Below are 57,671 nucleotides of genomic sequence, written 5' to 3'. Positions count from 1 at the left end.
ATCGAAGTAGTGCTCAACCGCGGCCATAATGCATACAGGTTCCGGTTCTCCTCTGACCAATGACTGTCAGCATATACTTTCAGCAGCTGGTTCTGCCCAACAAATGGCGCGGTAGCATTGGCATCAATCCAGAACGATTCCCTGCCAAGTCCCTGGAAAAAGGAAGAGAAGTCAAAGCCTTTATATCCAACAGAGAAACCAAATCCATACGTGATTTCCGGAGTAGTAGGGTAGCCCAGCGGCACCTGGTCCAGTTCCGTAATCTGGCCGTCGCCGTTCACATCATGGTACTTTATGTCGCCGCCGCCGTACCCGCCGAAATTTTGCTTGGGAGATTTCGCCGCTTCGGCATCATCCACAAAAAGCCGCTCCGCTATATATCCCCATTGCTGCGAAATAGGATAGTTGACATGCAGCTTCCAGGGAACGCCATCATAAGAAGGCTCTTCATATACCGTAAATTTGCTGGTGGCATAAGTGAAATTAGCCCTCGCCTGTATCCAGAAGTGTGGATTAAAGGAATGCTTGTAATCGGCCGATAAATCCACTCCCTTGCCCTCCGCGGCGCCCACATTAGCCCTGGGTTGCGCGGAAAGGCCCATGGTTGCAGGCGTCGCCGTCCTGGTCATAAGGATATTACTACGCTGCTCCATATAGAAATCTGCCTGTATATCCAACTTGCCAAACAATCCCAGCTCAATACCCAGGTTGGCCTTCTTTGCCAGCTCCCAGGTAATATCAGGATCTGCATATCTCGACAGCGAAATACCCGGTCTGGTGTAGCCATTGTCGCGGCCAAACACCGCCCCCTTTCCTGCATCATTCATATTGACATTAGACAGGTACATAAAGCGGTCCTCAGGGCCACCAATGGCATCGTTACCGGATAACCCATAGGTTGCCCGCAACCGGAGATTCGAAATCGTACGCTTGTAAGACTCCATGAATTTTTCATTCGATACACTCCAGGCCATACCAACCGATGGAAAGAAACCATAACGATGCGATTGATGAAAACGCTCAGACCCATTGTACCCAAAGTTCAGTTCAACATAATACCTGCTTTTATAAGAATAGGTGCCACGGCCCGCCAGGCCCACGTTGCGGTAGGGGAGTGAGGCCTGCAGATCTTTGGCATTGCCGGTGAGACTGTTACGCACCATAAACACAAACAAACCACTCAGCGTATGATCCTTGTGAAAAGTCCGGTTATAATTTAAAGCAGACTCCATATAAAAATTGGAACTCACCGTTTTTTCACCTGGTTTATAGTCCAGGTATTCTGTACCAGTCGACTCATTCAGTAATTTCAGTTTATAGGTGTTCTGTAATTTATCATAAGAACCAGCCGAATACCAGAAAGGGTCATAGGAACGGGTAACATCGAAATACGCATTCCGGGTAACATTCAACATCGTCCTGAAACTAAGCCCCTCCGTTAATGCGCTGAGATTTTGCTTTACCTCAAACTGCGCCGCCATCATAGAGCGGGAATAATTTTTATAACCCATCACCATGTCGGCATAGGGGTTCAGCAGGTACTTACCGCTGCCGTCGTCATAATTGCCGAACATAATATGCTGCACATACTGATGGTCTGCATCCATCGGGTAATAAGCAGGAAAGTATACCGGGTTGGTACGCATTACTTTTTTATAGAGGTCAGCGCCCCCGTCGATAGGACCGGTATAATCATCAAAAGAACCACTGAGGCGTACCGCCAGATCGGTAGACTTGGTGACTTTAACATTTACGTTGGAACGTAGCGAATAACTCTTGAGACTGATATTACTGTTGAAGTTATTCCGCTTGTCTACATGCAGAATACCGTTGTCTTTGTTAATAGATCCGGCTACGTAGTAACGTGCCACATTACCGCCACCACTCACATTCAGATTAGCGCGCTGGTTAGTCGTGAAATTTTTAAACAGCATTTTCCGCCAGTCTGTGGTCGGATACATGACAGGATTAATGCCTGATATCGTATTATCAATTTTCTGATCTGTATAGGGAAGCTGCCCGAGTGGATCTCTGGTAAGTACCGCTTCATTGTTCAACCGCATATAGGTAATAGGATCTGCCAGGGCTACGTTGCGGGTGGGCGCTGCAATAGAGTTCTCCACACGGAGGGTGATAGCCGCCTTACCTTCCTTTCCTTCTTTCGTGGTCACCAATATCACCCCGTTAGCGGCGCGGCTGCCATAAAGGGACGTGGCGGTAGCATCTTTCATGATGGAAAAACTGGCGATGTCGTCCGGTTGTAAACGCGCCAGATCAGTCACCGTCAGCTCTATGCCGTCTATCAGTATCAGCGGGTCTTTTTTGTAACCAAAGGTGGTAACACCCCGGATAAAAAAATCAGCGTTGTCCTGTCCCGGTTCACCGCTGCGCTGGTAGCCGATTACGCCGGCAATGCGCCCCGCCAGCGCAGTAGTGAGGTTGCTGGCCGGAACTTTTAATTCCTCCGGGTTGATAGTCGTTACGGCGCCTACCACATCCGCTTTTTTCTGCCTGCCAAAAGCCACAATCACCGTTTCCCCCAGCTGGTTGAGAGACGGCCGCATCGTTACATTAATCTTCTCCCTGCCATTAACCGGTATTTCCCGGGTGGTAAATCCCATCATCGAAAATATCAAGGTGGCATTATCCGCTACTTTAAGAATATAACGCCCGTTTTCATCTGAGGCAGTACCTACGCCAGGTTTATTCTTTACCGCTACAGTTACACCTGTCATCGGGGTGCCACTGCTGTCAGTAATCAGGCCTCTTACTTCTTTGTCCCTCGCCTGGAATGCCACAGCTGCAGAAGCTGGCCACCAGCATAATAGCAGCAGCGCCGCCACAATACCAGCGTAAAATTTGTGTTGCATAAATTGCTTTTGATGGTTGATAAAATTCGTATATGCGTTTTCGTTATAGAAACGGCAAACCCGTTCCGCAGATAGTTTCTTATCTGGCAGATCAGGGGTAGGACAACGCGATTATCGCCTCTCTGGGAGAATATTGCTGGTAGCAGCTATGCGCCGGATGCCTTCATCAGGAAATAATAACTCATAACGCTCTTTTTTACAGAATCAAGTTTTCTTGAAATCGATTGCAATTAATGGTTTTAAAAACGGCATTACATCTCTGGTAGCAATCACCCGAAATGAAATGCCAGTCATTGTTTACTGTTTATTTCCACAAATAAATATTGCTACATCACATGAATAACAACAAGGAAATGTTATCATGCTGGTTTGTGGTAACGGTTGCTTCGGCATATGGGGAATATTTACAAAAGCTAAAACGAAGATTCCATAATAATGTGAATATTGCAAATTTTCTAAGATGTAAAATACAATGACAGTAGTTGTTTTATACGGCTGCGAGGTTGTGAATGAAATCATTGAAAAAAAAGTTCGGACCGTTTATTATTTGACTGCTTAAACGTACATTTATCGGCAAATTTATTCTTCCTATGAACATTGGTCAGAAAATAGCGCGCCTGCGAGGAATCCGTGGTATCAAGCAGGCTGACCTCGCGTGGCGTTTGGGAATAACGCAACAGGCGTTGTCAAAAATTGAAAACTGTGAATCGATGGACGATGAACGGCTGGAAAGAGTTGCCGCCGCCCTCGAAGTTTCACCAGAAGTGATCCGCAACTTCACAGAAGAAGCTATCACAAATAATGTACAGGACCCCCCCGCTAATGTAATCAGCTACCAGTTTGATCCCATCGAAAAAATTGTCGACCTGTACGATCAACTGTTAGCCACAGAACGTAAACGTATCGAACTGTTAGAAATGATGTTAAAACAGGAACAAGAGAAAAAAAACTAAAGCATATGATGAGATAGCAAATGTAACAGCTATTCATAGTGAACAATAGAGATTACCAGTGGCAATGTAGTATTCCAGCTTTTACCCCCTTTTCCCAGGAATTGCATATCGGCTGTCAGCACTGCACACGTAACATATAACGTGTAATCGGATGTTATTGCCGGCGCTATCAGCTTTTGTTCATCCGGCTTTTGCCTTTATCATTTTGAGCAATATTGTCAGGTATTTATGGAATAAGTGCTGGATATTATGAGTGGGTGAATATATGAAAAGTAATTTCAGGGATTGACCCAAAAGTATCGGTAGACTTTGAGTATCGCTTAAATAATGACCGCTCCCCTTCAGACATCCGGAAAAAATGGCTGGCTATTTTGGAGCAACCCCTGAATAAATAAACAGAGAGATTATTGATTAGAAAAAAATCAATGATGGACAAGTGGAGGATTTCTCAATTTCTCAGAGATACGCTTCTATTTGTTTCATAGGAGGGAAAATAAACGCCGTGTTTATCTCCAAAAATATTCTTATCTCTGTTAACATCCTTAAATGCCGCATAATATGCATTCAGATCATTTTGAGATGTTCCTATTTTTGATTTAGCGGGTTTTATTCTTTCCTTATTATATGTATCACGATCATAATTTACAGGATGGTATTTCCCCACAGAAGCATATTTGTGCAAAAAGTTGGGAATGAATATTTTTGGTATAAAATCCAGAAATGAGTTTGGAAGCTTATACTCATCTGTGTCAAGTGGTAAATGAGGAATTAAATCACCAAACGATTCGACCCTCAAATGATCTATATTTTTATGAGCTTCATAATTCTTTGCAAATTGAATACTACCTACTCTCGGTGCACCAAATGTGTATACATTTAATTTTATCCCGGATTTATTAGAAGCGATCATTCGGGCTATTAAAGTAGCAATAGCTCCTCCTTTACTATGCCCTGTAAGATATATGGGCTCATTATTCTTTAGCGCATCTTTTACTACTTTGTCTCCCAAAATATCCACATACAATGCATTTGCTGCCGCATAGAATGCAGTATGAACATCAGTCCCATCCAGAAATTTTGTCCAATAGGCCTGCAGGTTATTAAACCCATCTTTGCTTCCATCCGTTCCTTTGAATGAAATAACCGGGACTTTTCCAGCTACGGTTGCTGCTCTTGCCACGAATCCGGTATGTGATATAGGAAAATTCGGATGACCAAGATTAACCTTTCGATTATATACTTTCAGATCCGAATATACTGTCTTAATCACAGGTTTATTATACCCCTCATGGATTTTTGTATCAATAGTAGTGTTATTTATAGATCCCGCCAGTAAGGATGCATCCCACATATGTAAAATCATCTTTTCCATAATTTGAATTTAATTGTTAATCTTTTTAATAAAATCCGGTTAATGTCACTTTTCCCCCACCTGCTATAAAATAACCTGAAACCAACAAGGTTTCTTTTGCATTTATATCATAAGTATAAAGTCGGGAACCTGTGCCAAACAATTCCTGAGTCTTCGGTTTATCATCAGCCAATGATCCATCTCTTATCAATTGCAAGCTAAAGTGGTTGGCGCCGTTTTGATAGCCCTCAACCAATACCTCGCATTTTTTCCAGGTTTCTGTAGCATCCAGAAACAAGCGCTCCATAATCGTTACAACACCCCCATCTTTCCATGTTACAGATTTGGATTTAAGAACACTTGACTCCTTGTAGGTACACTCAACTGTGACAGAACCATCTGCTGTACTTGTCAGAAATTCACTCGACATTTCTCCTGTAACACTAAAGCCTTTATCGGAATTTATTGTTCTTGTAATAACTTCTTTACCATGAAGATACTTACCAAAAATTTTTTTCCCATTGAGATAAACGATAAATTTTTGTACAGCACCAAAAAGACCATTCTTATTCTTTCCAACTATTGTTATGGTACATTTCTCCCAAAAACGGTCTCCGTCAAAATTTAGTCTTTCGATCTTGGAAACCCCATTAGTTTTATCCTTCCATGTTTTTTTTACTGGAATCATACTGTTTATGATTTAGAGATTAAAAGAAATTATTAATTATGAATCTTCCTTCCGTTTAAAGACTAACATTTTCTGCCACCATATTCACGCTCTCTTCGGATAATAGTTCCCAACACTTCTATAATTATTCACAAATTCAATCTGTTAGCTCATTCTGTGTATTACTGTTTATCGATGTCTCCTGATATTAATTAGGTATCATGATAATACTCCTTTTGGGGTGACTACATATAATTGAAACTTATTAGCCTGAATGCCTGGATGGATACGATAAACCATTACGGAATACGTAGAATATTGGGTCGGTAGTGATCTGTTAGAATATTGTATTGATGGCAATTTTTGTAGTTACCAGGAAATATTCCTCCGGTATCATAGATACTACAGCGGTTTATTGAACTGATGCCACAACAGAACAATACAATAAAACATTTTGCTCAAGATGAACAATAACCGGGGAAATAAAAAAAGATGTAAAACATAATGATTTTTTGAGGGTGTCAATGCCTTCAGACATTCAATCACAGGATATTACAGAGGCATCAAACAATATAAGGGGTTTACTCATTCTATTAATACTGTTGTTTCTTGTCTGGTAATTACAGTTACAATTATACAAATATTGTATTATTTAGCAAAAAAAATATTAGGATTCCTTCTTAAAAAAATAGAAGTGTATATAAAGGTCCTATGAACTCCTGTAAATAAAACGGGATGGATATCCATACATCCATCCTATCTAACAGTTAATTGGGAATAGGACAATATCACGACACACATTTGATACTAGATACTTATAAGATATGCCAGCTCAGTAGCATCGAGTTCCTGCGCTGGACCACAAAACAAACGGCTCGTTAGTTAATCACCTATGGGCCGTTTGTTATTTGAATGTGTTGCCGGCTACTCAAAATCAGCAATATATATTGCCAGCGTCAATACCGTGTCCCAGCTTTCATCCTTTTTCTCCAAAAATTGCATGTTGACTGCCTCTACTGCACGCACAACATATATCTCTCCCACAAGTACTGCTTTGGTTTCGTCCTCAGATAATAAAACCGGTGAGAAGATATAATGTATTTTACCCTTTTTAAAATATTCGGGAAGAGACTTCGCATTACTACACGGATAACTTATGACGTTACCTTTGGTTTTAAATCTACCGTTAATAGAGTAGTTGTGCGCTTTGCTGACATCAATCTGATTAAGGAAAGTTTGCCAGGAACTGCTCTCTATAGCCTTTGCCTGATGGAGGGTATCCAACAGATAGTATCTGTAATTCTTTGGATCATACACTTTCAGCAAACTGTCTGTTGTGCACAAATTGACGTAAAATGTGTCCGGTGTAGCTCTTGATAGTACGCTTGAATAAACATTAATTCCCTCAGCTACCTGGTTATATTTAACTTGCGCCCTGGTTAAAAAACAATGCATCAGAAAAAGGCAAAAAAGTATGATCGCTTTTCTCATGTTAAATAGTTGTTAGTTGCAAGATTTAACTTTCGTAGATGCTTGGCTACTCTGTAATTCAGCTAAAAGAATTGCCTGAATATTGTTTTTGTCAACGGCGTAGTTATTGTAAGCCTCAGTTTCGGTAAGTCCACCCCACGCCAGGGCGTCACAGTACTGTTGAATAGTCATGTCCGCTCTCGGAGAACTAATTCCAGCAACCAATGTATAGGCATAAAGAATTGAGGAGATATTCTTTATATAGGAGTTGGCCATCTGATTATGCTGCACCGACCGATCAATTGCTTTACTTTCATCCACGAACAAGAGCGTATTTAACTCCCTGAATGTATTATAGTCGGGGTCCAGCGTATTGGCCAGGGCAAATGTAAAATAACTGTGCACCATTTCATGTAGTAACGTCCTGGCGATAGAGAGATCGGTGGCTGTCCTTAAATAGTTAGTATTAAAAGTAATTTCAACATGGCTGCCAACACCAATTGTTTGTGCATTCCGAGTCGTTAAATTCCCTTGTGAGTTAACTTCGTCCGGTATTGGAGCAGCCTTAATAATTAACTTCCAGTTAGGGTCCGTTGAGATCTTATAAATCATGTTTGCCATTTGATTATAAGGACCCTTGGCATCCCAATAAAAAGCATTAATGGCCATTTGGATTAAATTGGCCTTCTCGTTCACTTGGGTATTGATCTGGCTTAAACAGGTAGGAGCCGATGGATCAACGGTGATCTTTTCCGCTGAGAAAGCTGGCTTTACACCCGGGCGGCCAGGCACACCACCAATACCACCTCCAATACTGCCGCCAACACCTGGCAGATTGGGCGCTCCCGGTCCTGTGTAAGTAGGGGATGTTGAGCCAACACCAGTGCCGCAGTCTGTTTGTACGGAATATGAATACCGGCAAGTCCTATAACTGCCAGCGCTTGCACAGTAGTAATAATCAATAATACATTTACCCATCGCCATAGCCGGATCTACAGAAATCCTCCCATTCGTGGGGTCACTTTTCCAGAAAGACTTGTAACTCCCATCTGGAAAATACTCATAGTTAGCTATCTCGTGGCCATTCCAGGTTTCAATCAGTATCTTCCCCGTGAATTTCTCCGGCGTCTCTGAGAGATTATAAGGGTCAATTTTGTTGGGAATCGTGGTTATCACATCTGCATGCATTTTGCCCAGGCTATCCCGATAGAAAAGTGCATTCGTTGCCTCACTGGTTGATAAATAATCATAACCCGCATTGTATCTGAAGTACAGATCTGTCTTATACTTCACAGGTACAATAACAATACTGCCTCGTCCAAACGCCGACTTTTTCGCGATGGCCTCGTCCCAAACCAGCGCTCTTTCTGTTAAAGCGCTGATTCTTCCCGGCACCGCATTGGCAGCTGTGGGAAGTACCTCGCTTTTAAAATACGATCGAGCTTCTTTAAGGAAAGTAGCAGGGTCATTCTCAAACCCCGTCGCTATATCATTTTTCCGGCAACCACCAAAGATCGACAGGAAGAACACAACGACAATACAAAGTAAATACTTGTTCATTTTTATATAGATTGAGGGGTAAAATCAAAATAGGAGTGAGGGTGGATAGATATGTTTTATTCATAAAACAGTAACAACTTTTGGGAGTAAAAGAATGTATCACTTTTCCGTGTTTTGCAAACGAAACAACAAAAAAACGATAGTGAATAATCCGTAACAGCTAGTTGGGAATGGGGCAATACCACCCTGTAACCTCTTTGATGGTGAGCCTTAAAGAATAAAAAAGCGTTCAACAATAATAAGTAAAAAAACTTATAATAAATGGACACTGAGTCATTTTAGATCAGACAGCCGTGTATCCTTTCTTTTGTAGAATCAAATGCCCCGTTTGAGAAGTGGAGCGTCATATCTGCAATTTTATAGTTGAAGAGGTTAAAACCAGGTCGGCGCTCTCCATATTTTTCATCCAACCAATTCCCCCGTTCGTTCCATCTATCCCCCCGTTTGTTCCATTCTTTTGTACAACACCTTCCTGCCAGATACTTTTGAGCCGCCAACAAATTAATGAACCCTTACACGGTAATCATGCTTAATAAAACGGTATCACTCCTTTCTTGCAGCACAAGACGCACACTCAGTCTGTTGATATTCTTGTGCTCGTCCGTCACAGCCTACGGCCAGCGAACGGCAACATCAACAATACCAGATACATCCGCTGCCAGATTTAATCATACAAGAACCACCGCCTGGCTCTTGCACCGGAAAACATTCATAGAGTCTAACCTCGTGGTGTACAACTCACATACCTGGAAAAAGCTCCGCCAGAAAAAACTCACCGCCGTCTCACCTCATCTCTCACTCAATGCCAACGACTCCCTGCTCGCATTATCTGCTGTAGGGAAGATAAAAATACTGAATGCCCAAAGCCTCAAAACAGAACAGGTATTGTGGGAACGCACACCACAAAAGCTGGTGGAATTCGATCCCGTTTCACCAACAATATGCGCCAGCGCCACCGTTAAAAACGTCATACAGATAAGAGACCTCCGCAACGACAGTATCCTCCTCGAAATATACGGCCACAACACACCCATCCGGACATTGAGCTACCGCCCCGATGGCAAATATCTCTTTAGCCTCGACAAAAAAGGTAAACTATGTGTATGGTCCCCCGCTGAAAAGACGCAGCTGGCAGAACGGGATCATATACAGGGAACCCCTTACTGGGACACCGATGGAACACTACGCATCGCCGACAGCACCTCACCCCAAACACCGCAGGTGATAACCCTGCAAGCCATCCCCGGCAGTGACCTGCGCTTTCATCACTACACGACGCCTATGCTGGAAGTATTCCCTGCCCCGGTTATTGGCTACATGCCGGAAGCTGGTTTAATACTGGGATTGGGCTTTACGGTCATCGCCCAACCCACCCGTAGCAGTAAGTATTACCGGCCGTCATTGCTCACCGTATCGGCTTCCCACGGTTTCTACGGTAACCAATGGCTGCTGGCATTCTCACTCAGCAGGTACCTGAAAGACCGTTGGTACATAGCAGCCGACCTGCAATATAACATACACGCCAGGAGCTTTTATTTCGGTACTGCTATGGATGCCGATTACAAAAAGAAACAACCTTATATCTCCGGTAATTTCCTCCTGAGTGGCGGAGTATACCGGTTGTTCGGTCAGCAGCTGGGACTTGGCCTGTTGTACGACATCCGCCATAATAAACGCGCCAGGTTTGAACAGGAGATACCCCTCCGGCTCTTCCCGCCCTTCGGCGTTGAAGGCGGACTGGCTGCCGGCCTCGGCGCAGCACTCAGACTTGATAACCGCGATAATATATTCTCGCCTTCCCGCGGCGCGTTCCTTCAACTGGCGTATCTGCGCTATGGCATAGCCGACGCAGGAGATTACAGGTTCCATGAAGTAAAAGCAGATCTCCGCAAATACTTCCCGTTAGGCAATCCTGCAAACGGCCGCCAGCTGGCCCTGCAAGGAGCGGCCGATCTCACATGGGGCGGTCAGCCGCCATTTTATATGCTGCCCTATTTCACCGGCGACAAAGCCCTGCGCGGCATCTACAGGAACCTCTACACGGATAACCAGGTTGCATTTGTACAAGCCGAATACAGATCCCGCTTCAACGTAGCCGACCCAAGATTCGGATATACTATATTTGCAGGAGTTGCAGATGGGTCAACCGACTTTATTCGTCAATATATAGCCGACTTAAAAGTAGTATATGGAATAGGGTTCCGCCAGCAACTCTATCCTAAGAATCATTTACAATTAAGGATGGACGCAGCCTGGACAAACAAAGGAGACTTCGGTTTCTATGCCGGCCTCGGCACATCATTTTAATAACTGCCTGGAAACATACATGCCAATGGGATTGATCCGAAGTAACTTTTCTATTCCACGTAAATACAAGGTACGATGGCTGGCTATTCTGCTTTGCTATACCGCCTATACAACACTGGTGTTCTGTATCGTATACCTGACGCAAAAAGAAGCGCTCTACAGGAACTATGGCCCGGTACCCGCGATGTGGGCCGTCAATATCCTGCACGATGCCATCAAATGCACCATCGTCTACTATTTCCTTATTTACTGGATATTCCTGCCGGTCATACAAACAAGAAAAATCACTTTCCGGGTGGTCTTACCCAAACTGGCACGCTTAATACTCTTCGGCACAGTACTGACAACTTATGAATTCTACCATGCATTTGGAATAAAAGGCGGTATAGCTGATCGCCAGCATCTCAGTGCGTACGACTTTTCTGTCTGGGAGCTCGTTAGCGGCATCGTCATGCTGCTGGTAGGCCTGATCGTAGCCATATTCATTGAGCTGCGAGACAGGGCTGTCCGGCTGCATGAACTGGAGAAAGGTAAACTGATGGCGGAACTCTCTGCTATTAAGTACCAGATTAATCCGCACTTTCTGTTTAATTGCCTTAATTTCATCTACACCAGATCCGTGCGGCATAATACAGAAGTGGCGCACGCCGTGAACCTCCTGTCAGAGATCATGCGCTATGCACTGGAACAGAATGAGGATAAAGAAGGAGTGGTGCTCCTCGCCGCCGAAATGAGCCACATGAAGAACGTAATCGAGATCAATCAGATGCGTTTCGACAATAACCTGAAAATCCACTTCTCTGAAAAAATCGATAACGGCAATATCCGTATTCCGCCACTCGTCCTGATCACATTAGTAGAGAATGCATTCAAACACGGAGATCTGAACGATGAACATAATCCCCTCGATATAAGAATCGAAGTAGCGGGAGAGAGGTTGTGGTTCTATACCCAGAACAAGAAAAAGAAAAGCGTAAAAGAATTGTCCAGCGGTATCGGCCTGACAAATGTAAAACAACGGCTGCAGCTGGTATATGGCCCCAGACATCATTTTCAGACAATGGAAGATGATCAGTATTACGTGGCCGAACTCACTATAAATCCATAAATGATGATCCGGTGTATTATTGTAGACGACGAAACACATGCAATAGAGCTATTGTCCATGCATATTGAACAAACCGGTTTCCTGGAGCTGGTAGGCACTGCCACCAGTCCCGTGAAAGCGCTGCAACTCGTATTCGAACAAAAGATAGATGTGGTCTTCCTGGATGTCCAGATGCCGGAAATGTCAGGCATCGAATTTATGCAATTACTGAACGGAAGATGTAAAGTAATACTGGTAACCGCCTATAAAGATTACGCTATACAGGGCTTTGACAATGACGTTATTGATTACCTGCTGAAACCCGTCACATTCCCGCGCTTCCTGCAAAGCGCCCGCAAGCTGCTGGACCTGAGTAACAAAACCGCAGAGCAGAGCAACGACTATATTTTCGTAAATGGCGACGCTAAGGGAGGCCTCCTGCGCATCAATACAGATGATATCATCTACGTAGAAGGACAAAAACAATACGTCTGCTTCTTTACCCGCGACGGAAGAAAATACCTCTCCAGGTTAACGCTGAAAGAACTGGAAACGCGCCTGCCCGCCGGTAAGTTCATCCGGGTACACAAATCCTTCGTAGTCGCTACACAGTATATTACCAGGATTCACAACAATGCACTGTCCCTGGCGCATACCACACAAATGATCCCGGTAGGTTCCAGCTACCGGGAATCATTCATGAATAGGATGAAAGACAGGATCATGACCTGATAACGTATAACCCCGCTTAAGGGTGTGACCGTAAATATGCTATCGCCCGGTCTAATGGGGCATCAGTAATACCCGTCATCGATGTACTATCATTATTCACCACAATCGCAGGTGTGATCCCTCTGCCTTCGTAGTTTATTTTGTTTAAATCACAAGTCTGGCCATTGGGGGTATAGATCTTGCCATAAGGGCCTGTGCCAAATGTAAACATACCACCTGAGTAGGAGGGGAAATCATAGTCAGTAAGCCCCCCTAAACCACCCCAGCTACGTTCGCCGATGATAGTCGTCTTTCCGGCAGGTAATGCTTTTAATGCCAGCGTTGTCATTTCTCCCATACTGATCGTATTCCCGTCTATCAGTACAACAATTGGTTTGTCAAAAGCCACACTCCCGGTTTGAGGGGTAACAATATTTTTTATCCAGGGTGTATAGTCGAGCCGGCCACTTCCATTTTTGTACTTTGAGTAACCCCAGTGTAATGGCTCCGTAATTAAATTTCCTACCAAAAAATGCATATCTGCGAGATATCCTCCCTGATTCCCTCGTAAATCAATTATCAATCCGCTGGTTTGTTTGTTTTTTACATGATCAAAAAAATTTGTCAAAGCTGCTTTAATATAAGGACTGGAGTATTGCTGCGCTAATCTGAACTTGTTGAATCTTAAATAAGCGATACTGTCAACCTGTCCCTTGGCAGGTTTGATATATCCGCTCAATACCGCCAATGTATCGCCCTTCGCCGGAGATACCCACCCCCAGGTAGATAATGCCGGAACAAGATAACTACTATATATGTTACTCACCGTGCTGACAAGCGCCGGATAATTTTGATGATACCTGCCTTCTTTTCGTCGCTGATCATAAGATGGAGAAAGAGACATATTATACCATCCTAACCCCCCTGGCAGATTAGCAAAATAATGCCCGTCTATTAATCCATCGGTCATAGCTTTAAAATAACTATACACTCTGGGGCCGGCAGTATCGGCTGACAGACCATTTAACTGCGCAAAAAGTGGTTGGTAAATCTTATACATATTATCCCAGTTAGTAGTATCTATATCCCAGAACACATAGTTATTATTCATGCCATTCCAGAATGCATTAAATACCGCATTGTAATCTGCGATGATATATTTGTTGGAAGGATTTAATTCCGGTAATTCCTTCCTGCAGGCAGATAATCCTGCCAGTAATACAAGGCTAAGGCTGATTATTATAATTATTCTGTTCATATAAGTAAGCTTTAAATTTGATGGTATGATAGTGGTTAAAAACGAGGAGTGTTTATTTATTACACTTACTTAAAACATCCTGCGGCAAGGTAAAGTGTATAGGTAACCTACTGAGATGCTGGTGGTCGTGTTATATCTGGGTACCTGGTTGATCATATAGTTTTTCTGCTGATCGGTTAACGCATAATAGAGTCTCCCCTCAATGTAAATTTTGCTGCAGTGGGGAAATGCATATTGTGCCCCGATACCGGCTAATAACCCGAACTCCCATCGGTTATCTTTCCGGTCATCAAAATGATAAGGTTCATTATATTCCTGGGGGCCGTTAGCTGCGAAAATAGTATACTGGTATTGGGCAGACGCATCGCCGGTATTCCACATCGAAGGCTGCCTGCCTTTGGTGCTGCCACTGCTCCAATAAGCGGTATAAGTACCCAGGCTTACAAAGCCTTCCCATTGTCTGATTCCATAGGAAAACTGCGCCATTACGGGAAGCTGAAAATAATTATTGTGGAATTCCTGATATTGACCTTTGTAATAATCACTTCGTTCCAGCTTGTAATTCTTTTGAATAAATGTTGGTGCAACCTGTACGCCGAACCATGAGTTTAATTTGAGTTGTACCGGAACCGCTACGTTTGCCCCTCCCATACTTTTATAGGTAGTGAAAAAGTAAGGCGACGAATTGGTGGATACATGATTTCGGTTGTAGCCGGTTTCAATACCAAGAGAAATAGTTTGCCCTGAAGAATGCAATTGCGTAAGCAAACAAAAGCATAATAGTGCTCCAAAAAATGGAGACGCAGATTGTTTTCTTTCCATAAAATAATTGTTTAACTGTTTGGTTGAGATTTGCTTTAAGTTATTTTTGGGTGATTAGGGTGTTAGATTTGAAAGAATGCTCACGATAAAAAATTGCGCTGAACGGGTGTTGTTCTTCACTTATCTATTGGTTTCCTGCTAAAATAGCTTGTCTTATATCATAAATGTAGTAAATGGAGTTTGTTATAACTAATCAATGGTTAACACTTTTTAATCGTTTATTAACACCTGTACGAAGACCGGAGCAAATTTTTAAAAATCTGCTTCGGTCTTCGCTGCTAAAATATCTACTATCATCTCGCTACTTTGCGGGCTTAAAAATCTCGCTCCGGTCTTCGCTGCTGAAATTTTTTACTTCTTTGCGCCTCCGCGGGAAAAATATACGCTTTGATCGCCCGCAATCCTACCTGATACCCCTGTACCAGGCAGGCCTTTCCCGTTCACTGTTCCAGAAAAGCGCCGCCTGCCCGGATGGCGATCCGTCAGGCCGGCTCAACCGCCATACTACCCCATCATAGATCGTGAAGGTATGTCCGTATTTATCAACGCGCGGACCGCTATAATTATAGGCAATGCCATGAAGCGTTACGTCCTGTAACAACCGTTCCCGTTCACTCCTGTCCTGTGACGCTGCACTTAGCCGCGAGGGAAGCTGTAACAATTCGGCTATGCCGTATTTAAAACATGACAATGCAAATTGATTGGCATAGATGAAATATGGATCAGCACCCGTTCCATGTGCCAGTATAGCATAAGGCGCTTCTTCGTGCAGCCATTGTGAACGTGCTGGAATGCCCGGCGGCACAGGAAGCCCACTGCCATTCCGGTCCAGGAAATTATGATCTATCTGCGTAATTAATGGAAGAAAAGAGGATGTCATTGCAGTCGTTATAAATTTTTAAGACGGGGATTCTGACCCAGCTCCTGCTGGTGATCTACGGGTACTTCTATCAGCAGGGAATGTGGTTTGTCTATCTCCATACGGCGCAACAGCGCTTCCAGGTTACCCAGATCCGGCTGTAGCCGCGCCGCTTCCCATCCGCAGGCCCTGGCGATGGCACAATAATCAATAGCCGCTACACGCGCATGGTAATGCGGTGTGGCAATGTCAGGTAATACTTTACCCAGACCCTGTTCAACGATAGATAACGATTCATTGTTCAGTAGAAAAACAACAATACCCAGTCGGCTCACTTCTCCCAAAGAACCAGAAAACAGACGGAAACATCCGTCGCCGGTAAACAGAAAAACAGAACGGTTAGGATCAGATAATTTCGCACCTACGGCGGCACCGAAAGCCCCTCCCATAGCAGAACCACGATAGAGTGAATAAAAATCGATACGGTCGTTAGGCCGTTGCGTTACATACTGCCGGTCCTTATAAGCCAGGCAAACATCATCTATTCCCAGCGAGTGAGCAGGCCACCAGGCATGGAGGCGCTGGTATAAGGTGGCCATATTTACATACCCTTCCCGTGGAACCGCAAATGGCCGGTCGTTCAGATCTGCCGGCGCTGGCGGAACAGGTCTGTTAGTGAAAGGGTAACGTTGCCCCGCACTTATCAGCGCGCTTAATAAAACATCCAATGGCCCGCAAATATGATCATATCCTCCGGTAGCCACATGACGCAGACTATTCTCCACGAGGCCATACGCCCGGAAAATATTCCCCAGGAAAAAAGTGTGAGCCGCCTTAAACCCACTGAAGTTAATCGTGTATTCGTCCGGACAAGCGCCCAGCACTACCAGCACATCCTGCTCGCCAAGAGCATTAAACAGTGACATCGCCTTATCATTTCCGCCAAAGGAAATATAGCCGTAACCGTAAGGATTATCCTGGCTCACCGCATTGGCGCCATTGATACTCCAGATGGCTGCTGCCTGCAACTGCTCACAAAGCTGCGTAGTGAGCCGCTTTGCATGAGGATAACGCGCCATCTCTTCCCCCACTAAAATCACTATGCGTTTATCATGCACCGCCTGGCGGAAGGCAGACACAAAAGCATCCAGGTAGTCTTCTTCCACCAAAGGCGCTTTTTCAGGCAGGGGCATAATATGGTCCGTCACTGCACTTCCCACAGCTTCATTGTCTAATACCAATACAATTGGTTTAGAACGGTCCAGGGTAGCTTTTGCAGCGGCCAGCTGCGTGCTTAACAAAAACGGATCATTCAGTACAAAAACAGCATCTCCCAATTCTGCCCGCAACTGCGCCACGATATTACTGCCATATATGGACGTATCCTGTAGCGGTGAAAACCCTTCTGTATTACTACCGGAAACAGGTACAATAAACACAGCAGGAATGTCGTGCAGCTTGGCATCGCTTAATCCGCAGCCGATCAATTTGGTGGCAGCGCCGGTAGTGGCCACGGCGGCAGCTACTTTACCGCTTGCCAGGTAATAACCCAACGGAACAAATCCCGCGCTGTATTCCCCCAACGTCAGAAATGACGGGTCATCAGCAAGCAGGTCATCCAGTGGTTGCAGGTGCTTTAACAGGTGAATAACACCGCCGCCCGTAACGCCGGTGTATAAGGTGATGCCCCAGTCGGTAAGGGTGTCAATAATGAACTGATAATTGTCCACCACACAAGGAGGACTTGCGCAAAGTTTACTGGTCGTCATAGAATAGTGGTTAAAATTGAAACTGGTTTATTGACAAAAAACTATCGCGTATTTTTTCGGTACAAGAACTTGTAAGAAAGGATATCTGATATGGTTTTTAAAAAGGATTTTACGGATACATGGTTCACGCTCACTGACAATACAAGATAAGTCGTATTTGGCAGACAGCAATCGCGCTTAACAATCTGCATCGTAAAATAACACACAGATGGCTATGCTAAACACGATGATTTTTTAGCTGCTGCAAAGGGTGTTTTTAATGAAACAGCAGCAGGGATATATTTTGGCGTAATAATTTTTCAGATGAACGAAGAATTTTTGTACGATATATACTACAACAAATGATAAAGAAATACGATGCCGCTGCCACAGGCACAGATAGAAATAGTATCAACGACTTCCACCCGATAGTGTTATCTTTAAGTAGAACTAAATATACAATCGTTATGGCAAAACAGACTTCAATCATCACCTTCACGGGCAGGCTCGGTAACCTGATCGGTTACAGTCGCGGAGGTAAACACTTCCTGCGCAGCATGCCCGATAAAGTGCGGCAAACAACCGCCACCCGCAGGGCCGCACAACGATTTGGCATGGCCAGCAGGAGAGGGGCGCTCATCCGCAACGCTTTCTCCGGCAGAATGGAAGTCAGCTGCGACACCGGGCATATCAACAGGCTAACCGGCGCGCTCATTCCCTCCGCCGGCCACGATACCCAAAATATCACCGGCTTCCGGTTCAACCGGCATGCGGGAACAGACAGGTTCCTCGCTCTCCCGCCTAAGCTTTCACGGGATGGTATCCTGCATATCCCGCCTCAGGCATTGCCCGCATATAAAGGCATCGACGCACTGGAAATAAAAGTAATCGCCGCCCGTGTCAACTTCACAACACACCAGGTAATCGGTACAGAAAGCACTGCACTCATCGTAAACACCGGCGAATCCTTTAAAGGCGCCGCCTGCGATGTAGACATCCCCGGTAATGGAACACTGGTAGTCGTCCTGCAGATAAGAGGCATACAGGATAATAGGCCTTCCGGCAACAGAAAATACCTGGCAGCTGATATTATTGCCGTACAACCACCACAAACCCATGAACAAATAACTCCCAAACACCCCGGATTAGCGCAACTACTCAAGGAGATCCTATCCACAGCAGCTGCACAATCCTTGCCGCACGTCACCCAACGGGAATAAACCATCCAATGCCTGACATTTGTATACTCATGAATAAAAATAACTACCCTTGATCCACACACCCGGCTGCTAAACCAACAATCTTTACTTTCAGTCGTGCCGGCTGAAAGCAGCCCCTCTTTTTTCATTACTTACCTCTTACCGCTAAAAGCTACTTCATAACCACTATTCTGCACACCTTCCCATCTAAAGAACATCCCCGCATCAAGTCCACCTTTACTATACAGATAGTAGCCATATCTCGCAACATTACAGCTAAAGTCGGCCGCAAAGAATACCTGCAAACCGGTATCCCGGCGCTCGCTGAATGTATCTGCATTGACAGGAATAAATACCACCCTTGTTTGTATAATGCCATTTTTGTTGCTAACTTATCACACGATTCCACATACACATTAAAACTAAAACAGGATCACTATGCAACGCAGGAAATTTCTCCAATCTTCACTGGCGGTTACGGCTGGTATAGCGGCTAACATCAGCCCGGCAATAGCCGGCGAAAAATATGCAACACAAAAGGAGGTCTATGAATGGCGTGAATATGAAATGCGCTTTGCTTCCGACCAGGCGCAACTGGAGAACTATTTTAAGACAGCGCTCATCCCCGCATTGAACAAATATGGTGTAAAGAAAGTAGGCGTCTTTAAAGAATGGAACCCTTCCGAACCCGCTAAGTTCTACCTGCTGACACCCTTCGCATCTCTCGACAACTACCTCTCCGTAAATACAAAATTAAAAACGGATGCAGATTATGTGAAGAACAGCGCAGCATATAACAACGTACCGGCCGACAAACCCCTGTACAACCGCTTTACGGCTTCCCTGATGCTGGCCTTTGATGGTTGGCCTGCACTCGTGCCCCCTTCAGGTGAATCCCGGATCTTTGAATTAAGAACCTATGAAGGGTATAGCGAAGATGCCGTAAGAAGAAAAATCAAAATGTTCAATGACGGAGAGTACCCCATTTTCCAACGGGCAAACCTGAACCCCGTGTTCTTCGGAGAAGTCATTGCCGGCGACAAAATGCCCCGTCTCACCTATATGCTCACCTGCAACAACATGGAAGAACGCAGCAAAGGATGGGCCGCTTTCGTTGCCGACCCCGAATGGAAAAAGCTCGTAGCAGATCCCCAGTATGCCAATACTATTTCTAAAATCAGCAACACCTTTCTGGTCCCCGCATCATATTCGCAGATATAGTTACTGACCCAATACAGTAAACACCCGGTAAAACACGCCACAGTGCATGTTTTACCGGGTGTTTGCAATAATTTGTTTCTTACCGTCTTATCATCCCGGCAGTAATTTCCAGGTTACCGGTGTGAGCAGCCGCAAATGCAATAATCCAGCAGGCAGGAACCTAACCCGTGCCCACAATTATTCCAGTTACATAAATTGTTACAATAAGTATTACACTGACGATTCGCAGTGGCCGAATCGCTTGAACACATGCCGGCATCAACGATGCAACCTGCACGCCTCATAGCGCCGCCTTTAATGGATTTCAAGTCATGTCTGCTGAGTGCAGCACCAAAATAACTTCTCATAAATGCAGAATTTTAAGGTGAATAATATCAGGGCTGTGGGTCTTGTAATAAAGTTAACAGCAGAAGATCGGAGCAAGGAGATTACAGTGACGCTAAATTATAGATCTTCTGTGAAATGTAATGGCGCCCCTTTAATACAAGATGTAAGTCTCCCCCCTGTAATTAGTGGGTTGTTTTATTCCTGTTTTCAGGGGATGTCACCCCTCTCTGTTTCGCAGGCTGTAGTTGTATACTTGTAATTGCAACACGAAACCATAGCTTTTATTTCACGTTTAATCATATCAACCCAATCAAACTCCCTACTGTAGATTGAAACCTCCATAAGAAATGAAACCATCCGTAACCTTTAAATGAAAATTGAAAAACTATGAAAAGAAAATTCCTGTTTCCTGTCATCCTGTGCCTCAGTATCATAGGATGTACAAAAAATCCGCAGGTAACGCCCGCCGGAACCACGGAGAACAATGAAAAGACAGTTATCACCCAAGGTCTTAAAGGCCAGAATCACATTGCTCCCGGCGTCGGTAAGTACCGGTTGATTGTAAAGTTCAAGGCAGAAGAAATACTGGGCGTTGAGAAGACCAGGCCGGTATTTTCGAACCAGGGCGCCACGGCCAGGGCAGAAGCTTGGGGCAGCCAGAAAGACGGCAGTAAAAAGAACATCTACTCATTTACCTACGACCAGGTAATGCCATTTAATCCTGATGAAAAAGCAGCGATGCTGCAAGGCCGGAAAGCACAGCCGGAACCCGGCGCGTTTGATCGTTACGCTTTCAGGGGAATGATGTATGTGCGCGAAGCACCGGATATGTCACCCGGAGATGTGCTGAATCTCGCCAATGAGTTCGAAAAACTCGATATGGTGGAATATGCATCCCTGGAGCCGGTGACACCACCGCCACCGCCAGTTACGCCTGACTTCACCTGGCAGCAATATTACAAGAACGAGGCAGACAACAGCGACGTTAATGTTCGCGGTATCAATGCAGAATATGCGTGGTCTATCGGCGTTACCGGCGCCGGTATCCGGATAGCCGATATCGAATGGGGCTATAACAGAAACCATGAAGACCTCATCGGAACAACATGCCAGGAAGTACTTCCTCCTCCAAACGATGATTTTAAAGATCACGGTACCGCTGTTGCCGGTATCCTGATGGGACAGAAAAACAACTTCGGCGTAACCGGTATGGTATACGGTGCAGATGCCTGCTACATTGTATCAGAACGCGTACGTGGCCGCGCAGGCGGAATTGCTGAAGGGCTAACCCGGCTCAGAAGAGGCGATGTTTTCCTCTACGAAATGCAGGCCTGGGGCGAAAACAACTACGCTCCGGCCGACTATGAACAGGCAGTCTGGGATATCACCAAATCTGCTACAGATGCAGGCATTGTGGTCGTGGCTGCAGCAGGTAACGGTAATCAGAACCTGGACGGCGCCTTTTATGACAGCTACAGAGCCAGAGGTGACAATGGCGCCATTATAGTCGGAGCCGGTACTAAGACCGCCCGCGATAAGGCCTCCTTCTCTACTTACGGCAGCGTAGTACACGTGCAGGGTTGGGGCGATTGGAAAGTCACCACTTCCGGTGGCGGCGCAGACCTGTTTAACGGTGGCCCTAATGCACAGTATACAAACAGCTTCTCCGGCACGTCTTCCGCAAGCCCGATTGTAACGTCTGCTGTAGTAGCTGTTCAATCATGGTATAAGGCCAGAACCGGACAGGTACTGGCGCCAAGAGATATTAGGGACCTCCTGATAAGAACCGGTACGTCGCAGGGTAGCGGCGGTCATATCGGACCACTGCCTAATATTAAAGCCGCCATCGTTGCACTGGGCGGCCCCGATAACATAGATATTGTTTCCGGTGCTACATACTCCATCGTTGCGGCTACCAATAACACCAGCCTGCTGGATGTTGAGGGCGGTGGCGCCGGAGATGGAACCAAAGTAAACCTCTGGACCGCTAATGCTCCCCTTGGCAACAACCAGAAATGGATTGTTACCAGTGTGGGCGGCGGCTACTACAAGTTGAAGCCGGTGCATGCTTCCGCACAGGCATTGGATGTAAGCAACAGCGGCACTGCTGATGGAACACAGGTGCAGATATGGAATGATAACAACACCAACGCACAGAAGTGGCTGATCAAAAGTGTGGGAGGAAGTGGTTATTATACGCTCTCTCCGGCCTGTGCACCTGCATCACAACTGGACATAAATGGCAGCGGTACGGCTAACGGCACCAAAGTACAGATATGGACCACCAATACTTCCAACGCACAGAAATTCCTGTTTATAAGACAGTAAAAGGTATATCATCCCAGGCTAATAGTTATTAGTCTGGGATGTCTCATAAACCCCGGTTACCGGCGTGTGCATCCGCAAATGCAATATTCCGCCACACAGGAGCCTAACCCGGCGCCACAATTGTTCCAGTTACATAAATCGTTACAGTAAGCATTACAATAATAATTCGCGGAGGGCGAGTCGCTGAGGCACATGCCGGCGTCTTGCCTGCAACCTATGCGTTTCATTGTGCCGCCATTAATGGATTTCAATTCACGTCTGCTGAGTACAGTACCAACATAATTTCTCATGAATACAGAATTTTAAGGTTGATGTGAGTGGTTATGAAATTAACAGCAGGGGATCGGGTTAAGGAGATTACAGTGGCGCTAAATTATAAATCTTCTGTGCAATGTAACAACAGCCAATAAGAGAGAATATGTGGATATTATAGCTGCAAAAAAACGAAGCCTTTTGCGAAGTGCCCCCAAATGTCTGGTTCTTTGGCACTTCACAAAAGGCAATTAAAGCTTAAATGCTACCGCTAGTTAAAAGCATCTTTTATTACTTTGCCTTTGGCATATTGCAGAGGAAACTGCAGCAATTCCGCGATAGTGCTTGCAACATCTATCTGCTCGTAGTTATTGGTATTGATGATTGTATTCTTTTTAAAATCGGGGCCTAAAGCAAAGAACTCTATATGACGGCAACCTTTGCAGGCATCTCCATGACTCGTATAGGCATTCCTGCGGGTTCCCGCTGTATGCCTTCCGTGATCATTACTTACAATTAAAGTTGTTTTATCCTTATATTCTCCCAGTGCCTGAATATAATCCCATAATTCTGTAATGGATTTATCGGTTGCTTTAATTGCATTAATGTATCCTATGGAATCTTTGTTATGTCCCCTGTCATCTACATCTTTCAGGTTAATCACTAATATATTCGGAGAATAACGCTTCATTACATTTTTCACCTGGTTCATGGTTATCACATCACTCCTGTAATCTGAACCATTCCCATCTGTACCGCAATCAGCACTGGGTTGGTATTTTCCGTTCCAGTCTGCCAGCTTGCAATTGTTTAATACCTCAAGCTTATCCTTGGATGCTACTATCCAGGCTTTGGTTTTATCGGCTCCGGTATATTTTAACCATTGCTGCATTACCGATGGATAACCAGGCAACTCCGTACCATCATTCGCTATATCCTCATATACTCCGCTGCAAAGAGCGCTGTGTCCGGGATTGGTATTGGTCGTGCCATTGTTCATAAAATTACTGATGAACACTCCATCTTTCAATAACCTGACACGGTTGGGGATATGCTGCTTTGTAGAATCTTCCCATGTTTCAGAAATGCGTGGCCCATCCACTACTAAAAGGACCACGTTTTTGGTTTTATACCCGTTTTCATATGGGGTAGCGGGACCAACATCCTTTGGGTCGCTGCAGGAAGATACAGACACCACCGCCAGGGTAGTAATGATTGCGAATAGTTTTTTCATTGGGTATAACATTTAGATTTAACTTGACTACATCTATATCTATATGTAGGTGTCAACCACTATTGGGGTGAAGTGTGGTGAAGACCTTAACAATAATTTTAACAATTAACATTCATCCGCACCGGATAATTTTAAAATTGACAGATGCTACAATATAGTTGTACACAGAGAAAGATGAAAAATGCGGACATATACTTCAGATGTAGACTTTTCACGATACTATATAGTAATTTATATAATTACTCGTATTTTTAGTTTCATAGCATAACGAATTCATTTGCACAACGATAGCCTACATACCGAGCGTGAACTGTTGCTGTTAATAGCAGAGGGCGACCAGCACGCATTCCGGCAGCTGTTTGAAATCTACTGGAAACAAGTATTTGGAGCCTGCCTGCAACTGACGAAATCTCCGGAACTGGCTAAAGACCTGAGCCAGGATATTTTTCTTAAAATATGGAATACAAGAAACAGGCTCACGGATGTAAGAAGTTTTAAAAGCTATCTTTTTACCATTGCCCGGAACACAGTAAGGGACCAGCTCCGGACAACTGTCTTCCGCGAATCCAACCGAGAGTTCCTGGAACATTATTTTTCCGGCAAAGCAATTTCCCCGCAGCAGGTGCTGGAACAAAAACAATTGAGCGACCGTCTCATGAGAGCGATCAACAGTCTGCCGCCAAAGCTGCACCAGGTCTTTATGCTGAGCCACCTGGAAGGATTGAGCCATAAAGAAATAGCGGAACGGCTGGAGATCTCACCCTTATCATCCAAAACCTATATGGTCAGAGCACTCCTGATACTACGGAGAGAACTTGTAAGCGAGCCTGACCGTCTGCTTATAATCGGACTCATCTATCTCAGTAATATTTTCTCCTTCTTTTTTTAATACGGATGTTTTCCTTTACCTCGTTCATCCGTCTTTAGTAGTAAATGGCAGCTCATCAATGAATAACCATAAAAGAAATGAGTTCAGGCAATTATTGCGTAAGTACAGGGATGAGAAGCTGACGGAAGAAGAAATTACGCTGCTTTACGATTACATCAGGCAGGATCAGTTTGCCGACGTAATGGACGAATGGCTGGATGAAACCTTTAATAATCCGGCATACGCCGGCGCTGCTGTAGACTATGATCCGGAACTTGTGTTTGCCGGAATGCGGGAGCACATGAATACGCCGAAGCGGGCGTTACGTTGGTGGAAAGCGGCGGCCGCCGCCGCTGCTATACTGGTGTTTGCGTTGCTTGGATATATCAGTTACCGCCCTTCACCGGTTGCAGAGAAGGAGGTTGTCTTTGACGTTCCGCCCGGAAGGCAAGGTGCTACGCTTACATTATCCGGTGGACGTAAGATATTGTTGGATAGCGCCAGCGATGGCTTGTTAGCGAATCAGGGAACAGCATCCCTCCGCAAGACGGGCTATCAGCTTAACTATCAATCGGACAACAAGCTTCCCGTTGATACACCGGTCTTCAATACAGTATCCACCCCCAGAGGAAGACAGTTCAAGCTGGTACTGGCAGACGGTACGCAGGTATGGTTAAATGCAGGTAGCGAGATACGTTTCCCAACCGCTTTTTCAGGTAAGGAACGTAAGATTGAACTGACGGGTGAAGCTTATTTTGAAGTAGCCGGCAATGCAGCAGTTCCATTTGTTGTTCAACTCCGGGATAGCAGGGTAGTAGTGCTGGGCACACACTTTAACATAACTGATTACGACGATGAAAAAAATACAAACACCACGTTATTAAAAGGGGCGGTAAAAATACAGACGAAAGACAACGAGGTATTGGTTAAACCCGGATTACAGGTAACTATAGACAAAAACACAGGAGCATTTTCATCTAAGGCAGTGGACACTGAACAGGTAATTGCATGGACGAAAGACAAACTGGTACTGGGTAATACGGATTTCGCCGTAATGATGCGCAGCATTTCGAGGTGGTATGATATAGATCTGGTCTATGCTGGCAAAGTACCAGAACTGCGCGTTGGAGGATGCCTGCACAGGAATGTTAATCTGTCTGTAGTCCTTGGGTTCCTGGAGGAAAATGGTGTACACTATACCATGAGCGGCAAAACAGTGACAATACTCCCATAAATGATTTATTAACTGATAAATACAATCACGTATGAAAATGTAATGCCTACACGACGGAGAGTTTATATTAAAAGGACTCTGACGGCTATCAGAGTCCCGGTTAATGGACTTGTCTGTTAATTCAACCAGAATCTTGCAAAAAATGACTGTTTAACTTTCTAAATCCAATCCAGCAAAAGTATGCAACTCAATGCGTATCGCAAAGCCTTTGCGAGTAGATTCCACGTTTTTACCAAAATCCTTCCGGCTATGAAATTAACTGCTGTGCTGTTGCTCGCAGGAGCACTCCACGTATGTGCTGCAGGCTATTCCCAGGGAGTGACCATTGTAGCACGGAATGTACCACTTGAAAAGATCTTCAGAGAGATCGAATCCCAGACAGGTTGTTCATTTCTATGGAATGAATCTGCTATTGACAAATCTGTATCCGTAAGCGTAGAGATCCGGGAAGCCACACTCAGTGGCGCACTGGATCAATGTCTGAAGGGGCTGCCACTCACTTACAGAATTCGTGATAAGGTCGTGTTCATTGAACCGGCGCGCACCAGGCCGGTGGGAGACACAACCCAACCCACTGGTACTTTACACGGAAAAGTAATGGATGAAAGCGGGCAACCACTAATGGGAGCCACCGTAACTGTAAAGGGTACCAATAAAGGGACCGTTTCCAATGAGAGAGGCGAATTTGCATTACCGCGAATGGCCGGCAATTTTACGGTGATCATCAGTTTTGTGGGATACATGGAAAAGTCTGTTACTGTTGGGAATCGCCAGCATATAGAAGTTACGCTTCAGAATGCAGGTGTTAACCTTGGCAGTGTTAACGTAGTAAGCGTTGGTTACGGAACGCTGAATAAGAAAGAAGTTTCCAGTGCCATCACACATCTTACCTCAAAAGACCTGCTAACAGTTGGTGGTAACGGAGCGTTAATGTCCTTACAGGGAAGGGTAGCTGGTCTTACAATTACCAATACTGCTATGGCAGATCCCAACTCTACTCCCCGGATACAGTTGCGTGGCGTGTCCTCACGCGATGCCGGCCTGGGTCCATTGTATGTAATCAACGGTGTTCCTGGTGGGAACATCGATAACCTGAATCAGAATGATATAGAATCCATTGATGTGCTCAAAGGTGGCGCCGCATCGGCCATCTATGGCACACGTGGAAGCAATGGTGTCATTGTAGTTACCACCAAAAGGGGCACTGCAGAACCACGCCTGTTTTATGACGGATATGTGGGCCTGGACTTTATTACGAACAAGCTCCATGTGCTGAACAGGAATGAATTCCTGGAACATAAGCGCGGTGTTGATTTCGGAGGAAATACTGATTGGCTGAAAACAGTGAGCCGCGATCCTGCCTTGTCTCAGAAACACACCCTGCAGTTCTCAGGAGGGTCTGACCGGACCAACTATATGGCCTCTGTGGACTATCGAAAGGCTGATGGCATAGACTACCGTTCTTCAAAAGAAGAATATGGGGCAAGGCTCAATCTCAACCATAATGCAGCCAATGGCCTGTACAGTGTTACCCTGAATGTGGCCCCAAGAATGGCTAAAACCAACCTCGCTGATTATTCCGCTTTCAATTATGCGCTGACACTCAATCCTACGTTGTCCCCCTTCGACAGCACCGGGAAATATGCCTATATCAAAACAGGCTTCTTTGCCAATAATCCACTGGAAGCTGCAAAGACAGTACTTTCCCAACAAGAGATAAAGTACCTTGATATCAATGGCTCTTTTAAAGCGAATCTCTTCACGGGTTTCAATACCATTGTAACGGTGGGTCAGGTAAATGCTGTTTTCCGCAACATGAATTTTACCCCCGGCACTAATACAAATGTATTGGTCAGTAACGGCGGAACAGGCCGCAATAGTGGCTCCCAGGAGTATAGAGAGAATGATCAGAAGAGCTTTGAATGGATCGGTAACTATGTTGTCAATGCCGGCCGGCATGCATTAAGGCTATTGGCCGGATATTCTTATCAGCAGTTTGTTTTTTCCAGACTGAAAGCTTCCAATGAAAATTTCCCTTCTGATGTGCTGACATACAATAATCTTGGCACAGGGCTATGGAACCTGGAAAAGGGACAGAATGGTGTTGAATCCGAAAAGAACAGCTCGAAGCTCATCGCTTTCTTTGGAAGACTGAATTATGAACTGGACCAAAAATATTATTTATCAGCCAGCATCAGAAGAGAAGGATCATCCAAGTTCGGCCGCAATAATAAATGGGGCAATTTTCCTGCAGTATCAGTCGGCTGGAGGATCACGCAGGAAAGATTTATGCAGGGGATGTCATGGCTGAATGAGCTGAAACTGAGAGCCGACTATGGAGAAACCGGCAACCAGGACTTTGGTAATTATCTTTCATTGGATACCTACAGCGGATATGGATATTACGTATTCAACGGCATTACTTATCAGGTGTGGGGCCCCAGCCAGAACACCAATTATGACCTGCGCTGGGAGAAGGCGCTAAACTTTAATGTAGGACTGGATTTTGAAGTGCTTAATAGCCGTATTGCAGGTAGCCTCAATTATTACATACGCACCAATAAGGATCTGCTGGGTAATTATGCGGTATCTAATCCTCCCAACATACAAGGGCAAACCTATGCAAATGTGGGAACTATGAAAAATTCAGGGCTGGAGTTGCAACTGAATGCAGCGGTAATAAAACAAAAGGATTTCAGCTATAACCTCTCTTTTACAGGAGCTACCAACAGCAATAAGTTTGTGTCTTTTTCCAATGATCTTTTCAAGGGACAGACCTATCTTGATGTGGTAGGAATGCCGGCGCCGGGAAGTCCGGGAAACCTGCAACGTCTCCAGGAAGATAGACGTATAGGAAGTTTCTATACACTGAAATCAGCTGGTGTGGATGCAAACGGGGTATTGCTGGTATACAATAAGAAAGGAGAAGTGATTACGGCTGATAAAGCCAATAATGATGACAGGCAGTTTGTAGGTAATGGATTACCACAGTTTACGGCCGGCCTGGGTAACAATTTTACTTATAGGCACTGGGATCTGGGCATCTTTCTGCGTGGCGCTTTCGGGTACAAAGTATTTAATACCGTAGCCTTTTATCTGGGCACGCCTGCTACACAGGCCGATGCCAATGTGCTCACTTCTGCGTATAATGGCGGACGTTATTCAAAGCTGACAAGCCCTTCTACCGGTTCTGCACTATCTGATTATTTTCTGGAGCCAGGTAGCTTTGTGAAGATAGACAACGTGTGTGTAGGTTATTCTTTGAGGCTGAAGACCAGGTACCTGCGAAGTTTTCGCATATATGCCACCGCCAGGAACCTGTATACATTCACAAAATTCACGGGCGGAGATCCGGATCTGATTCCTGTGAATGGCCTGTATCCCGGCGTGAATAACAGTTTGTCTTATTATCCATCCACCACACAATTGCTGTTTGGTCTTCAGGTTAACTTTTAAAGAACAATATCCATGGCACATAAAATAAACATTCGTTTTATACTATTACTAACACTCTTTATCACCGGAAGCTGTACTAAATTGGATGAAAAACTGTATGACAGGATTACATCAGAAAATTTTCTACAGACAAAAGCAGATGTGATCCGGGATTTTCTCCGGCCATTCGAGCATGCTTACTGGAGTATACAGGGGGGCAGTAGTTTTATGCTTCAGGAGAACAGTTCCGACGAATTGATGACAGTTAACCGTCAGGGCGACTGGTACGATGGAGCCCAGTACCAGCGTGTACATTATCATACATGGACACCTAATGACGGATACACCAGCGATGCCTGGAATGCCTTATACCAGGGCATTACCCTGTCTACCAACTCACTGGAGGATCTGCAAGGCATTAAAGATCCGGGTAAGTTTAATCTTACACAAACAGAACTGGATGACTACATCGCAGAGCTGAAAACGCTGCGGGCCTGGTTCAACTTGCGCGTGCTTGATTTCTATCGCAATATGGTGATCGTTACCAAAGTAAAGGGAGAAACTAAGGCTGGCCCACAGGTGCCGCCGCAGGAAGCATTTGATTTCATAGAGAAGGAGTTGAAAGATGCTATACCGGCACTTCCACTGCGGGAAACCCTTGGACAGAACGCATTAGGGCGCTGGACAAAAGCAGGTGCGGCCGCCCTGTTAGTACGGCTATATCTCAATTCAAAAGTATATACCGGCAAAGACAGGTTTGCAGATTGTGCCACCATTTGTAAGGACATTATTGATGGGAAATATGGTAATTATGCACTGGAGCCAAGATGGGATGCGCCCTTTGATTACAACAATGGTCAGTCGGCCGAAACGGTTTTCGGATTTCCGGGGAGCTTCGGGCTTACACACTGGCAGTATGATGGTGGCATGTATTTCTGGATGCTGCCTTACCAGGCGCCGCGGTATTTCGGATTCACTGACTTTGGTGAAGCTAATCCCAAGTATGCATTGCAGCCGGGACGGGATGTAGACAGCGTTGAGTATACATCTACGTTAGGGAAGCCGTTTATAAAATTCCGGAGGTATCCCGACGATTTCCGGCTGCTTAAATATAAGAACCTGGGTAACAGCAAGCGGGAAGGTATGTTCCTGTTTGGGTATCTGCCATATGTCAATACGGACGGTAAAGCAGATACCGTAAGAGGCAATAAGGGGCCGTATCCGCTTTTTCTGCGCGATCAGGTGGGAATGTTTCTCAACGCGCTTCCCGGTACGCGTATAGCCGACAAGGAATCCAATATGAATCACGGGGATCATAATTCCGGTGTTTATCCTGTAAAGTATCCCTACTATCCCAATAACGATCCCAATAAAATATCTTCTGCCTATGCAGAGATCCGGCTCGCGGAAATTTATTATTCTTATGCAGAATGCAGATACAGGACTGGAGATAAGACAGGAGCGGCTGTTTTGTTGAATGCTGTACGGCAGCGTAATTATCCGCCTGGCTCTTCCAGTTTATACAACACGGACGGCAGCCAGCTCACAGACCAGGAGATGCTGGATGAATGGGGAAGGGAATTCCTGGTGGAAGCAAGAAGAAGAACAGATCTCGTGAGATGGGGCGTTTTTCATTCCGGCGCCTGGTGGGATAAAAAACCGGATGCTGATGATCATACTATTATATTCCCGATAGGTCAGAATGTATTGAATGCAGCACCCGGACTAAAGCAGAATCCTGGCTATTGATTTTTTCCCGCAAAGGTGCAAAGGAAGCAGAGAGCGCAAAGGATTTTTTAAGTTAGCCAAGAACTACTTTATAGCCCGTAAATATTTGGGGTACTACAAAATAGTCTTATTAAACTTAAAAAAAAACTTTGCGCTCTCTGCTTCCTTTGCACCTTTGCGAGAAAAAAAACCGCTCCGGTCTTCGCTTCCCTAATGACGTGGCTGAATCACTTCAGGCTGCCCATTGGAACGGATTTCCAGTTTCACATCTGCACCGTTTTCTCCCGAGTATTTCCCATCGAATACAATTTCATTGGCTCCGCCGGATAACGACGGCAACGGCTTATTCAGTTCTATCGTTTGCAGCAGCTGCCATTGCTGGTTATACAACCGTACTGCTTTACCATCACATTTCAGGAACTGGTTCCGCTTCAGGCTCACCGGCAACAACAACGCATCCTGGTGATTGATAGCGATCGATACCTGGTCAAAAGTAACATCCGGATCAAACTCTTTACCGGCGGCCAGCGTGATAATAAAGGACACCGGTTGGGCCGCTGCCGGGTTATTGAAAGTAAAGGTGGAGAAAACCGGTTCTCCGGGTTGCTTCATTTGTTGCGTATGCTTGAAGTAAGCATTGTATACCGGCGTTAATTTGTATGCGTTATTGCCGGTCATCTCCAGGTGAAATTCATGCTTTAAGCTCCGCATCTGCGCTTTCTGGGCTTCACTGAAAATATTCTTCATACGGGCCTGTTCCCAGGTCTTTATCAACCCCAGTACCTCATCTTTCAGACCGTGTTTCCGCAATGTCTCCAGGCTGGTAGCCAGACCAAAGCCGGCGTTATATCCGGCGCCCAGTGCCAGCATCCATTCTATGTCTTCCGGTGTGGTTCCCGGCCGCAGACTGAACCAACCCAGCATAGAAGGCATCAGGTTGCGGCGGAAGAACTGCTGGTTCTTGAGACGCAATTGCAGCTGGCTTTCCCGGAAACCAGCATACCAGGGCTCTCCCCAGTTCATCCGGGTATATATATGCCAGAAGTAGTGGCCGGGCAAGCTGGCATCATTGATCACTTTTCCTTTCAATTCCGGTGTAAGGTTATCGTACCATGTTTTGGTAAACAACTGCCTGGCATATTGGCCCATGCCGGAAGACCAGCAGCCTTCAAGCCCGTCAAAAGAAATCTGCATAAGACCCGTCTCATTGAAAAGACGCGCAATAGTCTTCGCCATCTCCTCCTGCAACGCATAATTGGTAAGAAATACTTTATAGGGATGATCCATCAGTTTACCGATGCTGTCATCTTGTAGATGTGCAGCCGCATGCGTACCGAAGGCGCCACGCTGGCAATCCAGCAGCTTCCACGGGGCGGAAGCAGATACCGCTCCGTAACGGATAATTTCATTACCAACGACAACCGACTTCAACGTATTATTCTGAAACTGGTTGAAGAAAACCGGATCTTCTATGCCGATCTCTTTTGCGTTGGCATCGATAGCTGCACTGAGCCGTGAATACCCCACTCTCGCCAACCGGGAATCAGGTACCGGCGTTACATACGGATCATTGGTGGTGATGAAGTTGGATAGTGTATGCACGCCAAGCCGTACACCCTGCGCTTTCGCCGTCTCCACACACTGCTTCATGCTGGCCCGGTTTTCCGGGAACTCTTTGGCATGCAGCTTAAACTGTCCCCAGTTATCAAAGGGATCGCCATGATAGAGATAACGGAGCCCCGCCTGTTTGGTGGCCACTATGGCTTCAGACAGATTCCCCGTGCCGAAATCCATGATCAGGTATGATTCAGATGCGTGTATAGCCTGCTTGCCCCATTCGCCATCCAGCAAAGGATGCGGTAATCCTTCCTTCAGTTCAATCTGTGAAATGGTGGGCAACACATCTGCATTTGCTACACCGAAAAGCGCAATCTTACTGCCAATAACGCCGCCGTCATTAAATGCGGGAGCAAGATACGCAGTATGTCCCCAGTTCTCAATAACCCTGTCCTTGCTGCGGTTGCGGCAGTATGCCTGCAACACCGCTCCGTAAGCAGTAGGGCGCGCTACATCTCCTCTGAACAATTGCTTGTTTATATCATCTCCCTTTACATCCACTTTGTTACCGCCTTCAAATACATCATACGACGGCTCTATATCACTTTCAGCATTCGGATACCCCCCCAGTGTTTTTATATTCAGCGCCTGGATACCAATCGCAAACTCCCGGTTGCGTACAACGCCCACCACTTCACCTACAGTATCTGCTACCGTAGTAGGATATGGCCCCCACAATACCAGGTCAACACTTTCCGGTTTGGTGAGCTGCGTCAGTTCAAAGCTGATGTAGTTATCGTTACGCTGCACTTTTACTTTTGCTTCCACGCCCGCCTGCGGATAAGATAATACCAGCTCCGCGCTTTTTGCATTCCATGTGCAGCTCCGGGGAGCAAGGATTTCCCCGTCTTTTTTTATGCTCATCAATGCAGTGGCTTTGTCTGCAACCAGGAACTCCTTTTGCAGCGCAAGGCTTTTCATACTGGTCAGTTTCCCGGATGCGTCCAGCTGGAGGCTCCATTGCTTCGTTTTGAAATTTACCTGCGCAGCGGCTGGCAGCGCAGCTAATCCTGTTAATACAGCCAGGTAGGGCAGTAGATATTTGGTCCGACGTCTCGTTTTCATATCGATGTTATAAGTTAAGGAGGGGATAAGCATTGGATGGAGGTGCGCAAATTTGCATGTTCCGGTCCTGATATACTAATGCAGTCTTGTCTTTTATTACCATTTTTTTTGCCCTTGATCTCTTCTGCCGGTAATGAAAGGTAATCAAATAGACGTTGCGCAGGTCGATTCCCCGTGATCTGTAGAATATGTAATTGCAACTGTGTTGCAATTTGCATATCTTTGGTTTTAATTAGGAAAACCATGAGATCAATCGGTAACTATGTTAGCCTGGTGGTACTGGCCACCAGTATGGTAATTTATGGGCATGCGGATGCACAGATGATCAGCGCAGCGAAAGCAAATAAGGATACTTTAAACAATGCTGACCGCAGCCGTTTGCAGGATGCCAGCAGGATAGGGCGCACCTCCGGCGCTAAAGCCGCGGCCTTCCAGGAGCTGTACGACTATGAGGTAAGTAACAAGCATCTCAATGATGAAGTATTCCCTTATCAGAGCCTCTTACATAAAGCCTACGTGTTAATGCTGGCCGAACAAAAGATCATTACCCGCCAGGAGGCAAAGACGATCTTAAAAGGACTGGAAACAGCAGACCAGCAGGCAGCAACAAACCCCTCTTTACATCTGTACCTGCCTTATGAAATGGCCGTCATTAAAGCGGTAGGCAGCGTTGGTGGAAAGATGAAAGCCTCTCCAAATGCCTGGACCGCTACATAGAACTCTATGCCCGCATCGATCAATGCCCGCTTGGCTCAGGTGCAAGCGGTGGTACTGCATGGCCCATCAACAGGCCGCAGCTGGCCGCCCTGCTGGGCTTCAAAGGTCTGGTGACCAACACCATTGAAGGCGTTGCCGGATGGGATCACATCGCTGAATTCGCGGCAGACAATTGCATCTACATGAGTGACCTGAGCCGGCTGGCATCCGAAGTGCAGTTATGGAGCACTGATGAATACAATGTAGCTGAACTGGATAATTCCTTTGCAGGGATCAGCAGCATGATGCCCCAGAAAAAGAACCCCGATGCACTTGAAAGAACAAGAAAGGCTTCAGCGCTGACAGCCGGCCAGCTCACCGCTATACTAACCTCGCTCAATGGCATCGAATACCAGCACAGTGGTGTCCGGCTAATGATCGAACCCCAAAGCCTCGACGCAGTACTGGCAGCCTCACATACCATGACCGGCGTGATGCAGACCTTGCAGGTGCGCAAAGAAACCATGCTGAAATACGCCAGGGAAAACTACGCTACCATGACCGACCTCGCCGATCTCCTCGTTCAATACGGTAACCTGGACGGGATGCACATGAAATCATTGCCGCCGTCATTAACAAGGCACTTGAAGAACACAAAACAGCCGATCAGATTACACCTGAAATGATCAACGCCGCCACCGAAAAAAAGCTGGGCCACGCGTTAATAATTCCGGTAACAAAACTCGCTGAAGCGCTTGATCCCGTTAAAAGCGTTCAGCGTAAATCCGGTACAGGGATGCCGGCGCCCACGGCCGTTGAACAAATGATCAGCAACGGAAAGAAAAGCCTTGCCACGCAGCAAACATGGCTGGCAACACAAAAAGTTTACCTGGCCACTGCTGCAAACCAGTTACAAAAACTGGCCAAAGACTACTAGGCGCTTTATAATCAATATCAGAGAAAGGGAGGTATGTAGTATATCTCTCTTGTACTGCATGTAGGTTTCCTACCCTTTTGCTAACTTGGCGCATCTGGTGGCGGAAAACATGCTGAATGCTGGTACTACAAGCTGACTGTTACTATATCAACCCAAACCAGCATCATATTATCTATCCTGTAAAATATTCCGCATATGAAGAAGGTACGCTTTCTAGGTATCGGTCTCAGCTGTTATTTTTTTTCCTATGCACCTTTCTCTGCCTGATCGGGTTTGTAAGTGGCTTGTATGTTCCCAAGGATATTAACAGCGGCGCCTTCAACAGTTGGATACCTGCTATACTTACAGACTTAACGCTTATTGTTCTTTTCGGCATACAGCATAGCATAATGGCCAGATCATGGTATAAGGACCTCATAAAGAAATGGGTACCTGCTCCGCTGGAACGAAGCGTATATGTGTGCTGCGCCAGTCTGGTACTCTTCCTGATGATGTACCTGTGGCAACCGGTACCCTATGCGATTTTTGATTTTCGTACGAGTCTTGCCGGCAGTATATTGCGAATAACAGGTCTGGCTGGTTGGTTACTGGTACTGGTAAGCACTTTTCTTATCAATCATTTTGATCTGTTTGGTCTGCGGCAGCCCTATCTCTATTTTACAGATAAATTCCCCCACGAATTGAAATTCCGCCTGCCATTTATTTATAAGATCATCCGGCATCCGATTTATCTGGGCTTTATCACCGCTTGCTGGTTTACTCCGCTCATGACCACAGGACATCTGCTTTTTGCCGCAGGTATGACCGTTTATATACTAATAGGAATTCATTTTGAAGAGCGCGATCTGCTGAAGGAATTTCCCGAATATCAAGCATATAGGAAGCGGACCGGGAAGTTGTTTCCAAAACTATAGCCTGCTATTTGTCTGGAGAAACCGATTTTATAAAGATATATAAACATTGTGGGCAGTGTTACAGCACTAGTACTGCATATCTTTGGCCGATATTTTCCCTCACAAAAAGTAACCCTTATGAAAAAGATCTACCCGCTATTTGTCAGTATGTTGATATTATGGTTGCAAATATTGCTACCGGAAGCGCTTTCGGCACAGCGCATTTATGCCAATACCCAATTGAATGGGGTAACAGGATTATGCCTTTTTTGCGGTGTGCAGAACCCGGACAATCCGGTGAATACAGCCAGCCTGAATGATTATTCCACATTCAATATCACAGTAGGTTTGCTGGGTGTAAGTGTTTATGAGACATTGATATTTCCATCCCAGAGCAGTAATTGCGATTCGCTTGTAATAGGTATTGGCAGTGGAAATACTATATTGTCAGCAGATCTGTTCGGAGGAGTGACTGTTGAAACATTTAATGGAACAGTTGCTAATAATGACGCAAGAGTGATAAGTAGTGATGTACTGAGGTTACTGCAGTCAAACACCAGGGCAGAAGTATTGCTGCACCCAGGCAAGCCCTATGACCGCGTGAAGATTACGCTGAACAGTTCTCTTGTGGGACTGCTGAACAATTTTCATCTGTATTATGCTTACCGGAATCCGGGGATTCCCGCAAATCCGGCCTTCAAAGTTCCGGAATATTTTGTTTGTAATGACCCCCGCATCCCGATTACCAATCATACTGCCGGATACAACTACAATGTCAGGTTGCGCTATACAGACGTATTTAACACTGTCATAAAAGACACCTCATTCATCCTTATCAACAAGGATACCGTACTGGTGAAGAATCAGGGAACATATGCCAGCTCTCAGGCAGATGTATATATGCAGGCCGTGAACCCATTCACGGGTTGTGCTTCCAACACTGTACAAAAGACGTTTGCATTCGGTGGTATAGCAATATTGCCACAGGTGGATGATACTAATGTAACCATATGCCTGGGTACAAGCGCAACGTTGCATGCTTTTGTGAGTTTTAGCTCTGTGCCTGCTGTCAGATGGTATGATGCGCCAACAGGTGGCAATTTATTGCACACCGGCAATTATTTTACGGTAAGCCCTGCACATAACACAACCTACTATGTTACTACCAGTCTTGCTTGTGAATATCCGCTACGTGTTCCCGTGAATGTATACGTTACAAAGCTGGCAGATCCGGACATTACCGCACCGGCTGGCACTTTATGCACCGATGCTATATTGCCGGTATCCAATCATCAGCCTGGCCTGAACTACAGGGTACAGGTTAAATTTACAATGGAAGTAGGGGCGCCGTTTGATACTTCATTTACAGTTATTAATAATAATACCATCATTGTGAAAAGCCCCCACAGCTATTCGGCAGCGCTGGCTACTGCCTGTGTGCAGGCAATCAACCCGGTTACCAACTGTGTATCTGACACCGTTTCTGCATTCTTCCTGTTTGGTGGTGCGTCAGCACTGCCAAAAGTTGACAGCGATAGTGTTGCTGTTTGTCGTAGGGATAGCGTGACGCTGCATGGATATATTCCATTCTCCACAATACCGCAAATAAGATGGTACGACACACCCACCGGGGGCACATTATTGCATACCGGCCCGTATTTCCGGGTAAGCCCCGGTGTAACCACAACCTACTATGTAACGTCCGGATCATTTTGTGAATACCCACAACGGGTTCCTGTAAAAGTGGTGGTCCTGGACTGCCCACAGGCACAGGCAGACCAACATATGTACCCGGTAAGTACCGGCACGCAACAGCTGGCTTTACAGGTTTATCCGAACCCTACAAGCGGGATGGTCAGAATCATAACTTCCGGATGGGAGGGCGCATTGATACGTGTTTACGATCTTTCAGGAAAGTTGATGCAACAGGAGATTTTACGGCAAAATTCATTAATGCTGTCTGCAAACACCGGTTATTATATTATCAGAATGATTACCACGAAAGGGAAAACATACAGTAGTAAAGTATGGCTACAGCGTTAGCCATAGCGGACTATAATTACAGCGGCGCTCAGGGTGAAAGCAATATTGCTTATTGAGCTGTTGCCTCATTCTATCAATCAGTATTATCCCTCAATAAGAGCATGTATAATTTTTACATAAGAAAAGGTTGGCGTATTTTCGTATACGCAAGGCATAATATTTTCTTACCCCAACCCAATCAACAACTATGAATATCCTAGACAACCTACGTAATGCAATGGAAACCGGGGGAAACCTCGGTGTCACTTTTACCCAGGAACTGAATACCAAAGCTCCGGGAATGATCCAGGTTTATTTACATCAAGTGGATGCCAACACGGTACGGATCGACCTGCAACCACAAGGCGGCGAAGAGGCCAGTATTCTATGGCTTCCCTGGAGACAGGGAGAGCTTCCGGTGTTACAACCTTTTTCCATTGATACCGTGCCTGTCGGTACTTTGTTTTTTACCTATGAACTTACAGGCTGTAAGGTGTTCGCGATACAAGGTGGACCGGCATGGCATATCGACTCCGAGGTACGTGTTGACGAGTTCTGGCCGCGTATCATGAGCGAAGAATGGGTAGAGGACCACTGGCCCGTTAACACGACTCAAAATGTGGCTTATATCCATCGCGCCGGGCAGGCGGCCGGACTGTGGGATTTGTCGGCTCATCTTAACGGCGCTGCTCCTCAGACTTATGGTCATAACAATGTAGGTAATGCCGTTGTGGGGGGCATCGTGCGGCAAAGCTCCAACAGCAAACAACTGGAACTCTATTATAAAGCCTCGCCCTGGGCGAAATTCAGCTATGCGGCTCAAAAATTGAAATAAGTGAGACGTTTCTTCTTAAAACAAGTTTTCTGTTTACTTGAACGCTGGCTCTGCTAAGGATATAAATCAGCTTTTATTAGAACAACTGGCTGATAGTCTAGAGCCTGCTTCCCGAGATAGTCCATATGTAGCCAATCTTAAGTACCCCGTTCAAAAAGAGCTCCGATTTTTCAAATTTTAATTAATACACAGTTTTTATGCAACCAGATGATTTCTTATCAGATGAGCTTTTAAAACAGTTTAAGACAGGCCAGCAGCTATGAGCATGGTTGAATTTTTGCAGGCAGGAAATTAGAAAAAAAGAATCGATCACTTAGTTTGGATTTACTACGAAACAAACTATAGCCTTTATTAATATTCTTCTAAAATGAGCCGTTCAAAAATTTAAACAAGCTCTAATTAAGGTCGCTGTTATGCGACCTTAATTATTGATAAACGTAGTCTGCTCAAAACAACCTCGATAAATTAGAAGAATAAATGTTGCATTTGCATGGTAAGTATAGTTGCATTTTTTTTCAACATTAAAAGGTATGCTGATAAGCATTGTTACAGTTTAGTATGGTAGGATATTTACTGTCTGAAAACATTGTAGGGCATGATGTTATAGATATTGAGATTTTTTTGATGATTATATTTATAAATACATTTCAGCGATGACTTTGTCTGTATTTTATATTGTTCACTGTGCTGACATAGTTTTTTGAAAAGAAAAATTTATTATCCTTGGTCTGAAATTAATCCTTAACCTAATACTGTAGACTGACTAAATAAGTAGCACTTGTTAATACGTTATAGAAAAGAACCTTTTTGAAACCTTATTGTAATCTGTAGCAAAACCACAACTAACGCTGGTGTGAGTAGTTGTTTCCTGGCAAGTTCCCAAGAACATAGAAGTGTCTTTTAAGAAGATGTATGCAGGATTGCTTTGCTGTAATTTTTTTGAGCGTTGTTATCATTGCGTCAGGCGCTATTGATAACAAAAGACCCCCTGTTGACTGTACGTTATGAGCATATGGAGTGGGAGCGGGATATCCCGGTAACTGTCGTTTCTTTTCTTTTCAGGATGGTTCACATTTTTTTTGACGATATAAGCGTCAGATGGAACGTCGTTGCTATGCGCTGTCTGTAACATGGCGCTGCCTGTAAAAATATAGCCATTGCTGGTATTACATCAAACCTGTTTTTCTTTATTTAAATTTTATAACTATGAAAAAGTTAGGAAAAAAACTCAGCATCAACAAAGACATGATCTCTGCCATGGCGGACCAGGAAATGGGAGCCGTAAATGGCGGTCTTCTCTCCATCGGACATGATTGCAGCATCAGAAATGAATGCAGTCGTCTGAGAACAACACATTGGGGTAATGGCTGCCCTAGTACAATCAGGACCCCTCACTGGAGCCACGAAGGTTCTTGCTCACCTGAATGAGTTTGACAACATACCCCGCCTTAATCGGCGGGGTTATGAACATCATCGTTTTTACATTCTTGATAAATTAGAAAGAATAGATGTCGCATTTGTACTATAAGGATTATTGCGTGTTTTCTGAAGGGAAAATATATTGTGCTGAATGTTATGACGTGAATAGTGATGCCGTATGAAATATGTTGTGGTATTGTGTTGTATCAGTTTGTGTTCGTTTAGTCGTCACGCTGATAATGTCTTGTTGAATAGTAATAGTATTAATCGATACATGTCAGCTGGAATATTTTATATGGCTTCTAACATTAAATTAACATTGATGCCGGTTCTTTTGTAAGAAAAATTACTATCCTTGAATTGAAAATGAACCTTATATCGATATTGTAGCATAGTAGAATGAGTGACCTTTGTTAACGTCATAGAAACGAATAGATGAACCCTTGTTGATAGCTGTAGTAAAACCACAACTGACACTGGCAAAGAGTTGTTACCCGGAGAGATTCAAAGGACAGTAAGGTGTCTTTTGATCAGGCGTGTACGGATGTTTGGTTGTACAATCTCTTTTGCAGGTGATTCCTGTGAGTGCTTTCCGGCAATCACCGATAGTAACGTTGACACCCTGTTTAATTGTACGTTATGAGCATGTTTGATTATCTCAGAAATTTTTCAAAGTCCGGCACCATTATGAGCTCATCTGAGCAGTCGATCAATGGATTACTGGATAAACACTCCGTCAGAAAATGCCGGAGTATTATTGAGCTTGGCGGTGGAACCGGAAGAATCACCCGGAAGATCCTGGATTGCATGCATGAAAATGCGGTGCTCTACTGTTTTGAAATACAGCCTCATTTACAGCGGACACTGATGAAGATTGATGACTCCAGGATTCAGATTGTCAAAGATTCTGCATTTAATATCCGCAGGCATCACGACAAAAACTCCATAGATCTTATTATTTCCACCTTACCACTTTCTTTTTTTAGTAAGGAACAACGGTACGGGCTGATGAAGGATTGCTATGAGACCCTTAGTGCTGGCGGGCAGTTCCGTCAGTTGTCATTCCTTTTCTTTCCCGGCTATTTCACCGGTATTTTTGATGATGTCAGTACCAGGTGGAGAGTGATAGATATGCCGCCATCTATAGCTTACTACTGTCAGAAGGCCCCCTCGTACGCACGTAAAGAACAACTGTCAGCCCTGCAATGAACGGGCATTTCATACCATCGTCTTTTCTTTTTTTTAAATTTTATAACTATGAAAAAGTTAGGTAACAAACTTAGCATCAACAAAGACATGATTTCCGCAATGGCAAATCAGGAAATGCAAACCGTAAACGGTGGTTTCCTTTCTATCGGACACGATTGCAGCATCAGAAATGAATGTGAGCGTCTGAGAACAACACATTGGGGCAATACTTGCCCTACTACTACTCAGAGCCCGCACTATACCAGCGAAGGTACTTGCGGTAGCTGCTGATAACTGAAACTATGTTTGCAGAACGTAAGGTATCCCGCGAGTACAGCGGGATACCTCTATTGATGTCTTATGACCCTGGATAAAAAAATAATAAACGAAGCTATACTTCAGATCAGTAATGATATAATGCCTGTTGATCCTGCGGAGTTGAATGTGCTCGGGGGTAAAGCAGGTATCGCTTACTTTTATGCCAGCATGTATAAATACTTTCAGCAGGAAGTATATCTGGAAGAAGCAATACGCCGGCTTGAAATTGTAGTGGACGGCCTGAATGCCGGAAACCTGCTGCATCAGCGGGCGGCATTCTCTATCGGTGATGGTGTGGCCGGTGTTGCCTGGGTACTGGAAAGGATGCGTAACATGCAGTGCCTGGAGGAATCTGAAATCAATGCAGAACTGGAAGACATGGTGACTTATTCCCTGCAGGTGGACGCACATGCCAGGTGTTATGATCTCTTTTATGGGGTAGTTGGTAAAGGAGTATACTTCCTGGAACGGTATCCGGAAGGCGCCTCATTTGAACAACTGGTGAGGATAGTGGATATGCTGGAAGATTTCAGCACGTATGAAAACGGCTACAGAAAATGGCCGGATCAGCTAAAGATGAAGACAGAGAACGGCACTGAGCCGATTTATAATATGGGACTCGCACACGGGCTCCCCAGCATCATCATATTCCTGTGTAAGGTAATTCACACTGTGCCGGCGATAACAAAGGCGCGTACGCTGCTGACCGACGCCTTGCATTGGTTGCGCTCATTCAGAACAGACACGCTCAACGATGCATACTACCCATCGCTGGTAGTGGGCAATGCCTGTAAGAATTCCGGGAATCTGTCCTGGTGTTACGGTGATCTGGGCATCGCTGTTGCTTTGCTCAGCGCCTATGAAATCACTAAAGAGCAGGCGCACTACGATGAGGCAATACAACTGGCTCAACGTTGTTCCCTGCGCCGGCTGCACAATTCAGGGATAAAACAGAGCAGGAAGAAACAGGTACATGATGTATGCTTCTGTCATGGCTCGGCGGGGCTGGCCAATCTTTTTCACAGAATATATCAGAAAAGCGGCTGCATTGAAATGAAAGTAACAGCTGAATACTGGCTGCATACCTGCCTGTATCAGGGCAGGAATAACGGCCTGCCAGACAGTATCGGCGGATTCATGGGCGCCACTGTCGGCAAGGACCGCAGAACGAAATGGCGGAAAGATCCCGGTTTACTTAACGGGGCATCCGGAGTAGGATTGTGCCTGCTCTCATTTGCAGACGGCTCAGCAAACAACTGGGACAGCCTGTTTCTGACCAACTAAGCAAATTCATCTGCAAACAATCTGACCTGCCGGCAGTAATGCCCGGGTTACCATCTATAAATAAACGCACTATGGGAAACAGCCCAACTTTTGTACCCGGACCGTTTATCCTGAGAACGCCGGCATTACCTTTCACCTCGCTGAAGGACCTGCTGGCAGACGACGTTACAGAAGAACGCCTGCGTGAGATATGGAGCAATGCTACGATAAGAGAAGCGATACGGCAGTCAAGCGAATCGCTTCATAACAGCATCGGCTATATGATACATGGTGAGCTGGATGAACGAAAGAAAGAGAAGGTAAAACAGGGCCTCATCAAGTACCTGCTCCGTATGTGCTATCGCTGCACACCTTTCGGCCTGATGGCGGGAGTGGCGTATGGAAATACAGGTACGGAAACAACCGCAACATTACAGGGAACAAGAACCTTTACGAGACCGGATATGGGTTATCTGCATGCACTGGTGAAAGAGCTGGAGCAACGGGATGAGATATTCCTTCAGATGAAACTCTATCCCAATAACACCATTTTCGGGCTGCATACACACATGAGGTATGTGGAGCTGGTAGACAAAGGAATATCCTGGAAAGGGCAATACGTAAGCGTGGAGAAGTCGCCATACATCCAGCTGGTGCTGGACCACGCCCGGGAAGGCATGCAGGTGGAAAGCATCATTAAAATATTGATGCAGGCAGATGACGAACTGGAATATAATGACTGCCTCGATTTTATCAGGGAACTGCGCAACAGCCATATCCTGGTAAACGGATGCATGCCTGCACTCACCGGCGGCGATGCTTTCAGCAACCTGCTCACATTCATGAAGGAGATCAGGAAAAGTGATGCAACAAACGACATGTATCAAAAGATGCAAACGGTCAGGCAACTCCTGGACAGCACCGCCGGCGTACCTGCTACTACCGCCATGCAACAATACGATAAGCTGAAACAGTCATTAAAAGAACTGAACCCTTTATATCAGCAGGACCACCTGCTACAGACGGATTACATCAATGACGGCCACCTCACACTACACAGCAATTTCACGGAAGAACTGAAAGAGGTAATTATGCTGCTGTGTGTCAATGCGCGCAACGGAGATGGCTACCTGGATGAATTCAAGAAGAAGTTCACAGAAAGATATGAAGACAGGTATGTACCCTTACTGGAAGTAGTCGATGGCGAAATCGGACTTGGTTTCCCTGTTTCCTGGAAGGAAAGTGCCGGAGAAAGCAACTTCCTGAAAGATGTATATACACTGGGTAATGTATCACCTGGTACTGCCAGAATTGAACAGACGCCCTGGAGTATGTTTATCCTGGAAAAGATCATTCGGGCTATAGCGTCCGGCGCCAGTGAACTGGTGTTGGACAAACAGGAGGTAGCGCCATTTATCGAAAGGGTGGATACCGGTACATTCGCTTCACTGATGTATACCTTCTGCAATATATACGCTGCGTCGTCCACGGCTATTGATGAAGGAGATTTCCTGGTTGCCTACAACTTCACCGCAGCTACGCCATTGGGCGCCGTCGCCGGCCGTTTCTGCTATATGGATGAAAAGCTGACGGATCATGTAAGAGATTTCATGCTACAGGAGGAAGTGCCCGGAAAAGTATATGCGGAGATTGTGCATACTTCACAGGCCAGGATAGGAAATATTTCATCAAGGCCGCCCATGAGGGAATACGAACTCCCTATTGTAGATATATCCGCATTATCCACAGAGAAAACAATCGCATTGAACGACCTTTATGTATCCGTCAGGGACAATAAGGTTATCCTGTTTTCTGAGAAACTGAATAAAGAAGTAGTGCCCAGGTTGTCCTGCGCACATGATTATATGATCGCCCAGCTTTCAGTATACCGTTTCCTGTGTGGTCTTAAATGTGATAATACACTCACCAATATCCAATGGAAGGAACCCGAGCTGCTTGGTAATGTTACGTTTCTCCCGCGTGTCCGTTATGGCCGTACAGTCATTGCAAAGGCGCGGTGGATATTACAATGGAAAGACCTGTCTGATGCAGGAGGCAACGCCATCTCCAAAAGCAAATGGGACGCTTTCCGCACAACCTGGCGCCTGCCCGCGTTGGTAGAGCTCAACGGTGGCGAAGACTCAGGCTTGCTGCTTGATCTCACGTCAGCTTCCTGTATGGCTATACTGGAGGGAATCCTGCAGAAAAGCGGACAAGTAAAGCTCCTCGAAGTGCTGTGCAGGGCTGATAACCTCTTTCATACTTTCGCCGGAAAACCTGATCAGTTTTATCACAACGAACATATTATCCCGTGGCGGACTACGGAGGCGTCCCGGCAACAGCCGGTACATAAAGGGATACCGCCGGCAACGGCTACACAACGTGTATTCTCCCCAGGATCAGAATGGGTTTACCTTAAAATCTATTGCCACTGGAATACAATGAATAAAGTACTACGCGATTATATTGTACCATTTATCTCGGCAAACGACAGCTACTTCGACAAATGGTTCTTCATTCGCTACGGTGATCCTGAGCCGCATATCCGGCTTCGGTTCCGTTGTCAGGGAGCTGATCAGGGCATAATCTATAAACGCTTCAATACATTCATACAGCCGGCCCTTGACAACAGGTTCGTCTGGAAAGTGATGACAGATACTTATGTCCGCGAGCTGGAACGATACGGGCATGATAATATCGAAAACGCTGAGTCTTTATTTTATGCTGACAGTATGCTCATCACAGGATTGGTAGTGCATGCAGAGAACTACTTAGAAGAATACTGGAAGTATATATGTTTTGCCGTGAAAACGCTTTTGGATAATACTGACATGCAGGAGGAAGAGAAGCTGGAATTTCTGTCAGCGCAGGCTGCGGCATTTATGAAGGAGTTTGGCAGTGAAAACAGAACCGCTAAGAAGATGCTCAGCAAAAAATACCAGTCGCTCCGGCAGGAAATGGAAAGACTGCTATCCCTGGAGTATCCTTTTAATAGTGAAATAACAGGTTTATTTGATGCTTACAGCCGGCAGGTGGCAGTACATATCGGCAATGATACCAGCCCCGGAAAAAAGAACAGGCTGGCCAGTTACATTCATATGCATGTTAACAGGGTATGCACCTCTGGCGCCAGGTTGCATGAAATGGTTATATACGACCTGCTGACACAGTACTACGGATCACTGCGCGCACGACAAAAAAGCGCTGCGATTGTTCAACCCACAAACCTGGATAAAGCATGAACCACCGCATTTCTGTTTGTATCACGTGCATGAACCGGCAACATCACCTGGAGAAGACATTGCCGGAGAATATCCGGATGAACAGTGACTATCCGGATGCTGAATTTATAATCCTGGATTATCATTCCGCAGCGCCATTTTTTAACTGGCTGAAAGAAGAATATCCGCAGGAGCTGAAAACCGGACGGCTACGTTATCTCAGAACAGAAATGCCCGATTATTTTCATCACAGCCATGCCAAAAATATGGCGGCAGTACATGCTTCCGGAGAGATTATCTGTTGTGTCGACGCTGATAATTTCATCGGGCCCGGATTCCTCGCCTATGTGAATGATGCCTTCTGCCAGGATGCAGCTATTTTTCTCACAGTAGATCATAACAGTACTTCGCAGGATCTTCACGGCAGGATCTGCATGTGGCGGCATGATTTTGCTGCCTTGCAGGGTTACGACGAACGGATGAATGGTTACGGATATGAAGATATTGACCTGGTAAAACGATTGGAAAAACTCGGAAGGAAACCGTTATTCATCAACAATGAAAAATACTTACATGCACTGAACCACGGCATTGAAGAAAGAATTGGTAATACCCGCCATGCCCGCTGCATTGAAACTTTTTATATCAGGTATATAGACCCCGCGCTTTCTGAGCTGCTCATCATCAATAATGATGGTACTTATGAAAAGGGGCTGGTGAAGCCCGGAGGTGAACATAACAACCTGTTCACCTTCCCGCAACCAGTTACGGCCACACTGGAGCATGGTGCGGTAAGAATCGCTGAAAATGGCGTGCTCCTCGACGCAGGAGATAGTGAAAATACGCTCCTGCTGGAAACAACAGGAATAAACCTGCGATATACAACCGGAAAGACCCCTGTTTTTTACAAAATAACAGATGAAGCATATGCACGGAAATTAGTGCTTATATACAGCTGCATGGTTAATTACCAGCAGATGACCAACGATGAGAACTACACCACCACGAATGCCATGCTACCAGGATCGGGTGCAGTAGTAGCATACCGGCTGGATGCAAACGGATTGACAGAGAACGTAAACATATGATACCGGCACTTACATACAGGATATATTTTCATGAGGCTGAAATGAATCGCCTGATCACCACGGTGATTGCAGACACGATGGACCAACTCACAACCGCCTGCTGGTTTAAGCGGAGCAGCCTGAAAGGCAGCAATCTTATGCTGCGTATCACGCTGCCTGATGAACGCTCCCGTGAAGAAGCCGCGAGGATGGTCACTGAAAGACTGTCTGATTACGTTACGCTGTATCCATCGGCGCCGGCAGTAGAGGTGTTTCCGCTGAACAGCCTTTTCATGAATTATCAGCACAACACCATCATCGCTGCAACGCCGGAAGAGAAGGAAGACAACCCGGAAGAGGAAACCGCTTTGCTAAGCAGGATCAGTCGTATCAGCGTGGGATTATTGAAAGATTGTATGCCGGAAGATGAGAGTGATCTGATTCAGTTGGCGCTGCCTTACTACGCTGCAATACTACGCCTGCAAACAAACGGAGCGGATGGTGTGGCAGCTTTCTATAATAACCTGGCTGCCACTGTCATCAGCACCTACCCGGATAGTGAAACCACAGGCAAACGCATACGGGCGGCATTCGACGCCATCTTCGACGATAACAGGGAAGAGCTGTGCACACTGATGGAAGCGGCATATCAATCAGTTGCCGATGGGGGCGCCACTGATCCCTGTCTTACTGAATGGCTGGAAATCACCGCCTCATTAATCAGCATGCCACCTGAGCGGAGTGCGTACATATTCACCGGTTTATTGCGACTGCTAACCAACCAGCTGGGCCTTGATATTGTCAATTCGATCAATGTAATGCTCATTGTTGCCCGGGCAACGGAGGTATTTGATTCAAACACAAAAAAATATGCTTGTATACCTGATAAACAGGGATGATTCCAATATCCCGTCCTTTACAGCAGACGATAACGATAGTATCATCGTTGAATCCGTCAGCATACCTGATACGGAGATCGGTGAAAATACGCATTGGCATCACTATCGCTATAACTTCCCGTTGCCGGCTACCGACATCCGGAAGTTCAGACTTCACCGCAGCGCATGGAAAGCATTTTATGCCGGTACAGCATCCTGGTGTGTGGTGGTGGAGAATGGTACTACCGCAGCATTCAATCATATACCGGCTTATGTGAACGCGCTCGAAGATGGCTGGGATGTAATTTTTCCGTTCGACAGAGAGACAACCAGGTCTTCGCAGGACTGGGCACTGCTGAATGCCAATATCGATGAGGAAGTGGAGTATGACCCTTATCATAAAGGTTATCTGTGGGGGAGCAACATTTATATACTGAGCAGAGAGGGCGCCGGAAAGCTGCTGCAGGTGCAGTATGTACAGCAGCGCGTGGACGACCAGATATTGTACATGGCTGATGAAGGCATGCTGGAAGTGTATTGTGATATGGTGCCATGGTTTAACATGCATGCCATCCCGGAAGCACAGGACGAAGAACGTGAAAGACTGATCCGCGAAGCGGTGCTGGGAAGGAATGTATGGGCAGAAGATGATATGCACAGCATGCGGAATTTACTGGCGGTGCTCAGTGAAGCTGCCGCTGCAACAGATACAGATCTGTTGCTGGAAGCGGGTACCCTGCTGGGGCATATCCGCCACGGTGGTATCATGCGCTGGGACGACGATATAGACCTGGGCATAGAAGAGATGAACCTGGAAGGGTTCTTCAGGTATATAGATCAGCAGGGAGTACTTGAATATGTATACTTGCCGGAGCCGCTCACCGGCATACCCTACTATAAGCTCTGGTTTAAAGATGGGAAGCAGATACGCGATTTTGAATACAAGTATCCTTTTGCAGATATCTGGATATTTGAGCGCAACGGAAATGACCTTGTATATAAAAATGGTATCGTATGCCCCGGTGCAGCAGTGCACCCGTTCAGTCGCGTGTTGTTTGAAGGGGCTGTGTTTGCCATTCCGTATAATTCGCTGGAAGTGCTGGATGCGCGCTATAAAGACTGGCGCAGCATGATCCGGATTTACCAGTGGAGTCACCGCGAGGAAGCTGTTGTACAGTTTCCCCTGAAAACAGGTATTCGTGTTGACGATGATGGAAAAATGATTTAAGCATAACCACATATGAAAATACTCGATTCCCTCTTTCCCGGCGTTACATCCGATATCTTCCTGCAATCTTACTGGACGCAGCAGGTCTGTACAACTGTGCCAGGCGCCGGCAGCAGACAACCACTGATCAGTATTGAGGAAATAGATGCAGTGATAGCGGGTGCACAACTTAATCCCGATGATATTAAGCTGGCAAAGGACGGCAGCATAATTCCCGGTTCGCGCTATACGGAGAAAGGGGTTATAAATGTATGCCGCCTCCTGGATTATTACCGGAACGGCGCAACTATTATATTGAAACGACTGGATCTGCATATGTACAAACTGGCGGAGTTCTGCCGCCGGCTGGAACAGGAACTGCACGGGGTCAGGGAGGTATATATCAATGCTTATCTCACTCCGCCCGCAGCACAGGGCTTTCCTGCACATTATGATGACCATGATGTTTTCATACTACAGGAGCATGGGGAGAAGGACTGGAAAATATATTCCTGTATGGCAGATTTCCCTACGGCAGATATTCCCTATAACCTGGCGCCGTCATACATAGATACGCCTCCCACAGAAGTGAGACTGGGTGCAGGAATGGCGCTGTATATGCCAAGGGGATTTGTACACGAAGCCAGAACCGGCGACAGTCACTCTATACATCTCACTGTTACCATCGTACCCGTCACTTATAGTGAGATACTAACGGAAATGGCTACACTGCTGGCCGGGAATATATCCGTTGCAAGACAAACGCTGCCCGCGGATTACTTTAGCAGCACCTCCACGCCTGCGATGCCGGATGCGATGTTGACAGCATTGTCTGGCAGCCTGTTGAAAGAGGCGCTGGTACAAAAGGATATAACAGGATTTAAAAAACCGCTTGTCGGAGGCTTATTTAATCATATCTTCCATGACAGGCAAATAACTGCCGGAAGCATACTGGCCACGAGACCTTATCTCCGTTACCAGCTTAAGACCAGTGAAGATACCTTGATGCTGGACTTCTATGGGAAAACGATCAGGCTCCCTGCTGTAGTGAAAGAGGACCTCTATTTTGTACTCAAATCGTCAACGTTCCGTGTGAATGACATGAACGGGATGCTGGATGAGGAAAGCTGCCTGATACTCGTTTCTTCCCTGGTAGAGGAAGGGTTCCTGGAAGTCGTGCAATATTGACAGAAAGAGCAATTTATGAGAAAGACGATCCTGATAGTACTGTTGTTAAGCTGTTTGTTTGCGGAAGCACAACAAGGAGAAGATGCCTGTATGCAGCGCACCGCCATTGATACGGCCGGTAACGGGGCCTTAAAGTTTGCGGATGACAACAGGATACGATCCATCCTGACCGGAAACAAAATACTGTTGCTGGGAGACCAGACACACCGGGAAGGCACGGTAACAACAATGAAAATCAGGCTTATCAGGTATCTGCACGAACAGTTGGGGTACAATGTACTGCTGTTTGAGGATGATTTCTTTTCCCTCTACCAGCTGAACAAGCAAATGACAGATGGCAATTTCTCCCGTGCGGACGATGCTTTCGGGCCTATACTCGCAGATAACGAAGAGTTTACCGGGCTGCTGGATTACCTCCGGGAAACATACAGAAAAGGTAGCCCGCTGCAGGTCTATGGATTTGACGCTCAGATATTCAATGATAATAATGAAGCGCTGGTAACAGCACTGGCTTCGTATATGCGGTCGCGTGGAACTACGCTGACGAGCGCCGACCAGGATTTTCTGCGTTCGCAGTTCTCCGAAGTAATGGGATTCCCGCATGAAGGAGAGCCATTGAAGAATGCTGCGGAAAAGGAGCGGTTTGACGCGCTGCTGAAAACCGTCAAAGATGCATTGGCGAAGCATCCGGAGGAGAGAGACGCCTACTTCTGGAAACAGATTGTTTACATCATACAGGAAACATTCGCTATGGTAGGTCGTGAGCGGAGCGGGCATCAGGAGCCGGTGCAGAACTTCAGGGACCGTCTGATGGCAGCGAACTTCGCATCCCTGTCTGATCATCTGGCGAAAGAAAAGCTGATAGGCTGGGGAGCGGCTTATCATTTTGCCGCGCGGTTGTCGAAATATGAAAAGTCGGAAGTAACGGATAAGTATGTGGCAGATATGCAGCAACAGCAGAGCGGGAAGAACGACGCCTTCAGCTATTCCATCCTGGACGAAGCAGTGACAATGGGAAGTATCCTGAAGAAGCAGTATGGTTCCCGGTTATATGCATTGGCTTTTACAACTGCGGAGGGTACCTATGGTCTGCCGGGTGGCCAGCCGTTGAGGGTGCTGCCACCGCCAGCCGGAAGCCTGGAATACCGGCTGAAGCAATCAGGCAGTCAGGCTGCATGGATTCACCTGGCCGGCAATAAGCAATGTGCACCCTTCCTGGCGCTTCCGCTCGGACACTTGCCCCTGCTGGCTGACTGGCCCCAAATATTCAACGGTATGTTATATCTGCCGGAGGTTACTCCACTCACGGTAAGAACACAGCACCAATCCAGATCTTCGCAGCCCGTAAATAATACGGTTAAGTTACATGGCAACGTAGTGGATGCGGTTAGCGGTAAAGGTGTCGGGTTTGCCAATATTTTCGTTAGAAACAGCAGGGGGAATGGATGCGTAACAAATGAATCAGGAAAATTTGAATTGATCCTGCAACGCGGAAGCCCGGCAGATACATTGCAGATATCCGCTCTCGGCTATAAAATGCATTTCAGCAAAGTAAAGGCAGATACAGGTGCAATCCTGATAACGCTGGAACCGGTAGCTATCCGGTTAAATGAAATAGTCGTGACAGCGGAAGCACCCATGCGCACCGATAAGCTGATGAAGCAGGTCCGGCAAAGATTGGGCGACAACTATCCTTCCGGCAGCACCAACCTGGAAATGTTTTTCCGCGGTAAATTCTATAAAAGCGGACAGCTGCTGAATAAGAAAGAGGTTGTTGCTGATTTCCTCTTTACCGAAGGATACAGCCAAACGTACAGTACATTGAGAAGCTACAACAATACGCATCTGGTAAGGATAAAGCAGGTTCGTAATTTCCTTAGTCAGAAACCCATGAGCATGCCTTATCTGAACATGATGTACTTTGATATTGTCAGTGGTACAATGCCCCTGCTACAGTCAGGCAAGGCCAGTCGCTACGATTTTAAAATAGACGGGATTTCTGTTTACAACGACGACACCGTGTACATCGTATCATTCCACGACAACAGAACGCAGGCCTCCCTGGCATATGATTATATCAGCAGCTACACCGGAAAGCTCTATATATCCCGGAAGGACTTCGGTATCCTGAAGTATGAAAGTAACCTGCAGAGAAAGCTGCCGCAGCAAAACAATGATACGTTGACCTACGATTTTCATATCTCTGCCACCTATGAAAAGCAGGGCGGCGTGTACAATCTGAAAACAGGCAGAATCAGCCATGTAACAGGCCCGAAGGAGGGAGCAGAAGAACGTATATATGAGTTCCTGACAACAGGAGTAAATAACGGACAAGATGAAAAGAATTTCCTGAAGCTGATGGATGTCCCGGTGAATGACCCGCCCTTTGATGCAGCTTTCTGGCAGCAATATAATATTGTAGCAGACGATTAATGCCAATTTGATAAAAGGATTACTGGTTTTTTATGAATGCAATTATCCTCGCCGCAGGAATGGGCACCCGCATGCTACCATTAACCTGCGATACGCCCAAGCCATTGGTTAAAGTAAATGGTGTTCCCGTAATTGAGCGGCAGCTGCAATGCCTGCATAGTGCGGGTATTACAGAAATATATGTGGTTACCGGTTACCACTCCGGGCAGTTTGAATACCTGAAGTACCGGTATGGTGTCAACCTCATTTATAATCCGCTATATGCGGTGTACAATAACATTTACTCACTCTATCTGGCCAGAGAGCGTTTTAACGATAGCTACATCATAGAAGGAGATATCTTCATCAGGAATAATGTATTTACCCGTAATATCTCCTGGTCCTGCTACTTTTCGGGATTTAAGAAGCGGATTGAGAACGAATGGGTACTTGAATATGATGATGAGCAGTTTGTGCGGCGGATCTTTGTTCCCCGGAGCAGTGAAGGGCTACCTGCTGCCTGCAGGGATGGCGCCTGTATTATCTGCGGCATCTCCCACTGGACGAAAGAAGCGGCGGCTATCATCCGCAACGCCGTCATGACAGAGGTGGAACGTGCCGGAGAAGACGATAGTAATATAAAACGAATGTTCTGGGATGACATGGTGATCCGGCATTTACATCAGCTGGATCTGAAGATTAATATCGTGCACAGCGATGATCTCTTCGAAATTGATACGCAAAATGATCTGAAAGAACTGGAAACCTATCTGTATGTTACGGAAGAGAAGTGAAACAGACTTTAGCCACGAGCTGGTATCTCTCATGGCTGATGAGGATAAGCAGGCATTACATACGTTGCTGTGCAACTGTGTATCTGTAGAGAGGCTTTCCGAGGGAATGACCAACCTCAATTTTAAAGTAATTGTACCAGGTGATGAATTTGTTATCCGGATTCCCGGAAGAGGTACCGCCACGTTTATCGACAGAAATGTTGAATGGGAGAATTACCAGATGGTAGCGCCGCTGGACATTTCTGCTGAAGAAATATACTATAATAAACATACAGGTCTCCGGGTAACCAGGTATATCGATAATGTCTTCATTGCTTTGTGCAGATCCGATAAGGCAAAGCTGGCACTGGGTCCGCTGAAAAAGGTACATCAGTCAGGAGCGCAGCTGCCCGTTGTATTTACTGGCCCGGTGATGCTCCGGGCATATGAGCAGATTGCTGCTGCATCCGGCGTCAGGATCTCTCCGGTCTATTATCTGCTAAAGCACCAGTTGCCCGGCAATCAACAACTGACCTGCCCGGATAACAGTTTGCTGGCGCCTTGTCATAATGACCCCGTACCAGAGAACTTCATACAGGATAAACAGGGGAAGATCTATCTGATCGACTGGGAGTATGGTGGTATGAATGACCCGGTATGGGACCTGGCTGCACTTGTACTGGAGATGGAGTTGAAGGATGACGAAGAAGAAATAGTATTGCAATCATATTTTAAAGTAACGGAGGTATCAGACCCGGTCCGTATCAGAATGACCACCTGCAAGATGTATCAGGACCTGCTCTGGTACGTCTGGGCATTGATTAAAACAAAGATCGGATCGGATCTGTATGCCTATGCACATAATCGTTTACGCCGCGCTGAAAAAAATGCCGGCAGTATCCATTACCTGGTATAGTTAATAAGACGGATTTAATACGCCGGTAGTTATTTAGTTCACGATTATAGGGAAAAAGCTGCACTTATAAATTACAGCGGGCCAAAAGCAGGGGAATATATATATTTACACCAATCTCTAACCCGGCCTGTCCGGAGCATACAAAATAGTTGTCTGCTGATTCCGGTTATAAAACCTATTTTCATTTTTACATTATTTCCAGGGGGATGTTGTCAAAGAAATGCCACAATAGGGTTGTTCAGAAGATAAACAGCTCCGTATCATATCCTGTCTTTCGTGTTACGACAAAAAGGATTTTCTCTTTCCTGTTAATCGTGTTATGCCGGGGCGGCAGCCTGTCTGCCCAAACGTATAACTATGCCCAATACAAAATAGAACAGGGGCTGGCAGGAAATATAGTGTATAGAATGGGGCAGGACAGGGATGGTTTTATGTGGTTCGCTACAGAAACCGGGGTGAGTCGCTTTGATGGTACCTCCTTCAGGAATTACACAACCGCAGATGGATTACCTGACAATGAGACCTTACGCATGTTTATAGATACCAAAGGCAGGGTATGGTTTATGCCATTTGCGAACAGGATCTCCTATTATTACAAAGGCAAAATACATAACCAGGAGAATGATACGATCCTGCGTAAGATGGCTTTTACCAGCATGATTCATAGTGTTGTTGAAGATAAGGACCACAATGTTTTATTCGCCAGCGGGCGGGAGTTGTATGTCCTGACCGGCGATGAGAAACTGATTTTCTATAAGGATGCCCGGCAGTTCAGCTCTCCTGTATACGACGCTGTGTTGGATAGCTCCGGCCATTTTAACATACGTATTGATACACGTACTTACCACCTTAACAAAGAGGGGTTGGTATGCTATGCCGATTTTGAACACACGGGTACGCTGGACAGGGTGATAAAAGGCCCTGTTATATACCTGACTATGAGGAATAGTTTCCGGATGAGTTCCGGGAAATTACTGCGGGAATTGAAATTACCAACCATCAATAATTTCACAGTACTGAATGATTCCATTGTATACCTGAATACTTCAACAGGGGTGCTCGTATTTAATACGCAGCGCTGGGAGGTTGTAGAACGCCTCCTGCCGGGGCAGAACGTCAGTAACTGTTATGTAGATAGTGAAGGGAATACCTGGTTTTCAACTTTAAATGACGGTGTGTTCCGGCTATACTCCAGGCAGTTTAAATGTATAAGATATACGGACAAAGGAAGCCGGCTGAGTGTATATTCACTATGGAATGACAAGAATGAACTGCTGATAGGAACAGACAACGCCTGTCTGAAGTGGAGCCTTAACGGGGGATCGCAGATCAGCAAGGAAGTACCGGAACATTTTGATAAGCATGTTTCGTTCGTCCGGAAAATCCCCAATGGCTTGCTGCTGGCGAGTGGGGAGAGGCTTTACTTTCGCAATACAGCTGGTCATGTTTCCCGTATAGAACTGAATAATTCTATAAAGCAGGTAGATGTCAGCCGCGAGGGAAACATACTGGCCGCTACGTCTTTTGGAATGAGCCTGGTCAACATCCATCATCTGTCTGATCCAAAAAATATATATCATGGACGAACCACCACCGTGCATATAAACGGAGACAGCGTTTACTTCGGTACGTTGCAGGGCCTTTACTCCATGAACCATGATTATGTTCCTGCTTTCCTGAGCGGCCTGTATCCCGCTCTACGTAACCGCATTGCCGCTATCTGCACGGGGGCAGACAGTACGCGCTGGATTGCCACCGGAGGGGAAGGCATTGTGGGAATTAAACAGGGCCGCATTTTATATCACTTTAATACCAGCAACGGTCTTAGCAGTAATGACAGCCGGTGTATGGCGCTGGATGAAGATGGCTCCCTATGGGTCGGGTCCGACCGGGGGCTGGATCGTGTACAACTCCGTAACAACGGTGCTGCCAGGATATCGAACTTCTCTACCTCAAATGGCCTGGTCAACGGGTTGGTGAATGCAGTGGTTATCAAAGGCGACACGGTGTTTGTTGGCACACCGGAGGGACTCTCTCTCTTCAATAAGAAAGAGATGGCTTTCTCTTCCTATTGTAACCTGAGAATGCTGAGTATCACATCCAATGAACAACCCATAACAGTAGCAGAGCTGTCTAAGCTGAAATATAAAAACAACCGCCTGCGTTTTGATTTTGCTGCCATTTCTTTCAAGTCGGAGGGAGACATCAGGTATTTCTACCGGCTGACAGGACAGGATACCGCGTGGAAAATGATCACGCAGCGCTTC

43 protein-coding genes (1 of these 43 running past the window's edge) are annotated in these 57,671 nt (G+C 45.8%); 30 read left to right on the top strand and 13 right to left on the bottom strand.

Features of this window, described 5'->3' with window-relative positions; genetic code table 11:
- Positions 1-2,870, bottom strand: partial view of a SusC/RagA family TonB-linked outer membrane protein gene (locus VM802_RS09775; protein WP_325529809.1) — the 5' portion only. 250 nt of this gene lie to the left of the window's left edge; 2,870 of the gene's 3,120 nt are visible here — the first part of the coding sequence; its start codon is at positions 2,868-2,870; its stop codon lies beyond the left edge, outside the window.
- A gap of 590 nt (positions 2,871-3,460) precedes the next feature.
- Here VM802_RS09775 and relB point away from each other — a divergent pair.
- Complete coding sequence (relB, locus tag VM802_RS09770) at positions 3,461-3,823, top strand: type II toxin-antitoxin system RelB family anti-toxin (RefSeq protein ID WP_325529807.1); 363 nt, start codon at positions 3,461-3,463, stop codon at positions 3,821-3,823.
- A 448-nt stretch (positions 3,824-4,271) separates the two neighbouring features.
- Here relB and VM802_RS09765 read toward each other — a convergent pair whose 3' ends face one another.
- From VM802_RS09765 to VM802_RS09750, 4 genes are all read right to left on the bottom strand, one after another.
- Positions 4,272-5,195 (bottom strand): lipase family protein, encoded by a 924-nt coding sequence (locus VM802_RS09765; protein WP_325529805.1) that lies wholly within the window; start codon positions 5,193-5,195, stop codon positions 4,272-4,274.
- Positions 5,196-5,220: 25 nt separating this feature from the next.
- A complete protein-coding gene (locus tag VM802_RS09760) occupies positions 5,221-5,862 on the bottom strand; it encodes a hypothetical protein (RefSeq protein ID WP_325529803.1) in 642 nt (213 codons plus the stop codon).
- Positions 5,863-6,765: 903 nt separating this feature from the next.
- Positions 6,766-7,332: a hypothetical protein gene (locus VM802_RS09755; protein WP_325529801.1), complete on the bottom strand. Its 567-nt coding sequence runs from the start codon at positions 7,330-7,332 to the stop codon at positions 6,766-6,768.
- 12 nt (positions 7,333-7,344) lie between these two features.
- Complete coding sequence (locus VM802_RS09750) at positions 7,345-8,871, bottom strand: type III secretion system effector protein (protein WP_325529799.1); 1,527 nt, start codon at positions 8,869-8,871, stop codon at positions 7,345-7,347.
- Positions 8,872-9,396: 525 nt separating this feature from the next.
- On the opposite strand from VM802_RS09750, the gene VM802_RS09745 reads away from it, so the two are divergent.
- From VM802_RS09745 to VM802_RS09735, 3 genes are read left to right on the top strand one after another with little or no spacing between them, the layout of a single operon-like run.
- Positions 9,397-11,178, top strand: a complete 1,782-nt coding sequence (locus tag VM802_RS09745; protein WP_325529797.1) for a hypothetical protein — start codon at positions 9,397-9,399, stop codon at positions 11,176-11,178.
- 25 nt (positions 11,179-11,203) lie between these two features.
- Positions 11,204-12,286 carry a sensor histidine kinase gene (locus VM802_RS09740; protein ID WP_325529794.1) on the top strand — a complete coding sequence of 361 codons (1,083 nt, stop codon included), beginning with the start codon at positions 11,204-11,206 and terminating at the stop codon, positions 12,284-12,286.
- Positions 12,287-12,997 (top strand): LytR/AlgR family response regulator transcription factor, encoded by a 711-nt coding sequence (locus VM802_RS09735; protein WP_325529792.1) that lies wholly within the window; start codon positions 12,287-12,289, stop codon positions 12,995-12,997.
- A gap of 16 nt (positions 12,998-13,013) precedes the next feature.
- Here the strand turns inward: VM802_RS09735 and VM802_RS09730 are convergent, their stop codons facing one another.
- The 4 genes from VM802_RS09730 to VM802_RS09715 all read right to left on the bottom strand — a co-directional run bounded on the left by VM802_RS09730 (position 13,014) and on the right by VM802_RS09715 (position 17,684).
- Positions 13,014-14,234, bottom strand: a complete 1,221-nt coding sequence (locus VM802_RS09730; RefSeq protein ID WP_325529790.1) for a S41 family peptidase — start codon at positions 14,232-14,234, stop codon at positions 13,014-13,016.
- A 69-nt stretch (positions 14,235-14,303) separates the two neighbouring features.
- Positions 14,304-15,056, bottom strand: a complete 753-nt coding sequence (locus tag VM802_RS09725) for a porin family protein (RefSeq protein ID WP_325529788.1) — start codon at positions 15,054-15,056, stop codon at positions 14,304-14,306.
- Between the two features lie 403 nt (positions 15,057-15,459).
- A complete protein-coding gene (locus VM802_RS09720) occupies positions 15,460-15,936 on the bottom strand; it encodes an MEKHLA domain-containing protein (RefSeq protein WP_325529785.1) in 477 nt (158 codons plus the stop codon).
- An 8-nt stretch (positions 15,937-15,944) separates the two neighbouring features.
- A complete protein-coding gene (locus VM802_RS09715) occupies positions 15,945-17,684 on the bottom strand; it encodes a thiamine pyrophosphate-dependent enzyme (protein ID WP_325529783.1) in 1,740 nt (579 codons plus the stop codon).
- A gap of 446 nt (positions 17,685-18,130) precedes the next feature.
- On the opposite strand from VM802_RS09715, the gene VM802_RS09710 reads away from it, so the two are divergent.
- Positions 18,131-18,883, top strand: coding sequence for a hypothetical protein (locus VM802_RS09710; RefSeq protein WP_325529781.1), 753 nt, complete (start codon positions 18,131-18,133; stop codon positions 18,881-18,883).
- A gap of 131 nt (positions 18,884-19,014) precedes the next feature.
- Here VM802_RS09710 and VM802_RS09705 read toward each other — a convergent pair whose 3' ends face one another.
- Positions 19,015-19,221 carry a hypothetical protein gene (locus tag VM802_RS09705; protein ID WP_325529779.1) on the bottom strand — a complete coding sequence of 69 codons (207 nt, stop codon included), beginning with the start codon at positions 19,219-19,221 and terminating at the stop codon, positions 19,015-19,017.
- A gap of 79 nt (positions 19,222-19,300) precedes the next feature.
- Here VM802_RS09705 and VM802_RS09700 point away from each other — a divergent pair, with 79 nt between their 5' ends.
- Positions 19,301-20,083, top strand: a complete 783-nt coding sequence (locus tag VM802_RS09700) for an NIPSNAP family protein (RefSeq protein WP_325529777.1) — start codon at positions 19,301-19,303, stop codon at positions 20,081-20,083.
- 714 nt (positions 20,084-20,797) lie between these two features.
- A complete protein-coding gene (locus VM802_RS09695; RefSeq protein ID WP_325529775.1) occupies positions 20,798-22,738 on the top strand; it encodes a S8 family serine peptidase in 1,941 nt (646 codons plus the stop codon).
- A gap of 56 nt (positions 22,739-22,794) precedes the next feature.
- Here VM802_RS09695 and VM802_RS09690 read toward each other — a convergent pair whose 3' ends face one another.
- Positions 22,795-23,028 (bottom strand): hypothetical protein, encoded by a 234-nt coding sequence (locus VM802_RS09690; protein ID WP_325529773.1) that lies wholly within the window; start codon positions 23,026-23,028, stop codon positions 22,795-22,797.
- Between the two features lie 233 nt (positions 23,029-23,261).
- Positions 23,262-24,224, bottom strand: a complete 963-nt coding sequence (locus tag VM802_RS09685; RefSeq protein WP_325529771.1) for an alkaline phosphatase family protein — start codon at positions 24,222-24,224, stop codon at positions 23,262-23,264.
- A gap of 277 nt (positions 24,225-24,501) precedes the next feature.
- Here VM802_RS09685 and VM802_RS09680 point away from each other — a divergent pair, with 277 nt between their 5' ends.
- From VM802_RS09680 to VM802_RS09665, 4 genes are all read left to right on the top strand, one after another.
- On the top strand, positions 24,502-25,113 hold the full coding sequence (locus VM802_RS09680) for an RNA polymerase sigma factor (RefSeq protein WP_325529769.1): 612 nt from the start codon (positions 24,502-24,504) through the stop codon (positions 25,111-25,113).
- 58 nt (positions 25,114-25,171) lie between these two features.
- Complete coding sequence (locus VM802_RS09675) at positions 25,172-26,326, top strand: FecR family protein (protein ID WP_325529767.1); 1,155 nt, start codon at positions 25,172-25,174, stop codon at positions 26,324-26,326.
- A 249-nt stretch (positions 26,327-26,575) separates the two neighbouring features.
- Positions 26,576-29,782, top strand: a complete 3,207-nt coding sequence (locus VM802_RS09670) for a SusC/RagA family TonB-linked outer membrane protein (RefSeq protein WP_325529765.1) — start codon at positions 26,576-26,578, stop codon at positions 29,780-29,782.
- Between the two features lie 12 nt (positions 29,783-29,794).
- Positions 29,795-31,510: a RagB/SusD family nutrient uptake outer membrane protein gene (locus VM802_RS09665; protein ID WP_325529763.1), complete on the top strand. Its 1,716-nt coding sequence runs from the start codon at positions 29,795-29,797 to the stop codon at positions 31,508-31,510.
- A 189-nt stretch (positions 31,511-31,699) separates the two neighbouring features.
- Here the strand turns inward: VM802_RS09665 and VM802_RS09660 are convergent, their stop codons facing one another.
- A complete protein-coding gene (locus VM802_RS09660; protein ID WP_325529761.1) occupies positions 31,700-34,171 on the bottom strand; it encodes a hypothetical protein in 2,472 nt (823 codons plus the stop codon).
- 243 nt (positions 34,172-34,414) lie between these two features.
- Between VM802_RS09660 and VM802_RS09655 the strand changes: the two genes are divergently transcribed.
- From VM802_RS09655 to VM802_RS09565, 19 genes are all read left to right on the top strand, one after another.
- Positions 34,415-34,888 carry a hypothetical protein gene (locus VM802_RS09655; RefSeq protein WP_325529759.1) on the top strand — a complete coding sequence of 158 codons (474 nt, stop codon included), beginning with the start codon at positions 34,415-34,417 and terminating at the stop codon, positions 34,886-34,888.
- Positions 34,873-35,553: a lyase family protein gene (locus VM802_RS09650; protein ID WP_325529838.1), complete on the top strand. Its 681-nt coding sequence runs from the start codon at positions 34,873-34,875 to the stop codon at positions 35,551-35,553. The genes VM802_RS09655 and VM802_RS09650 overlap by 16 nt, the downstream gene beginning before the upstream one ends.
- Complete coding sequence (locus VM802_RS09645) at positions 35,550-35,804, top strand: hypothetical protein (RefSeq protein WP_325529757.1); 255 nt, start codon at positions 35,550-35,552, stop codon at positions 35,802-35,804. Before VM802_RS09650 ends, VM802_RS09645 begins: the two co-directional genes overlap by 4 nt.
- Before the next feature lie 116 nt (positions 35,805-35,920).
- Positions 35,921-36,718, top strand: coding sequence for a methyltransferase family protein (locus tag VM802_RS09640; protein ID WP_325529755.1), 798 nt, complete (start codon positions 35,921-35,923; stop codon positions 36,716-36,718).
- Between the two features lie 117 nt (positions 36,719-36,835).
- The gene (locus VM802_RS09635) at positions 36,836-38,740 is read left to right on the top strand and encodes an Ig-like domain-containing protein (RefSeq protein ID WP_325529753.1); all 1,905 of its coding nucleotides are present in this window, start codon (positions 36,836-36,838) and stop codon (positions 38,738-38,740) included.
- Between the two features lie 187 nt (positions 38,741-38,927).
- Positions 38,928-39,554, top strand: a complete 627-nt coding sequence (locus VM802_RS09630; RefSeq protein WP_325529751.1) for a BLF1 family deaminating toxin — start codon at positions 38,928-38,930, stop codon at positions 39,552-39,554.
- 1,206 nt (positions 39,555-40,760) lie between these two features.
- Positions 40,761-40,982, top strand: coding sequence for a class I lanthipeptide (locus tag VM802_RS09625; RefSeq protein WP_325529749.1), 222 nt, complete (start codon positions 40,761-40,763; stop codon positions 40,980-40,982).
- A gap of 678 nt (positions 40,983-41,660) precedes the next feature.
- Positions 41,661-42,182 carry a methyltransferase domain-containing protein gene (locus VM802_RS09620; protein ID WP_325529747.1) on the top strand — a complete coding sequence of 174 codons (522 nt, stop codon included), beginning with the start codon at positions 41,661-41,663 and terminating at the stop codon, positions 42,180-42,182.
- Positions 42,183-42,230: 48 nt separating this feature from the next.
- A complete protein-coding gene (locus VM802_RS09615) occupies positions 42,231-42,452 on the top strand; it encodes a class I lanthipeptide (protein ID WP_325529744.1) in 222 nt (73 codons plus the stop codon).
- A 69-nt stretch (positions 42,453-42,521) separates the two neighbouring features.
- Complete coding sequence (locus tag VM802_RS09610; RefSeq protein WP_325529742.1) at positions 42,522-43,763, top strand: lanthionine synthetase LanC family protein; 1,242 nt, start codon at positions 42,522-42,524, stop codon at positions 43,761-43,763.
- 71 nt (positions 43,764-43,834) lie between these two features.
- Entirely contained in the window at positions 43,835-46,984 is a 3,150-nt protein-coding gene (locus VM802_RS09605) for a lantibiotic dehydratase (protein WP_325529740.1), read from the top strand.
- On the top strand, positions 46,981-48,051 hold the full coding sequence (locus VM802_RS09600) for a glycosyltransferase family 2 protein (RefSeq protein ID WP_325529738.1): 1,071 nt from the start codon (positions 46,981-46,983) through the stop codon (positions 48,049-48,051). Before VM802_RS09605 ends, VM802_RS09600 begins: the two co-directional genes overlap by 4 nt.
- Positions 48,052-48,092: 41 nt before the next feature.
- Positions 48,093-48,929 (top strand): hypothetical protein, encoded by an 837-nt coding sequence (locus VM802_RS09595; protein ID WP_325529736.1) that lies wholly within the window; start codon positions 48,093-48,095, stop codon positions 48,927-48,929.
- Positions 48,901-50,136 carry a LicD family protein gene (locus VM802_RS09590; protein WP_325529734.1) on the top strand — a complete coding sequence of 412 codons (1,236 nt, stop codon included), beginning with the start codon at positions 48,901-48,903 and terminating at the stop codon, positions 50,134-50,136. The genes VM802_RS09595 and VM802_RS09590 overlap by 29 nt, the downstream gene beginning before the upstream one ends.
- Positions 50,137-50,148: 12 nt before the next feature.
- A complete protein-coding gene (locus VM802_RS09585; protein ID WP_325529732.1) occupies positions 50,149-51,303 on the top strand; it encodes a JmjC domain-containing protein in 1,155 nt (384 codons plus the stop codon).
- 15 nt (positions 51,304-51,318) lie between these two features.
- A complete protein-coding gene (locus VM802_RS09580; protein WP_325529730.1) occupies positions 51,319-53,736 on the top strand; it encodes an erythromycin esterase family protein in 2,418 nt (805 codons plus the stop codon).
- Between the two features lie 32 nt (positions 53,737-53,768).
- A complete protein-coding gene (locus VM802_RS09575) occupies positions 53,769-54,509 on the top strand; it encodes a sugar phosphate nucleotidyltransferase (RefSeq protein ID WP_325529728.1) in 741 nt (246 codons plus the stop codon).
- Positions 54,490-55,404: a choline/ethanolamine kinase family protein gene (locus VM802_RS09570; RefSeq protein WP_325529727.1), complete on the top strand. Its 915-nt coding sequence runs from the start codon at positions 54,490-54,492 to the stop codon at positions 55,402-55,404. Before VM802_RS09575 ends, VM802_RS09570 begins: the two co-directional genes overlap by 20 nt.
- Positions 55,405-55,718: 314 nt before the next feature.
- On the top strand, positions 55,719-57,671 hold a 1,953-nt coding region (locus VM802_RS09565), incomplete at its 3' end, for a ligand-binding sensor domain-containing protein (RefSeq protein WP_325529726.1).

Source organism: Chitinophaga sp. (assembly GCF_035538455.1).
Taxonomy (GTDB): domain Bacteria; phylum Bacteroidota; class Bacteroidia; order Chitinophagales; family Chitinophagaceae; genus Chitinophaga.
This window is presented reverse-complemented; position numbering and strand designations above follow the sequence as displayed.

Bases quoted from the DNA above. Each gene is read 5' to 3' on its own strand.
- relB (WP_325529807.1), top strand. From the start codon at position 3,461: ATGAACATTGGTCAGAAAATAGCGCGCCTGCGAGGAATCCGTGGTATC.
- VM802_RS09765 (WP_325529805.1), bottom strand. From the start codon at position 5,195: ATGGAAAAGATGATTTTACATATGTGGGATGCATCCTTACTGGCGGGA.
- VM802_RS09760 (WP_325529803.1), bottom strand. From the start codon at position 5,862: ATGATTCCAGTAAAAAAAACATGGAAGGATAAAACTAATGGGGTTTCC.
- VM802_RS09755 (WP_325529801.1), bottom strand. From the start codon at position 7,332: ATGAGAAAAGCGATCATACTTTTTTGCCTTTTTCTGATGCATTGTTTT.
- VM802_RS09750 (WP_325529799.1), bottom strand. From the start codon at position 8,871: ATGAACAAGTATTTACTTTGTATTGTCGTTGTGTTCTTCCTGTCGATC.
- VM802_RS09745 (WP_325529797.1), top strand. From the start codon at position 9,397: ATGCTTAATAAAACGGTATCACTCCTTTCTTGCAGCACAAGACGCACA.
- VM802_RS09740 (WP_325529794.1), top strand. From the start codon at position 11,204: ATGGGATTGATCCGAAGTAACTTTTCTATTCCACGTAAATACAAGGTA.
- VM802_RS09735 (WP_325529792.1), top strand. From the start codon at position 12,287: ATGATGATCCGGTGTATTATTGTAGACGACGAAACACATGCAATAGAG.
- VM802_RS09730 (WP_325529790.1), bottom strand. From the start codon at position 14,234: ATGAACAGAATAATTATAATAATCAGCCTTAGCCTTGTATTACTGGCA.
- VM802_RS09725 (WP_325529788.1), bottom strand. From the start codon at position 15,056: ATGGAAAGAAAACAATCTGCGTCTCCATTTTTTGGAGCACTATTATGC.
- VM802_RS09720 (WP_325529785.1), bottom strand. From the start codon at position 15,936: ATGACATCCTCTTTTCTTCCATTAATTACGCAGATAGATCATAATTTC.
- VM802_RS09715 (WP_325529783.1), bottom strand. From the start codon at position 17,684: ATGACGACCAGTAAACTTTGCGCAAGTCCTCCTTGTGTGGTGGACAAT.
- VM802_RS09710 (WP_325529781.1), top strand. From the start codon at position 18,131: ATGGCAAAACAGACTTCAATCATCACCTTCACGGGCAGGCTCGGTAAC.
- VM802_RS09700 (WP_325529777.1), top strand. From the start codon at position 19,301: ATGCAACGCAGGAAATTTCTCCAATCTTCACTGGCGGTTACGGCTGGT.
- VM802_RS09695 (WP_325529775.1), top strand. From the start codon at position 20,798: ATGAAAAGAAAATTCCTGTTTCCTGTCATCCTGTGCCTCAGTATCATA.
- VM802_RS09690 (WP_325529773.1), bottom strand. From the start codon at position 23,028: ATGAGAAATTATGTTGGTACTGTACTCAGCAGACGTGAATTGAAATCC.
- VM802_RS09685 (WP_325529771.1), bottom strand. From the start codon at position 24,224: ATGAAAAAACTATTCGCAATCATTACTACCCTGGCGGTGGTGTCTGTA.
- VM802_RS09675 (WP_325529767.1), top strand. From the start codon at position 25,172: ATGAATAACCATAAAAGAAATGAGTTCAGGCAATTATTGCGTAAGTAC.
- VM802_RS09670 (WP_325529765.1), top strand. From the start codon at position 26,576: ATGAAATTAACTGCTGTGCTGTTGCTCGCAGGAGCACTCCACGTATGT.
- VM802_RS09665 (WP_325529763.1), top strand. From the start codon at position 29,795: ATGGCACATAAAATAAACATTCGTTTTATACTATTACTAACACTCTTT.
- VM802_RS09660 (WP_325529761.1), bottom strand. From the start codon at position 34,171: ATGAAAACGAGACGTCGGACCAAATATCTACTGCCCTACCTGGCTGTA.
- VM802_RS09655 (WP_325529759.1), top strand. From the start codon at position 34,415: ATGAGATCAATCGGTAACTATGTTAGCCTGGTGGTACTGGCCACCAGT.
- VM802_RS09645 (WP_325529757.1), top strand. From the start codon at position 35,550: ATGATCAACGCCGCCACCGAAAAAAAGCTGGGCCACGCGTTAATAATT.
- VM802_RS09640 (WP_325529755.1), top strand. From the start codon at position 35,921: ATGCTGGTACTACAAGCTGACTGTTACTATATCAACCCAAACCAGCAT.
- VM802_RS09635 (WP_325529753.1), top strand. From the start codon at position 36,836: ATGAAAAAGATCTACCCGCTATTTGTCAGTATGTTGATATTATGGTTG.
- VM802_RS09630 (WP_325529751.1), top strand. From the start codon at position 38,928: ATGAATATCCTAGACAACCTACGTAATGCAATGGAAACCGGGGGAAAC.
- VM802_RS09625 (WP_325529749.1), top strand. From the start codon at position 40,761: ATGAAAAAGTTAGGAAAAAAACTCAGCATCAACAAAGACATGATCTCT.
- VM802_RS09620 (WP_325529747.1), top strand. From the start codon at position 41,661: ATGAGCTCATCTGAGCAGTCGATCAATGGATTACTGGATAAACACTCC.
- VM802_RS09615 (WP_325529744.1), top strand. From the start codon at position 42,231: ATGAAAAAGTTAGGTAACAAACTTAGCATCAACAAAGACATGATTTCC.
- VM802_RS09610 (WP_325529742.1), top strand. From the start codon at position 42,522: ATGACCCTGGATAAAAAAATAATAAACGAAGCTATACTTCAGATCAGT.
- VM802_RS09605 (WP_325529740.1), top strand. From the start codon at position 43,835: ATGGGAAACAGCCCAACTTTTGTACCCGGACCGTTTATCCTGAGAACG.
- VM802_RS09600 (WP_325529738.1), top strand. From the start codon at position 46,981: ATGAACCACCGCATTTCTGTTTGTATCACGTGCATGAACCGGCAACAT.
- VM802_RS09595 (WP_325529736.1), top strand. From the start codon at position 48,093: ATGAATCGCCTGATCACCACGGTGATTGCAGACACGATGGACCAACTC.
- VM802_RS09590 (WP_325529734.1), top strand. From the start codon at position 48,901: ATGCTTGTATACCTGATAAACAGGGATGATTCCAATATCCCGTCCTTT.
- VM802_RS09585 (WP_325529732.1), top strand. From the start codon at position 50,149: ATGAAAATACTCGATTCCCTCTTTCCCGGCGTTACATCCGATATCTTC.
- VM802_RS09580 (WP_325529730.1), top strand. From the start codon at position 51,319: ATGAGAAAGACGATCCTGATAGTACTGTTGTTAAGCTGTTTGTTTGCG.
- VM802_RS09575 (WP_325529728.1), top strand. From the start codon at position 53,769: ATGAATGCAATTATCCTCGCCGCAGGAATGGGCACCCGCATGCTACCA.
- VM802_RS09570 (WP_325529727.1), top strand. From the start codon at position 54,490: ATGTTACGGAAGAGAAGTGAAACAGACTTTAGCCACGAGCTGGTATCT.